Annotated in this window: 35 protein-coding genes, 1 tRNA gene and 1 pseudogene (1 of these 37 cut by a window edge); 21 read left to right on the top strand and 16 right to left on the bottom strand. The window is 39.7% G+C overall.

Features of this window, described 5'->3' with window-relative positions; genetic code table 11:
• Positions 1-1,089, bottom strand: the 5' portion of a protein-coding gene (locus PL11201_RS09865) for a form I ribulose bisphosphate carboxylase large subunit (protein ID WP_079678419.1). Its footprint begins 342 nt before the window's first position; only the first 1,089 of its 1,431 coding nucleotides appear in the window; it begins with the start codon at positions 1,087-1,089; its stop codon lies beyond the left edge, outside the window.
• Positions 1,090-1,641: 552 nt separating this feature from the next.
• On the opposite strand from PL11201_RS09865, the gene PL11201_RS09860 reads away from it, so the two are divergent.
• Positions 1,642-3,387, top strand: coding sequence for a serine/threonine-protein kinase (locus PL11201_RS09860; RefSeq protein ID WP_234996659.1), 1,746 nt, complete (start codon positions 1,642-1,644; stop codon positions 3,385-3,387).
• Between the two features lie 133 nt (positions 3,388-3,520).
• Here the strand turns inward: PL11201_RS09860 and PL11201_RS09855 are convergent, their stop codons facing one another.
• On the bottom strand, positions 3,521-4,366 hold the full coding sequence (locus PL11201_RS09855; RefSeq protein ID WP_234996658.1) for a hypothetical protein: 846 nt from the start codon (positions 4,364-4,366) through the stop codon (positions 3,521-3,523).
• Positions 4,367-4,849: 483 nt separating this feature from the next.
• Here PL11201_RS09855 and ctpB point away from each other — a divergent pair, with 483 nt between their 5' ends.
• From ctpB to PL11201_RS09810, 8 genes and pseudogenes are all read left to right on the top strand, one after another.
• A complete protein-coding gene (ctpB, locus tag PL11201_RS09845; RefSeq protein WP_079678415.1) occupies positions 4,850-6,148 on the top strand; it encodes a carboxyl-terminal processing protease CtpB in 1,299 nt (432 codons plus the stop codon).
• Between the two features lie 42 nt (positions 6,149-6,190).
• Positions 6,191-6,292: pseudogene (locus PL11201_RS27040) on the top strand (type II toxin-antitoxin system VapC family toxin); the annotation flags it as partial.
• A 183-nt stretch (positions 6,293-6,475) separates the two neighbouring features.
• Positions 6,476-9,307 (top strand): tetratricopeptide repeat protein, encoded by a 2,832-nt coding sequence (locus PL11201_RS09835; protein ID WP_079678414.1) that lies wholly within the window; start codon positions 6,476-6,478, stop codon positions 9,305-9,307.
• A gap of 155 nt (positions 9,308-9,462) precedes the next feature.
• Complete coding sequence (locus tag PL11201_RS09830) at positions 9,463-11,991, top strand: tetratricopeptide repeat protein (protein ID WP_079678413.1); 2,529 nt, start codon at positions 9,463-9,465, stop codon at positions 11,989-11,991.
• Between the two features lie 158 nt (positions 11,992-12,149).
• Positions 12,150-14,114 carry a glycosyltransferase family 2 protein gene (locus PL11201_RS09825; RefSeq protein WP_079678412.1) on the top strand — a complete coding sequence of 655 codons (1,965 nt, stop codon included), beginning with the start codon at positions 12,150-12,152 and terminating at the stop codon, positions 14,112-14,114.
• Positions 14,115-14,326: 212 nt separating this feature from the next.
• Entirely contained in the window at positions 14,327-17,791 is a 3,465-nt protein-coding gene (locus tag PL11201_RS09820; protein WP_079678411.1) for a tetratricopeptide repeat protein, read from the top strand.
• Positions 17,792-17,864: 73 nt separating this feature from the next.
• Positions 17,865-18,839 (top strand): methyltransferase domain-containing protein, encoded by a 975-nt coding sequence (locus tag PL11201_RS26770; protein WP_079678410.1) that lies wholly within the window; start codon positions 17,865-17,867, stop codon positions 18,837-18,839.
• A gap of 23 nt (positions 18,840-18,862) precedes the next feature.
• Positions 18,863-19,837 carry a methyltransferase domain-containing protein gene (locus tag PL11201_RS09810; RefSeq protein ID WP_079678409.1) on the top strand — a complete coding sequence of 325 codons (975 nt, stop codon included), beginning with the start codon at positions 18,863-18,865 and terminating at the stop codon, positions 19,835-19,837.
• Positions 19,838-19,908: 71 nt separating this feature from the next.
• Here the strand turns inward: PL11201_RS09810 and PL11201_RS26765 are convergent, their stop codons facing one another.
• Positions 19,909-25,911 (bottom strand): FkbM family methyltransferase, encoded by a 6,003-nt coding sequence (locus PL11201_RS26765; protein ID WP_200816744.1) that lies wholly within the window; start codon positions 25,909-25,911, stop codon positions 19,909-19,911.
• A gap of 91 nt (positions 25,912-26,002) precedes the next feature.
• Between PL11201_RS26765 and PL11201_RS09800 the strand changes: the two genes are divergently transcribed.
• On the top strand, positions 26,003-27,244 hold the full coding sequence (locus PL11201_RS09800) for a tetratricopeptide repeat protein (RefSeq protein WP_159451524.1): 1,242 nt from the start codon (positions 26,003-26,005) through the stop codon (positions 27,242-27,244).
• A gap of 273 nt (positions 27,245-27,517) precedes the next feature.
• Here the strand turns inward: PL11201_RS09800 and PL11201_RS09795 are convergent, their stop codons facing one another.
• The 4 genes from PL11201_RS09795 to mutS form a co-directional block, all read right to left on the bottom strand.
• The gene (locus PL11201_RS09795; protein WP_079678406.1) at positions 27,518-28,198 is read right to left on the bottom strand and encodes an ExbD/TolR family protein; all 681 of its coding nucleotides are present in this window, start codon (positions 28,196-28,198) and stop codon (positions 27,518-27,520) included.
• Between the two features lie 70 nt (positions 28,199-28,268).
• Positions 28,269-29,072 (bottom strand): MotA/TolQ/ExbB proton channel family protein, encoded by an 804-nt coding sequence (locus PL11201_RS09790; protein ID WP_079678405.1) that lies wholly within the window; start codon positions 29,070-29,072, stop codon positions 28,269-28,271.
• Positions 29,073-29,311: 239 nt separating this feature from the next.
• Positions 29,312-29,668, bottom strand: coding sequence for an SH3 domain-containing protein (locus tag PL11201_RS09785; RefSeq protein ID WP_079678404.1), 357 nt, complete (start codon positions 29,666-29,668; stop codon positions 29,312-29,314).
• 150 nt (positions 29,669-29,818) lie between these two features.
• The gene (mutS, locus tag PL11201_RS09780) at positions 29,819-32,482 is read right to left on the bottom strand and encodes a DNA mismatch repair protein MutS (RefSeq protein WP_079678403.1); all 2,664 of its coding nucleotides are present in this window, start codon (positions 32,480-32,482) and stop codon (positions 29,819-29,821) included.
• Between the two features lie 141 nt (positions 32,483-32,623).
• On the opposite strand from mutS, the gene PL11201_RS09775 reads away from it, so the two are divergent.
• Both PL11201_RS09775 and PL11201_RS09770 read left to right on the top strand, forming a co-directional pair.
• Positions 32,624-34,507 carry a sensor domain-containing protein gene (locus tag PL11201_RS09775; RefSeq protein ID WP_079678402.1) on the top strand — a complete coding sequence of 628 codons (1,884 nt, stop codon included), beginning with the start codon at positions 32,624-32,626 and terminating at the stop codon, positions 34,505-34,507.
• Between the two features lie 72 nt (positions 34,508-34,579).
• Entirely contained in the window at positions 34,580-35,260 is a 681-nt protein-coding gene (locus PL11201_RS09770; RefSeq protein WP_079678401.1) for a lecithin retinol acyltransferase family protein, read from the top strand.
• A 151-nt stretch (positions 35,261-35,411) separates the two neighbouring features.
• Here the strand turns inward: PL11201_RS09770 and PL11201_RS09765 are convergent.
• Positions 35,412-35,483, bottom strand: a tRNA-Gln gene (locus PL11201_RS09765).
• A gap of 237 nt (positions 35,484-35,720) precedes the next feature.
• Here PL11201_RS09765 and PL11201_RS09760 point away from each other — a divergent pair.
• Positions 35,721-35,969 (top strand): NUDIX hydrolase, encoded by a 249-nt coding sequence (locus tag PL11201_RS09760; RefSeq protein ID WP_159451523.1) that lies wholly within the window; start codon positions 35,721-35,723, stop codon positions 35,967-35,969.
• 40 nt (positions 35,970-36,009) lie between these two features.
• Here PL11201_RS09760 and PL11201_RS09755 read toward each other — a convergent pair whose 3' ends face one another.
• Together PL11201_RS09755 and PL11201_RS27305 are read right to left on the bottom strand one after the other, a co-directional pair.
• Complete coding sequence (locus tag PL11201_RS09755) at positions 36,010-36,891, bottom strand: NAD(P)-dependent oxidoreductase (RefSeq protein WP_079678399.1); 882 nt, start codon at positions 36,889-36,891, stop codon at positions 36,010-36,012.
• Between the two features lie 45 nt (positions 36,892-36,936).
• On the bottom strand, positions 36,937-37,065 hold the full coding sequence (locus tag PL11201_RS27305) for a hypothetical protein (RefSeq protein WP_255377581.1): 129 nt from the start codon (positions 37,063-37,065) through the stop codon (positions 36,937-36,939).
• A gap of 446 nt (positions 37,066-37,511) precedes the next feature.
• Here PL11201_RS27305 and PL11201_RS09745 point away from each other — a divergent pair, with 446 nt between their 5' ends.
• Positions 37,512-38,876, top strand: coding sequence for a hypothetical protein (locus PL11201_RS09745; RefSeq protein ID WP_079678397.1), 1,365 nt, complete (start codon positions 37,512-37,514; stop codon positions 38,874-38,876).
• 42 nt (positions 38,877-38,918) lie between these two features.
• Here PL11201_RS09745 and tatC read toward each other — a convergent pair whose 3' ends face one another.
• Positions 38,919-39,707: a twin-arginine translocase subunit TatC gene (gene tatC, locus PL11201_RS09740; protein WP_234996662.1), complete on the bottom strand. Its 789-nt coding sequence runs from the start codon at positions 39,705-39,707 to the stop codon at positions 38,919-38,921.
• A 514-nt stretch (positions 39,708-40,221) separates the two neighbouring features.
• Between tatC and PL11201_RS09735 the strand changes: the two genes are divergently transcribed.
• Positions 40,222-41,724: a CHAT domain-containing protein gene (locus tag PL11201_RS09735; protein WP_234996657.1), complete on the top strand. Its 1,503-nt coding sequence runs from the start codon at positions 40,222-40,224 to the stop codon at positions 41,722-41,724.
• A gap of 67 nt (positions 41,725-41,791) precedes the next feature.
• A complete protein-coding gene (locus PL11201_RS09730; protein WP_079678396.1) occupies positions 41,792-42,421 on the top strand; it encodes a histidine phosphatase family protein in 630 nt (209 codons plus the stop codon).
• 17 nt (positions 42,422-42,438) lie between these two features.
• Here the strand turns inward: PL11201_RS09730 and PL11201_RS09725 are convergent, their stop codons facing one another.
• The 3 genes from PL11201_RS09725 to PL11201_RS09715 are packed head-to-tail and all read right to left on the bottom strand — an operon-like array spanning position 42,439 to position 48,540.
• Positions 42,439-43,827, bottom strand: a complete 1,389-nt coding sequence (locus PL11201_RS09725; RefSeq protein WP_079678395.1) for a hybrid sensor histidine kinase/response regulator — start codon at positions 43,825-43,827, stop codon at positions 42,439-42,441.
• Complete coding sequence (locus PL11201_RS09720) at positions 43,817-45,658, bottom strand: two-component system response regulator (RefSeq protein WP_079678394.1); 1,842 nt, start codon at positions 45,656-45,658, stop codon at positions 43,817-43,819. The genes PL11201_RS09725 and PL11201_RS09720 overlap by 11 nt, the downstream gene beginning before the upstream one ends.
• Positions 45,655-48,540 (bottom strand): PAS domain-containing hybrid sensor histidine kinase/response regulator, encoded by a 2,886-nt coding sequence (locus tag PL11201_RS09715; RefSeq protein WP_079678393.1) that lies wholly within the window; start codon positions 48,538-48,540, stop codon positions 45,655-45,657. Before PL11201_RS09715 ends, PL11201_RS09720 begins: the two co-directional genes overlap by 4 nt.
• A 376-nt stretch (positions 48,541-48,916) precedes the next feature.
• Here PL11201_RS09715 and PL11201_RS09710 point away from each other — a divergent pair, with 376 nt between their 5' ends.
• Positions 48,917-50,485 carry an NAD(P)/FAD-dependent oxidoreductase gene (locus tag PL11201_RS09710; protein WP_079678392.1) on the top strand — a complete coding sequence of 523 codons (1,569 nt, stop codon included), beginning with the start codon at positions 48,917-48,919 and terminating at the stop codon, positions 50,483-50,485.
• A 211-nt stretch (positions 50,486-50,696) separates the two neighbouring features.
• Here the strand turns inward: PL11201_RS09710 and psaK are convergent, their stop codons facing one another.
• Positions 50,697-50,954 (bottom strand): photosystem I reaction center subunit PsaK, encoded by a 258-nt coding sequence (gene psaK / locus PL11201_RS09705; protein WP_079678492.1) that lies wholly within the window; start codon positions 50,952-50,954, stop codon positions 50,697-50,699.
• 183 nt (positions 50,955-51,137) lie between these two features.
• On the opposite strand from psaK, the gene PL11201_RS09700 reads away from it, so the two are divergent.
• The 4 genes from PL11201_RS09700 to PL11201_RS09685 all read left to right on the top strand — a co-directional run bounded on the left by PL11201_RS09700 (position 51,138) and on the right by PL11201_RS09685 (position 55,947).
• Positions 51,138-52,358 (top strand): NAD(P)/FAD-dependent oxidoreductase, encoded by a 1,221-nt coding sequence (locus PL11201_RS09700; protein WP_079678391.1) that lies wholly within the window; start codon positions 51,138-51,140, stop codon positions 52,356-52,358.
• A 43-nt stretch (positions 52,359-52,401) separates the two neighbouring features.
• The gene (locus tag PL11201_RS09695; RefSeq protein ID WP_079678390.1) at positions 52,402-53,127 is read left to right on the top strand and encodes an HAD-IA family hydrolase; all 726 of its coding nucleotides are present in this window, start codon (positions 52,402-52,404) and stop codon (positions 53,125-53,127) included.
• Positions 53,128-53,223: 96 nt separating this feature from the next.
• The gene (locus tag PL11201_RS09690; RefSeq protein ID WP_079678389.1) at positions 53,224-54,426 is read left to right on the top strand and encodes a DUF4336 domain-containing protein; all 1,203 of its coding nucleotides are present in this window, start codon (positions 53,224-53,226) and stop codon (positions 54,424-54,426) included.
• A 585-nt stretch (positions 54,427-55,011) separates the two neighbouring features.
• Entirely contained in the window at positions 55,012-55,947 is a 936-nt protein-coding gene (locus tag PL11201_RS09685; RefSeq protein ID WP_079678388.1) for a DUF1517 domain-containing protein, read from the top strand.
• 161 nt (positions 55,948-56,108) lie between these two features.
• On the opposite strand, the gene PL11201_RS09680 is transcribed toward PL11201_RS09685, so the two are convergent.
• Positions 56,109-57,638 (bottom strand): carboxypeptidase M32, encoded by a 1,530-nt coding sequence (locus PL11201_RS09680; protein WP_079678491.1) that lies wholly within the window; start codon positions 57,636-57,638, stop codon positions 56,109-56,111.
• Between the last annotated feature and the right edge of the window lie 33 nt (positions 57,639-57,671).

Raw genomic sequence — 57,671 nt, 5'->3', positions numbered from 1 at the left:
GATCCCACGAGAGCGATCAACCTCAACGTGATCTTCACGCATCAGGTCAACAAAGCCCATGGTGATGCCTTTTTCCCCTTCCAGTTTACCCACAACGGTACCGGAGTGCAGGTGGTCACCACCAGACATCCGTAAGCATTTGGCTAACACGCGGAAGTGAATCCCGTGATTTTTCTGACGGTCAATCACAGCGTGCATAGCACGGTGAATGTGGAGCAGAATGCCATTACGACGACACCATTTGGCCAAGGTGGTATTAGCAGTGAAACCACCCGTAAGGTAGTCGTGCATGATGATCGGGGTTTTGATTTCTTTAGCGAATTCAGCCCGTTCCATCATTTCTTCGCAGGTGGGGGCGGTCACGTTTAAGTAGTGACCTTTAATTTCCCCTGTTTCTGCTTGAGCTTTTTCGATGGCTTCTTGAACGAACAGGAAGCGATCGCGCCAGCGCATAAAGGGCTGGGAGTTGATGTTTTCGTCGTCTTTGGTGAAGTCTAAGCCACCGCGTAAGCACTCATAGACGGCGCGGCCATAGTTTTTGGCAGACAGACCGAGTTTAGGCTTAATTGTACAACCGAGGAGAGGGCGACCGTATTTGTTTAATTTATCGCGCTCAACGGTAATCCCGTGGGGAGGGCCTTGGAAGGTTTTCAGGTAAGCGATGGGGATGCGTAAATCTTCTAAACGCAATGACCGCAGGGCTTTAAAACCAAACACGTTACCGACTAAAGAGGTCAGCAAGTTGGTGACGGAACCTTCCTCAAACAGATCCAGAGGATAGGCGACGTAGCAAATATATTGGTTATCTTCACCGGGAACGGGTTCGACTTCATAGCAACGACCTTTATAGCGGTCGAGGTCAGTCAGTAAGTCCGTCCACACCGTTGTCCAAGTTCCAGTGGAGGATTCAGCAGCAACAGCCGCGCCAGCTTCTTCGGGAGGAACTCCAGGTTGAGGACTCATCCGAAAAGCAGCCAGAACGTCTGTATCTTTTGGTGTATAGTCAGGCGTGTAATAGGTCAGTTTATAGTCCTGTACACCGGCTTTGTAGCCAGATTTGGACTTGGTTTGTGTTTGAGAGTAAGACATATCTCCCTTAAAGCTCCCTTTGTTTAGGAATCGATTATTTTATGCACGGATTGGCAATTGATTAAAATAGTATCAAGAAACGAGTCATTGCAACGTTGAATCTTTTTAATATTTTTATAACATTTGTTTATATTTCTTCTTATTTTGGAATATTTCCCTCAGATCCCCTGTGTTTTTTCGCGTGTATATCACTAAAACGATCTTTTTTATATTAAGTCTTATGAAATAAATTCTGGTTAACAGAATAAGTGGTTTTACTTAACTATTTTCTGAAATTTAGACTGCATAATCATAGTCCATTGTCAAGCAGAACATCATCGGTAATTTCGGATTTCAAATTTAAAGTTAGGCTAGGGAAATTGGGTCTTGTCCACTTTCGATGGGTATACAGTTTCATCCCTAATTTTAAGTTTCAAGGTCTATAGATAGTATATAGTCTATAGTAAATTTATTAGCAATTGATTTAAGTCAATCATAATAAAACTGGGCTATGGGTGGAACTGTTCGTTAAGATGGTTATTAACCCAATACCGCGACTGTTCACCGCCCATTGTGACTTCACCCACTATCCATTGTATTAATCCCCAATGCTCCCATCCCTCAAATCAACCTTGGGGGAATAAATTTTGTCAGAGTTGTGGCGCCCCCCTACAACTGAACCAACGCTATATTCCTTTACACAATTTAGGAACCGGGGGATTTTCCCGCCTTTATACCGTCTGGGATCTCAAAGCCCAAACCGAAAAAGTCTTAAAAGTCCTGGTGGAACCCTCCCCGAAAGCCTTAGAACTCTTTGAACACGAAGCGGCGGTTTTAGCCCAATTACGCCATCCAGGAGTTCCTAGGGTCGAGGCAGATGGCTATTTTTATTTAAAAAAACGCAACGGCTCCGAAGGCCATCTCCCCTGTTTGGTGATGGAAAAAATTAATGGCCCCACCCTACAGGAAATTTTAGAGCAATATCCCCAAGGCTGTCCCGAAGACTGGGTGATCAGTTGGCTATCCCAAGCCTTAGATATATTAAGGGAATTGCATGGCCATCAAATCATTCATCGAGACATCAAACCCTCAAACGTGATGTTACGGATGACATCCGGCGGCAAGGGGGGTCAGGTTTCGGACACCCAACTGGTGATGATTGACTTTGGAGGGGCTAAACAAATTGGCTCTGTCCCCCATGGCGATCGCGAAAGTAGCCCCCGCAGTAGTACCCGCCTAATTTCCGCCGGATATAGTCCCCCGGAACAGGTGATGGGGGCGGTGGTCGGGCCAGCAACGGATTTTTATGCCTTGGGGCGCACCTGTATTCATTTATTAACGGGTCAATTTCCCGGGGACTTAGATGATGCTTACACAGGAGAATTGCGTTGGCGAGAAAAAGCCCTGGTTAGTGCCGGATTTGCTAATTTATTAGAGCGAATGGTGCAACTCGATCCCCGTCAACGTCCCCAAACCGCCAAAGAAATTCAAACAGATATTTTTAGAATTATTCGACAGAAAAAACATCCTCGACGGATGATGTCTTCCCATCAACAGTTCCTTAATCATCTGACAACGACTTTAATTCAATGGGATAAAAAATTAATTCAACTGGTATTTGGACTAGGAAAATTAACCATACATTCTGTGCGGGGTTTAGTCGAAACCAGTTGGGAAATTGCCTTAGCTGGAACTGGATCAATTGTCGGAACAGTAATTGGATCAATATTAATTTATTTTTCGGGATTAGGAGAAAAAATTACTGTGGTTTTAGCCCAAGAATTACCCCAGATTTTACCGAATGTTCCCCTAACTTTAGGTGCGGAAGTGTTAGTTTGGGGATTAGCCGGATTAGGCGCTGGAATTGGATTAACCGATGCGGGAGGTTTCGGTCAACGTCGCCGTTATTGGTTAGCTGGGATTATGGGAATGTTAGGCTATATTGTGGGGGGAGCTAGTGGACAACTGATCAATCAATTCGGAAATATAGGTCTTCAGGGATGGGAATTAGAATTGTTTCATCAACTCCCTTTAGGAATAGCCGCCGGGTTAGTAACTTTAGGTTTAGGGTTACGCAATGATCAAATATTTCAGGGGATATTTGTTTTATTAACCGTTACTACTCTATTTTTAGGTTTTAATCAATTTAATATTTTGCCTCAAGAACTGTTACAGTTTCCTACTAAAATTCAACACCCTAATCTATCCCAATTTTGGCATAATTTAGGATTTATGGCGTTACTCAGTGGCACAACAGCTTTCTGTTTAGGAATAACTCACTATTTCATTCTTCCCCTATTTCGATGGTTGAGAAATTAGTTATAGTTTTCAGATTCCGACAGATTGAAATCTGTCGCTACACAGACGAAACCCGCCGACGCGGGTTTTGAAATCAAATATTCCTCACTAGATTATATATAGCTAGACTATATAGTTTAACTACAAAACTATTTTATTTCTTTTTGGCTTCAGGTTTTGGAGATTCAGGAGGAATGGTATACTTTAATTCCCCATCTTTTTGAACTTCCACTTTAACTCCTAATTTAATTAATTCTTGAATCGCTCTTTTTCTGACTAGCTTATCTTGTGTAGCACTATAAACCATCAACCAAGATTGAATGCGGATTAATTTATTATCGGGATTTTTTCTTAAAGCTTCAGCAAATTCTCGTAAACGAGGGGAAAATATTTGATCCGGTGTTCCTTCCGCCCATTTTGCTGCCATTTCATGGGATTTAATCGAAGCCTGAGTATCACCAATTAATAATAATTCATCAACGCCTTTAACTCTCCAAACTAACCAAGATTGAGGGTTCTTTTCTGGAGAAAGAGATTTCAACCCCCTATCTATCAGTTTAACCGTTAAATCAGGTCGGGCTTGGTAAAAAGAAACCGATGTCGATAAAAAATTGTACATTTCTACCCAAAGGGGATCGTGAGTAACTATGACCTCGAAATAATCATCTAACAGTTCATAATCTGTTTGCTCACGCGCCAAATCATCCCCAAAATATTGCAGAAAGTTTAAAAATGTCCAACTCGCCAGTAAATTCCCATAACCCAATGTGGGTAATTTTTGGAGTAATCTTAACCGTGCCGCCTCCCGTTCTTTTTCTTGTTGGGCTGCGATCCTAGCTTCCTTATCCAGTCGTGGTGTTTGCACCCGAGAAACCTCTAACCCACCCGGAGCATGAAGTTGTATGCTAATAATACTGACTAAGGCGATTCCAGCGATCGCCATCGGCATTAGGAAAGACAATCCTTTCGGCAAAGCAGACTTAACTAAAAGATGAACCACAATTTTTGCTAAAACTCCTTGCGCCCTGGCAATGATATCACGAATTTTTTAACCAGATTTGAAAAACTCAAGTTAAACTTTTATTGGGGGTGTAATCGGTCGGGAGTGATGATTTTATCTATCATTAACGGCAAACCCACCCATCTAATTATACCTCAAGCTATAATCGGAGCAGAAAAACAATTAAGTCAGGAAAATCCCCGCGCTATCATGAAGGATCACTAGAGGCTTTTTTTTGGCAACGGTTCTGCACCCTCTATATTTGGCAATCGAGTCAAGTTGAGGTGGGGCATAACTTGTTTTTGTCCATCCCCCTCAAATCAGGAAAAATTGCACGGGAAAATGGTAAAGATCGCTAATCTTAAGCCGTTTTTTCCTTTTGCCCATCAAATTTCAGAATCAGATCACTTTAAAATTAAATCTAGGCTTTCCATCCCAACTCTAAAGAGGAGTTAAGGATATCAAGCGATATAGGGAGACTCAATGAATCAAAACGTTAAAAGCTTTTCTGTGCTCCGTCAGGCTTTATTTACAGGGGCGATCGCAGCCGTTACCGCTTTCGTCATGCCCGCTTGGAGTAGTAGCGTCAGTACCCCCCTCAAAGATAGTCCCAAAGCCGTATTGGATGAGGCTTGGCAGATTGTTTTTCGGGAATTTGTTGATGGCAAGTTTAACCAAGTCAACTGGCAAGCCCAAAGGGAAGAACTCCTGAGCAAGAACTATACTTCCAGGGAAGAAGCCTATACAGCCCTGCGAAAAGCCCTGGAAAAACTCCAAGATCCCTATACTCGCTTCATGGATCCCAAACAGTATGAAGCATTAACCAATCAAACGGCGGGGGAACTTTCCGGGGTAGGAATGCAGTTGACCCTGGATGAAAAAACCAAAGCCATTACCGTTGTCGAACCGATTAAAAATTCTCCTGCTATCAAAGCTGGAATTCTTTCAGGGGATCGGGTGCTTTCTATTGATGGAGTCTCCACCACGGGCATGACCGTTGAACAAGCGGCCAATAAGATTCGGGGGGCGATTGGCACCAATGTCAATTTGCGCATTGGACGGGAAGGACAAAAAGAATTTGATTTGACTCTGACTCGCGCCCGAATTGAATTAGAAACCGTCACCTATCGGGTCAATAACGAAGGAAATCGCAAAATTGGTTATATTCAACTGCGGGAATTTAATTCCCATGCAGCCGAACAAATGCAAGCCGCAATTCAAGCCTTAACCAAAGAAAATGTTCAGGCTTTTGTTCTGGATTTACGGGGAAATCCCGGGGGATTATTGCGTACCAGTATTGATATTGCTCGGATGTGGATGGATACGGGGGCAATTGTGAGTACCGTTGATCGCAATGGCAAAACCCAGGAAATTCGCAATAACCGCACCTCGATCACAAAATTACCTGTTGTCGTGTTAGTTGATGGTAATTCCGCCAGTGCGAGTGAAATTTTAGCCGGAGCATTGAAGGATAATCAACGCGGTGTGGTGATGGGAACTCAAACCTTTGGCAAGGCTTTAGTCCAATCGGTGTTTTCCCTCTCCGATGGTTCCGGGCTGGCGGTGACGATCGCCCATTATTACACGCCCAATGGTATTGATATTAGCCATAAAGGGGTCACTCCCGATGTTAAGGTCGATATCTCCGATGATCAGAAAAAACAATTGGCTACCGATCCGAAGTTAATCGGGACAGCCCAAGACCCTTTTTACGCCAAGGCCGTTTCTATTTTGGCGGGGGTGGGTGGCAATCGACCCTTAGCCATTAACGAGTCTAAGTAACACTGACAATCCCCCGAACAGCATTCGGGGGATTATTGGTTCAATATTGCTGCTATTGCATTAGCCAACAATTTTATTTTAGTCACTCATAATACTAAAGAGTTCCAAAGAATTAAAAATTTACAACTTGAAGATTGGGAATGAAATAAAATGACTTAATAATAATCATTCAAAAAAAGTATAATTATAAAAAATAGCCAATAAACTTAGCTTTTAGATGCTCAAGCTAGTTGAACGAATATGGTAGTCTCTATGTTAGAATGAAATCCTAACTGTTGTTGAAACTTTCTACCCCTCCTATTTGTCAATCAAGCAGCCCAAAACACTGTGAATCCAAGCCTTGAAGACTTAATCCAATCGGCGATCGCTGACTTAGATGTGGGAAATCTGCGAGAAGCTCATCAGACAATCTCGCAAATTTTAGCACTAGATCCCGATCAGGCTCAAACTTATAAAATTTTAGGGGATTGGTATGAAGTGCAAGGACTATTTCCAGAAGCAATTTCTGCCTATAAAAAGGCAATTAAATTACAACCGGATTTTGTAGAAGCCTATGCCTATTTAGCTCAGGTTTTACGGAATACAGGAGAGTTTGAGCCAGCATTTTTCTGTTATAAAAAAGCCCTAAATTTGCGTCCTAGTTGGACAGAATTATATTTTCAATGGGGTCAGGCATATTTCTGGAGTGGGGATATTCCCAGAGCAATTCGATGCTATCAAAAAACCTTAGAACAAAATCCTAATCATGTTCATTCCTATTTTGCCTTAGCCATGGCCTATGGACAATTGGGAGATACAAAACGAGCGATCGCCCTCTATCAACGAGTGATTCAGCTTCAGCCCGATTTAGCAAATGCCTATAATAATTTAGGGTGTTTATTGTTTGCAACAAATGATTATGACGGGGCTTTAGCAGCATGGAATAGGTGTCTAACTTATAATGAAACTGAAAGTGAAAATTCTTTAACCTATAATAATATTGGTCAAGTATTTGTAGCCCAAGGTAAAATAAAAGAAGCCATTCAATCCTATCGTCAGGCCCTAGAAACCAAAGAAGATTTTCCTCTGGTTTATAATAATTTAGGGAAGATTCTCCAGCAACAAAATCAACATAAGAATGCTGTTTATTACTTTAAAAAAGTTATTGATTTAGAACCCGATAATCTATTTGCCTATATTGACTGTGGAGCTTCTTTACTCAATTTAGGAAAACTGGATGCTGCGTTGAGTTGTTTTAAAAAAGTCATCTCCCTTGAACCTAAATTTGTAGAGGGTTATTGTCAGGGAATGCAGCAGCTTTCGGGATCAGATGAATTATCTTTAGCCCGAAAGTCCTGTGCTGATTTTCTCACGGCATTACAACAGGATGATACCCCCCTATTCCCCCCTTACCAATGGGGGGCAGATACTGATAACTCTGATGAACAGGAGGGGAAAGTGTCTGTCCCTATCCCAGACCAGGAGGGAGCTAGGGGGGGTAAAACGGTCTATAAACATCTCTATAAAACCTATCTTCACCTGGGAAATACTTTAGCTATTTACGGAAAGTTTGATCAAGCAGTGAGCTACTACCAAAAAGCAGCACAAATTCAACCTCAATCCGTAGAAGTTTATCTAAAATTGGGCAATTGTTTATTGAAAAACCAACAACTAAATGCCGCATTAACAGTTTATCAAACGGCTCGAATTTTACTCAAACGGTCGTCTGTTTTTTCCCCTAGTCAGTTCCTTGAAGTGAATTTACAATTGGGGATAATTACGGAAAAACAAGGCAATTGGGAATCTGCGACCGATTACTATAGTCAGGTTTTGCAGATACAGCAAGATAGTCGGTTTCAGTCCTGGGTTAGTAACTCTCCTTCCACCTTAAACCTACTGCAAGAATGGGCTAATGCGCCCTATATTCAACGGACAAATATTCCCCAAGGAGTTTGTGATTCAACCCTAACATGGCTGACAAATAATAATTTACGCGATAGTCATTATTGTGATCTATCAGAATTATTGGGTTCCCAAAACTTGGATAACTGGAAACAGACACCCTCTAAACCCAATCAATGCGGGGGGTTGGATTGTGAACCCTGTCTTAAAGGTGTGTTCAAATCGTTTCAGTGGCAGAATTTGGGACATGGGATTGAAAAAGGTTTGGTGTCCAAAAACAATACGGCCTCAACGCCCTTATTTGTGGCGGTCATTCCCAATGGACGAGCCTGGATTGTTCCCCAACAGAATTATTGGCTGGTTTGCAAAGCGATCGCCATTATTACACCCGATAATCAACTATTAGCCGATGTCTCCCGGGAATATCCCGCTCCCCTTCCCTGTTGTCCCAGTTATGACCCCCAACAGCATCAAGTGTTTCAACAGTCACAATTACCCCCCCTGCAACAGATTGAAGGTCGGGTCGCGGTATTGTCGGGGTTATCGGGGAATGTCTATTTTCATTGGATGGTGGATATTTTACCGCGACTGGAACTCTTGCGCCAAAGTGGGATTAAGTTCAATCAAATCGATTGGTTTTTGGTGAATAGTTACCAAGCGCCCTTTCAACGGGAAACCCTAACTCGCTTAGGAATTCCAGAGTTTAAAATCCTCGAAAGTGATCAGTTTCCCCATATTCAGGCACAGCAATTAATTGTTCCCTCCTGGGCGGGATATATGGGATGGTTACAACCCTGGGCGATTGATACTTTACGCCGTTGGTTTCTTCCTGATGGTCAAACTCCGGGGAGGAATTATCCCGAACGGATTTATATTAGTCGGGGAAATGCCAGATATCGTCGGGTTTTAAATGAGAAAGAGGTGATTGAAACCCTTCGTCCTTGGGGTTTTGTGACCGTGCAACTCGAAACCCTATCCTTTACGGAACAGGTGGCTTTGTTTGCTCAAGCTAAGGTAATTATGGGAGCCCATGGTAGCGGTTTAACCAATATTCTGTTTTGTCAACCCGGAACCCAAGTAATTGAGTGGATGTCTGCCCACTATAATCGTCATTATTATTGGGTGATTAGTCAGTATCTGGAATTGGAACATTATTGCCTGACGGGGGAAGGATTTTCTTGCTATCCCCTACGGGGGTTAATGTATCAAAATTCCTTGACAGAAGATATTTGGGTGAATCTTGTTTCTTTGAAACGGCTATTAAAAATGTTGAAATGACTATTAATATTAAGTTAGATAGAAGATTATAAACACAAAGACACGGAGACGCTAAGAAGTGAGGATGTGGACAGACTGGGTGTAAATCTTCGTGCCTTTGTGCCTTCGTGGTTCACTTAGTGATAAAATTTCAATTGTCTGAACTGAAACTAACTATGTCACCTAACGAAATTCGCGCCCGCAGTGTACAGTTTCTCCATCAACAAACAGAAATCTATATTAATCAAGGGCAATTTGAGGATGCAATTAAGGCTTGTAACCAGTTATTGCAAATTCAGTCTGATTATGCCCCCGGTTATAAACTGATGGCGGATATATTCCAAAGACAGGGGAAATTACAGGACGCGCAAGACTGGTATAGCCGAACATTGCAACTTCAACCTAATTGGCCAGAAGTTCATGCTAACTTGGGAAGTCTGTATGCCAAATCACAACAATGGCAACAGGCGATCGCTTGTTATCAAAAAGCTGTCACCCTGAAACCGGATTTCGCCGGGGCGTATCGGAATTTAGCCAAAGTTTGGACACAACTGGGCGACCCCCAAAAATCGGCACAGGCCTTCTATCAAGCCTTGACATTAGAACCGAATCAAGCCACCGCAGAAGAACATTTTAACCTTGGCCAGCAGTTAGCACAACAGGGACAGGTCAAGGAAGCGCAGATCTGCTATCGGAATGCAATTAAACTTGATCCCAATTTGACGACGGCCCATCAAGCTTTGGCTACTCTGCTCAAAGACCAAGGAAAAGCCCAGGAAGCAACCCAGGTCTACCGTCAAGCGATCGCATTGAATACTCCTCCGACCATCGGTTCAGCCCCCTCGGATACCTTAGCCGCCGCCACAGCCAGGGAATTATTACCCCAAGAAACTTTAGCCGGGGCAACTCGTCAGCAAACGGTGAGTTATAATACGAAACCCCCGATGAATCAGCCCAATAATCCCCAAACCTATTTAAAACAAGCCCAAGCCTATTGTGCCTTGAAGGAATGGGATCAAGCGATCGCGACCTGTCAAAAAGCCTTAAAATTACAGCCCGATTTAGCAGAAGCCTATAAAATTCAAGGGAATGCGTTACAAATTTTAGGGGAAATGTCGGCGGCAATTCGGTGTTATTCAAAAGCCTTAGAAATTCAACCCCAATATCCCGAAGTTTATGCGAATTTGGGCAGTTTATATGCTCAGGAAGAACGCTTAGAAAAAGCTGCCTCCTATTATCAACAAGCTGTTAGTTTAAAACCAGATTTTGCCGGAGTTTATCGTAATTATGCTAAGATTCTCACCCAAATGGGGCAGTTAGAACAGGCATCCCAATGTTTAGAAAAAGCCTATAGTTTGGAACCGGAAAAAGCCACACCGGAGGAACATTTTAATTTAGGTAATACTCGCTTTAAACAAGGTAAATTTGATGAGGCACTCACAGCCTATCAAAAGGCGTTACAACTCAATCCTCAGTGGGCAGGAATCTATTATCAATTAGGGCAATTGTATCAAGCAAAAGGGGAAACTGAATCTGCAATTTTTTCCTATCAAAAAGCCTTAGAATTAGAACCCTCTAAGTTAGAATTTTATTATGGGTTTGCCGATTTATTCAGCCGTCAAGAACGTTGGGATGATGCAATCCGAGTTTATAACAAAATCTTGGAATTAGACCCGAATCAAGCCGTTGCTTATTATAAAATCGGAGAGATTTTCAACCGTCAGTGGCGGTTAGAAGAAGCGGTTAACATTTACAAAAAATCCATTTCCTTGAATCCTAAATTGGTTTCTTCCTATTATGGGCTAGGAAAAGTTTTAGTTAAACAGGAAAATTGGCAAGAAGCGGTGCAAGTCTTCCGTCAGGCGGTGCAAATGAACCCCAGTGGAGATGCAGAAGCCTATAAAGGGCTCGGGGATGCCCTGGCGAAAGTTGGGGAAGCAGAAGCAGCAATTAAAGCCTATCAAAAATCAACCGAAATTGATGATAGTCAAGCAGAAGTTTATCAAAAATTAGGGGATTTACTCCGAGATCAAGAACAGTTTGAATCTGCTATTACTGCTTATCAACGTTCCATTGAACTGAATCCAAGTGTGTTCTGGACACAGAACAATTTAGCGGATATTTTCTTTAAACAAGAACGGTGGGAAGCCGCGATTTCTGCTTATCAAAATGCGATCGCTTTAGATTCTAGCTACTCTTGGTCATACAATAGTTTGGCTGATGCTTTAGTGAGTTTGGAACGGTTGGAAGAAGCAATTCCTGCTTATCAAAATGCCATTAAACTGAATCCTGAATTCCCTTGGTCTCATTATAATTTAGGGAAAGTTTTAACGGAATTAGAGAATTGGGAAGAAGCGGTTGTAGCCTATCGCGGTGCAATTAAAGTTCAGTCCGATTTACCGAATATTCAAGAAAAACTCGCCGATGCGTTGAGAAATCGAGCTAAATTAGATTTACAGGAATCCTTGGATTATTATTATCAAGTGATTGAAGAAAACCCCGATCATGTGGCGGCTTATCATAAAGCCATTGAGATTAAACCCGATGATCCCCAATTGTATATTCAGTTAGCGAATACTTTAGTTAATCATAATCATTTGGATGGTGCGATCGTATTCTATCAAATGGCATTGCAGTTAGAACCCGATCATCCTGAAGTAATTGAAAAATTAGAGGGAATTGTCGAAAAAAAAAAGCTAGGTTAACCCCCTACTTTTCCGTCTCCCAATCTCAATCCGAGTATGATCAACTCTATCAGGCATGGCTAAAATACAACACAACCCGTAGTGAGGCGTTCACGCCTTATAGCCCTGAAGGGCTTACTACGACGGATTTTAGCTATCAACCCCTGATTAGTATTATCATGCCTGTTTATAACACCCCTGAAACGTTTCTACATGAAGCGATTCAATCGGTGTTAGATCAGGTTTATTCTAATTGGGAATTGTGTATTGCGGATGACGCCTCTCCTGCAGCCCATATCAAACCCATATTAGAAGCATATCAACAGAAAGATAGCCGAATTAAAGTCGTTTTTAGAACTAAAAACGGTCATATTTCTGTAACTTCTAATTCTGCTTTAGAGTTAGCAACGGGAGAATTTATCGGTTTATTAGATCATGATGATGTTTTGACTCCCGATGCTTTATATGAAGTCGTGAGTTTATTGAATCAAAATCCCGTCGCGGATATGATTTATTCCGATGAGGATAAACTGAATGAAAAGGGAGAATTAACGGGTCATTTCTTTAAACCTGATTGGTGTCCTGATTCCTTTTTATCTCGGATGTATACCTGTCATTTTGGAGTTTATCGCCGGGAAATTATTAGTCAAATTGGAGGATTTAGAACTGGATATGAAGGCAGTCAAGATTATGATTTAGTCTTGAGATTTACCGAAAAAACCGATAAGATTTTTCATATTCCTAAAATCCTCTATCATTGGCGAATTCATAATAGTTCTGCCGCCGGAGGTACTGAGGCGAAACCCTATGCTTATGAAGCCGCTAAACGGGCGTTACAAGATGCAATTAACCGCAGGGGAGAACCCGGAATTGTTAAAGATGTGCCGATGTATTTAGGACATTATCAAGTTCGCTATAAAATTTTAGATTACAAACGGGTTAGTATTATTATTCCGACTAAAGACTTAGGAAAAATCTTAAATCGCTGTTTGGAATCTATCTTTACCCTAAGTATCTATCCTGATTATGAAGTGATTGTCATTGATAACGGAAGTACGGAAGTACAAACCCAGGAAATTTTAGAAAAATGGCAAGAAAAAGAACCGAATCGGTTTAGATATTATTCTTTAGATATTCCTTTCAATTTTTCTAAGATTAATAACTACGCCGTTAGTAAAGCCACCGGGGATTATTTGCTATTCTTAAATAATGATACCGAAGTGATTTATCCTGATTGGATTAATGCCATGCTAGAACAGGCGCAACGGCCTTCTATTGGTGCGGTGGGTGCGTTATTGCGTTATCCTGATAAAATCGTTCAACACGCTGGTGTTGTGGTGGGAATTGGTCATTTTGCCGCCCATAGTCACCGGATGGCATCGGAAACAGACCCCGGATATTATGGTCAAATTATTTCTATTAGTAATTATTCGGCGGTGACGGCAGCTTGTTTGATGTGTCGGCGAGAAATATTTACACAAGTGGGAGGGTTTGATGAACAGTTAGCCGTGGCTTATAATGATGTTGATTTCTGCTTAAAAATAGTTGAACAGGGCTATCGGAATATTTATTTACCCCACGTTGTTTTATATCATGATGAATCCAAGAGTCGGGGTTATGATACAACACCAGATAAGCTAGAACGATTTATGCAGGAAGTGACAATTACTCGGCAAAGATGGCAACGCTATGTTGATCACGATCCTTGCTATAATCATAATTTAACGTTATCCGCATCTGATTATAGTTTAAGGCAATTTGCTGAAGTAGAAATTTTTGGTAATTTTATAGAATTTGATGATATAGTGTTACAGGATTGTGCGATAGATAAACCTGAAATTAAAACTTATTGGGGAATTAGCGAAATTAATTTTAAAGGTTGGGTACTCGGACAGCAGGAGAAAATAACCGCAGTTCAAATTATTGGGAATCATGGCCAGTTAATAAAGGAAATTCCAGCTAACTTTCCCCGTCCTGATGTTGGTTTACTACATCCTGAAAACCTAAATTCAGAGTTTTGTGGATTTTGCGAAACAATTGAACTCAGAAATTTGTCTGAACAAACAGAATTGTTATTCCAAGCTGTTCTAAAAGAGGGAACTTATGCTAAATTTGCAAAAGTAAAACTAAAGATTAACCCTTAAATTTAGGGTGCGTAAGAGCTTTTCGCACGCACCAATCAGTAATTAGTGTAAGAGTTGAAAGTTAACAGTTAATCAACTATATACGCCGTCATTTTTTTACAGATAAGTAGGTGTTGATAATGACCTCGCATACACAAAGGAGTAATCGCCCCTACCCAGAGCGCTAAAGCGCAACAACATCATGACTCAGTTAAATTCAGGAAAAATCAAAAATGCTATCTAAATCCAACAACTTCAAAACAGCTACGAATTTACTTGAAGAAGCCAATCAACTGAAACAATCGGGTCAATTGCAAGCTGCTATTATTGCTTATCGTAGAGTAGCGCAATTAAGCCCTGATTTTCATTGGGTTTACCATAATTTAGGGGAAGTGTTAGCAGAAAATAATCAACTATCAGAGGCAATGCAAGCTTTTCAGCGTGCTATTGAATTAAATAATGATTCAGCTTGGTCACATTATCAATTAGCAGAAGTTTTATTAAAATTGGGAAATTTACCAGATACAATTAAGGCGTTAAAATGTGCGATCGCTATTAATCCTAATGTGACAGAATTTTATAATAGTTTAGGGAAAGCCCTATTTAAACAAGGTGAATTAGAACAAGCAATTAGTTGCTATCAGAAAGCTCTGGAACTTAATTCAGAAGATGCGATCGCTTATCAATATTTAGGAGAAGCCTTAGCCCAAAGGGGTCAACTGGATGAGGCCATAGATTCTTGTCGAAAAGCGATTGATCTCAATCCCAATTTAGGAGATGCTTATGGAATATTAGGTAAAATATTAGTTCAAAAAGGTTTGTTTGAAGATGCCTTAAAGATATTGTTAGAAGCTGTAGAATTTAATCCTAAATCACCAGAAATCTATCATGCACTGGGAGATGTTTATTGTCATTGTCAACAGTTGAATCAAGCCATTGATGCCTATTCCCAAGCTATTCAAATTAAACCTAATGCAGCGATATTTCATCACGGTTTAGGTAATGTTTTTGCTCAACTCAATCAATGGGAAAATGCAGTTTCTGCTTATTCCCAAGCAATTGTATTAAATCCTGATTCAGCCGAATGTCATCAGAGTTTTGCGGAGGTTTTAGCTAAATTAGAACGATGGGACGCTGCGATCGCTTCCTATTCCAAAGTATTAGAATTGAACCCTAATTTAACCAATATTTATCCTCGGTTAGCCGATGCTTTAAAACACCGAGGAACCCCAGGCGATTTACAAAAAGCAAATCAATATTATCAAAAAACGATAGAACTTAATGGTGATGATATTGAAGCTTATCAAACGTTATTAAAATCCCAGCCAGATAACCTAGATTTATGTTGGAAATACGCTAATCTATCATGGAATAAAAATCAGCGTGAACAAGCTCTGATTTATTATAAAAAAGTTAAAGATGCTGACCCCCGAGACTTTGAACTATTACTAAAGTTGGGAGAAGCATTTGTCAGGATGAGTGAGTTTGAAGATGCGATCGCGATTTACCAGAAAGCCTTAGAAATTAACCCAAATTCATCGGATATTTATCATCGGCTAGGAGAACCTTTAGAAAAAATTGGTAAGTTAGAAGAAGCAGCAAAAACCTATCAAAAAGCGATTGAGTTAAACCCTGATTTTTTTGGTTCCTATCACAATTTAGGGGATATTCGACAACGCCAAAAGAAATTTGAACAAGCGGTTTTATCTTATAAAAAAGCGATTGAATTCAATCCTGGTTTTTACTGGTCTTATCATAATTTAGGTGATACTTTAGAAAAACAAGGTAATGCAGAAGAAGCGATCGCAACTTACCGCAAATGCTTAGAAATTAACCCCCATTTTGGTTGGTCACATTGTAACTTAGCAACAGCACTTGCTAAACAAGGTAAAATAGAAGATTCTCTACATCATTATCGACGAGCATCCGAACTTGATCCCGCATTAGGAATTGATTTCAACGGCTTAAAAACAGCACTTTTAGAGCATATTTTAGTTGAAGATTATATGTACAAACTCTGGCGAGAAAAGAACTTTCCCAGAGCAGCAGATTTAAGAAAAATGGCAGAAACGATGGAATTATTCAGGTATAAACCCGTATTCAGCGTGATTATGCCTGTTTATAATACCCCAGAAGAATTTCTCCGAGAAGCCATAGAATCTGTGATTAATCAAATTTATCCCCACTGGGAATTTTGTATTGCTGATGATGCTTCTCCCTCTCCCCATGTCAAGAAGGTTTTAGAAGAATATCAAGCTAAAGATTATCGAATAAAAGTTATTTATAGAACAGAAAATGGTCATATTTCTGCATCCTCTAACTCAGCATTAGAATTAGCAACTGGAGAATTTATTACCCTATTGGATCATGATGATTTAATTACTCCCGATGGGTTGTATGAAGTCGCTTTATTATTAAATCGGAATCCTGATTTAGATATGATTTATTCCGATGAAGATAAAATTAGTCCCAATGGTAACTTAATTAATCCTTACTTCAAACCGGAATGGTGTCCTGAATCCTTTTTGTCACGGATGTACACCTGTCATTTAGGAACCTACCGACGTTCTATTATAGAAGAAATTAAAGGTTTTAGAATCGGATATGAAGGCGCTCAAGATTATGATTTAGTGTTGAGATTTACCGAAAAAACTCAAAAAATTGCCCATATTCCCAAAGTTTTATATCACTGGCGAATGCACTCCGGCTCCACCGCAGGGGGAAGTGAAGCCAAACCCTATGCTTATGAAGCGTCAGAAAAAGCGATTCAGGATGCTATAGATAGACGAGGAGAAACAGGAATAGTAACAGGAGTTCCAGGGTTTTTAGGACATCATTTAGTCCGGTATGAAATTACGGATGATAAGAAGGTTAGCATCATTATTCCAACAAGAGATTTAGGAGAAGTTTTAGACCGATGTTTAGAGTCTATTTTTACTCTAACAACCTATCCTAACTATGAAGTGATTGTGATTGATAATGGCAGTGTTCAAGACTATACATTTAAAGTGTTTTCTAAGTGGAGTTCTCAGGAACCCTCACGGTTTAAATGTTATCGTTTAGATATTCCCTTTAACTTCTCCATCATTAATAATTATGGAGTCAGTCAAGCAACGGGAGATTATCTGCTATTCTTAAATAATGATACCGAAGTGATTAATCCTGACTGGATGAATGCGATGGTAGAACAAGTCCAACGTCCTCAAATCGGTGCGGTAGGAGCATTATTATTATTCCCAGATAATACGATTCAACACGCCGGAGTTGTGATGGGTTTAGGTGGGGTTGCTGGTCATGGGTATTATGCCATGTCTTCTGATATCCCTGGATATTTTGGCAATGTTATTGGGTTTAATAATGTTTCTGCGGTTACAGGAGCTTGCTTGATGTGTCGGCGAGAAGTATTTGAACAAATTGGAGGTTTTGATGAACAGTTGACCGTAGCTTATAATGATGTAGATTTGTGTTTAAAAATGCTAAATAAAGGTTATCGTAATTTGTACTTACCTCATGTTACACTTTATCATCATGAATCAAAAAGTCGAGGTTATGAAGATACACCGGAAAAGAAAGAACGCCTAAACCGAGAATCAAAAATCATTGAAGGACGTTGGCACAAGTATATTGATAATGACCCTTGTTATAGTCCTCACTTGACAAGAGTTTGTCAGAACTTTAGTATTAAGGTTCAGGATTAAATACAAATACATGAATCCTTTAATTAATTCTGATCGCTTAGATTCTTGAAACTTAAATATAGGGAATGGGGATATGTTGGTAGAAGACGAAAACTTGATTTTATCAGTAGATGAATCTTGGTCAGATGATCATGCAATCGGTTTAAGAGGGTGGATTACTTCAAAAAAGGGTGCTTTAGACAAAGTAGAAATTTCTGTGGGAGGTAATAGTGTTCTCATAACTTCCTGGCATCCCCGTCCAGATGTCGAAGCAGTATATCCCCTATATTACACAAAAAATTGTGGTTTTGTCGTTCATCTCCCCCGTATTGCGAAACATCAGGTTACATTTAATGCTGAAGGTCAAGGTAAAACTTTTAATAAAACTGTTTTCTTTGATGGGTCATTACCACAGCCACCTGATCCTAACATTTTCCCTGATGGTTCTGGTCTTTACCATGACTTTATCAAAATTGTTAATAATAATCACTTAAAAGTTTTAGAAATTGGCTCACGTATGGTTGTTTCTGGAACTAACAGTCAAAGAGTTTTTTTTCAAGGAGCATCTTCTTACACAGGATTTGATTATTATCCAGACAGTAATACAGATGTTGTAGGAGATGCACACCAGTTATCTAAATACTTTGAAAAAGAGAAATTTGGTGCTATATTTTCTCTAGCAGTATTTGAACATTTAGCAATGCCTTGGGTTGTAGCATTAGAGATTAGTAAACTGCTTGAAGTAGGGGGTGTAACATTTCACCAAACCCATTTTGCTTTTCCCAGCCATGAGCTTCCTTGGGATTTTTGGCGGTATTGTGATGCGGGTCTGAAGATTTTGTTTTCACCTGCTTTGGGATTTGAAGTCATTCAATCTGCTTTTCATGAACCTGTCCGTTTGTATAGTGATCAGTTAAGTCCTAATCTTGAACGTTTACCAAGTTTTCCTGTTTTTACTCATGTTTCCATTCTTGCTAGAAAAGTTAAAGCCGTAAATTATAATGAATTCAAGTGGAATGTCAAATTAGAAGAAGTCTTAGATCAGAATAGTCATTATCCCCAGCGTTAATAGAAAAAATAAAGGAAAAGTCGATGCTTGTAGAAGATGAAAAAATTATTTTAGCAGTGGATGAATCGTGGTCAAATGACTACTCGATTACCATTAGAGGCTGGCTTATTTCTAAAAAAGGAGCATTAGACCAAGTAGAAATTTCTGTAGATAGGAATAGAGTCCCAATTACTGCATGGTATCCTCGTCCTGATGTCGCTGCGATTTATCCCCAGTATCAAACCCAAAATTGTGGTTTTGTGGTTCATCTCCCGCGCTTAACCCAACATCAAGTCACATTGAATACTCATGCTCAAGGTGAAACTTATCAAAAAACACTTGTTTTTGATGGGTCATTGCCTCTGCCCCCTATAGACTATATTGATGCTGGCGGTTTATTTAATGATTTTATTAATTTAGTTAACGAAAATCACTTAAACGTTTTAGAAATTGGTTCGCGCGTTGTTTCTCCTGGCAGTGCCAGCAAGCGCCCTTTATTTCCTGATTGTAAATCTTATACTGGGTTTGACTATTATCCAGACTCTAATACAGATGTTGTTGGAGATGCTCATAAACTGTCTCAATACTTTGGGAATCAAAAATTTGATGCAATTTTTTCTATCTCTGTCTTTGAACATTTAGCAATGCCTTGGATTGCAGCTAGAGAAATTAGCAAACTGCTTGAAGTGGGTGGTATTACTTATAACAGTAGTCATTTCGCTTGGCCTCTCCATGAAAAACCCTGGGATTTTTGGCGTTTTTCTGATGAAGGTTTAAGGGTATTGTTTTCTCCAGCTTTAGGATTTGAAATTATAAAATCGGGTCTTTTTGCGCCTTTACGCTTTCATTTAGATCAGGTCAATTCACCTCAAGAATTATTAGCAACACAACCGGGTTTTGGGGGAGTTGCTATTTTAGCGAAAAAAGTTAGAGAAGTGAATTATGATAAATTTAGATGGGATGTGACATTAGATGATGTGTTAGAAACTAAGACTCATTATCCTAAACCACAAATTTAGAAAATTTAGAGCATAAAAAAACCGTCCGAGCTTAATATATAGTGCAGACGGTTTTATTGGATTTTCTGAATCTATTGAACTGAGACAGATTCATCAGTTTTAGATTGTTGGTGTTGATGAAGTTGCCAGTGAGCTTCTTCTAACTCAGCTAGAACTTCATCAAATTGAGATTGCGATTGCTCTAATTGTTCCTTTGTTATCTGCAATTCAGATTTGATTTTGTGTAATTCATGTTCAATTTTTAATGGATTATGGTTCTGTGCTAATTCTTGATACTTTTCTTTCCAAATTTCTGTATTTTCCCAGTAAGCTTTATTGGCAAAGTGTCCCAAGTGATGAACAACTTCTTGATTAGGTTTTGGCCCATGAAAATGAATCATTTTTGCATCACAATTAAGATCCCAATAGGATTTCCAGTTCATTCCCACATCTAATTTATCCCACTTCCCTACAAAAAATAGGTTATAGGCACCTTGATCATAAGCCAACTGCATAATTTTATCCAAATTTCCATCAATAAAGGTGTTAAATTCCTGGTTAATTTTTTGCAAGTTTTTGATATTCATATATAACACCCCACTGTTCAAATAACTCCAATCATTGGGATCATGTTCTGGAGTGGCGGCAATATATTCGCAAGTTATTCCTTGTAAATAGTCAACAACATCATTTAAAAACATCACATCACAATCCGTATAAAGAACATACTCATCATCCATCTGATACTGTTTCATAATTGTCGGAATTTCAATTCTTAGAAAAGCACCCGATGCAACATTTAAAGACCAAGAAAAGTAAGACTTCAATTTTTCATAATGAGGAATTCGGTGATGAATAATAGTGACACCCTGATTCCGCATCCATTCTGTAACTTCATTCTCTTTACCATCATAAATACAGAAAGGTTCAAGAGAAGTATATTGTCGTGCTGTGTAAACAGCTACTTTCAACATTTGAGCATAAGCAGCAAAATATGGACTTTCATCATTAATGGCAAAAAACCATTTCATTTTGGACTGCTGGGGAAAATAAGGATGATGTAAACTCCCTTTTTTCCAGAGGAATTTGTATAACTTGATTTGTGATTGCTCTAGCTGAATTTTAAGCTGACCAACTTGAGACTGTAAACCCCATTTTTCATTGAGAATTTGAGCAGTTGGTGACTGACTCATCTTAGATTGTAATGCTTGCTTTAACGGAATCACAAAACGCTGAATCGTTAAATCTTGAATATCATTTCGATTCAAATATTCTAAACCTTCCAAACTTATTTGCCACGGGAAAATGGCACTTCCTCGCATTGCTTTTTGGATCATATCGGCCCTAGAACGAGTGCAATAGTGGTTAATCCGTAACTTCTGCACAGAAACCTCAGCCGCCACAGAACTTAAAAGTGGTTGTTGGTTTTCCGTTACACCATAGGTTTCTGGATTGATGGGAGGGAAAAAATGAGGACAAGTAGGAGGAAGCACTAGATCAGGACGAACAATGCTTTTAATCATTTTATTACCTTGAAAATCATCAGATCCTCGCATTGTAAAGTTTTCAATTTGTAACCCATCGGGTCGAGTCAGATGACCAGATGTGCCAAAATAAAGCATATTCACCCCCACCGCAGGCACTCCACTAAACTCTTTTAAAACCGCTTTTAAATCCTGCTGATCGGTTGGATATAAAAACTCATCTAAATCAATAAATGCAATCCATTGGGATTCAAAGAAATAGGTTCCTAAACAATGTTCATAAGCTAATGTTTGTTGTCCAGGACTAATGGGCCAATTGTGTAAAATTACTTGGCTGGATTTAACATAGGGTTCTATGATATCTAGGGTTTCATCATTGCTGTTATTGTTGTAGAGATAAAATCGTTCTACTCCAACCAGTTTATGAAACTCCAACCATTCCATCAGATAGGGAGCTTCATTTTTCATAATCGCGCAGATACTTAGTTCACATTGTTTTCGGGGTTTGGCGTTAGGAATTGAAACTACAGACCATTTTTGTTCCGTTGGTTGAAAGTAAATAACACCTAATTTCACGCAGGTTTGATCAGCTAAAACAACTTGAATCTTAATTTCTGAACTAGATTGTGTTTCAGGAACTGTAATTAAAGCTGCATAACCACTTTCGAGTGCAAAAGAAGCATCTGGGTAAGATTGAGCGACATCTGTACGAATATCACCCACAGGAATTTGACGAATCACCTGACCCTGGTGAATCAATTCAACGACCACTGCTTGTGTCTGTTTTCCAATGACCCAACCACCAATTAAAACTTGGCTAACTATTAATTTGCCAACAGCAGGAGCATCGATATGATGTCCCCAGAGTAATTCTGAATTCTCTGACTCAACCAAGTTGGCTTGGAGTAAGTAGTCAGAACTAGGATTTTCTGTCTGCTCAGGATTGTCCCTTAATAAAGGTTCACTATTCCAAGGATCAAACGGAATTAATTTTTTCTGCTGCAAATGAGGACGGAAGAAAAACTTACAGCGTTCATTGAGCATGGCGGCTGCAAATGAAAAGGTGCTGTTTGAAATCGCTAAAACATCACATTGACTCAAAATATGAAAATCTGGATAGAAAGGAGCTTGAGGTAAATCAATTCCTAAATCATGGATGGTAATTGGGTCATAGTCCGAGAAATCATCAATGACAATTTCTACTTCATCACTGGCAATAAATAGCACAGGTTCATCTAAAGTTTCCCAAAAGCCTTTAAGCCATTCCTGATACCATTGACTGGGAACAACGGTTAGGTAAGGTACAACATTACTGACGACATGATAATCTCCTCGTCGTAAATGAATTCCCACCACAGTTTTTCCTTTCAAACGCAAGCAATGAAGGGCTTCTTGAAGTAAACTTTCAAGGGCGGGTACAGGTTTAAATAAAGAACAAAAATACTCTTTGTGTCGAGCATGGTATTGGGTATGGAATTGAAAATATCCCTGAAAGTCTACATTTTTAAATGGATTTTTCGCATTCAAAATTGTTGATTCTGAAAGTTTGTAAGGTTGTTGCTGTTCTTGAATTTGAGGTAAAGGATTCAACGGTAAAGGATCATGGTGACCAAATAAATATTGACCAATCCATGCGGGTGTTTCTACTCGTAAATTATGCTCAAGAGCGTATAGTTTTAAGAAAGCATATTGAAAGATTTGATTTCCTAAACGCCCAAAACTAGCTTCTCCTAATAGGGATGCTGTGATCACAGGAGAAATGTTAACCATTCCAACTGGGTTTTGACCTGTCTTGTTGTCTAATCCTTCACTCTCAACCCAAGTCCCTCTTCCCTGCCACAATAAAGGTTCACTATCCCAAGGATCAAAAGGAATTAGTTTTTGACTTGGTAAATGAGGACGGAAGAAAAATTTACACCGTTCATTTAGCATTGCTGCGGTAAAAGAGAACGTACTATTGGAAGTAGCTAATACATCACAGTGACTTAATAGATAAAAGTCAGTATAGAAACTAGCCTCTGGTAGTTCAATCCCTAAATCTTTTGTGGTGACTGGATGATAATCTGCAAAATCTTCCAGCATGGATTCCAAATCATCACTAGCAATAAATAATACAGGAGATTCTAAAGTTTCCCACAACCCTTTTAACCAATTTCTATAGCAAGAATTAGGCGCGTAAAACATAAAATCTGCATAAGGTTCTCTATAATCTCCTCTTCGCAAATGTAAGCCAACAATCGTTTTCCCACGTTCATGCAAACGTTGGAGTGCTTCTTTCATTTTTGCTTCAATTGTGGGAATCGGTTTGAATAAAGAACGGAAAAAGTCTTTATAAGGGGCATAATACTTGGTATGTACTTGATAAGTTGGCCCACCAAATTCTACGTTTTTAAAAGGTTCTTTACCATTCAGGATTGAAAGTCCTGAGTCCAATTCTATGGGTAAATCTTTGGAAATGAGAGGATCATGATGACCAAATAGATATTGACCGAGCCAAGGTGTTGTTTCGACACGAATATCATGTTCTTTTTGATGAATTTTCAACGCTGCATAGAGAAATATTTGATTTCCAAAGCGAGCGCGACTCAAAATTGACATGGTAACGAGTGGTTTCTTCAAATAAAAGGCATCCCCCCAGAATGGATGGGGTGTTGTAGTTGCCACCCGTTGCAAGCCATACTGATCTAGAAATTCATCTAAATCATCAATTAATGCACAGCCCTCATATAGTTCTTTATAGTTAACTTCTGTATTAATAGCTTCCACATATTGAAGCCAGTTGGTTGCACCTTGTAACGCTAAAAGTTCTGCTCCTTGAATATCAATGTTGAGAATATTAAAATCAGCAGGATTCAGTCCTAATTCTTGTAATAGGGTATCCAAGGTTCGGGAAGGAACAGTCACTTGTTCTGTTTCTTGAATGGTCGGATAGATATCTAAATGATGCTTTAAAGGGAGAATTGAACTACTTTGATCAAAAGAAGTCACTCGCAAGGTAACAGTCCCATTTTCATGACTAATCGCATAATTAACCGCCTGCACATTTGGATATTGAGCAATATTGGTTTGTAAACGTTCAAATACAGTGGGGTTAGCTTCAATAAACAGTACCCTTTGCACTCCCATCGCTAAATAGTATTCGACTTCTGAGCCTTCATGCGCTCCAACGTGAATAATACCTCTGGGTGTAATCGAATGTTGGCGACAGAGTTGGGGAACATCTAATAGCCCCAGGGGTTCACCTAATACATTCGCGCGAAAGCGCTCATTTACTGCCAAATAATTACTATACTCATAGTTTTCATCCGAGGGTTCAAAGACTGGCTTATATTCCAAGCTGTTTCCCTGAATTTTAAATATTACGTAACGAACTTTATGCAAATATTCAAAAGTCTCTTTTAAAGTTATTTTAGCATCTAAATAAGTACCTCCATATTCAAATTGAATATAGTCTATTTTTCCTTTATTTAAGCATTTTTCTGCTCCTTTTAAAACATCTAATTCTCCGCCTCCTACGTCAATTTTTAGGAAGTTGATTCTTTCTACCCTTTGTTGAATACAGTAGTTATCTACAGTATTTTTCAGCACTTGGATTTCCTGGGGCTGTTGTAGAGTTCCAGTTTTCTCAACTTCTAATCGCCGATGAAATGTACTCAATATGGATTGAGCCTGATAGTGATAAAATGTTTGCACTCCAGCTTGATTCCCAATGGCAAAACTATTAGGGATGATTTGGGCTGTTGAGAATTTTTCCCCTAAGTTTTTAATTAAGTCTTTGTAAACGACTGGAATCGGTTCAAATAAATGAATTTCTGCATCGGGGCAAATGCTTAAAACTGCTTTTGTCCAATCTCCTAAATTAGCCCCCACATCAAGAACGACTGAACCTGGGGTAACAAATCTTCGGATCACTTGAGCTTCTCCACTTCCCTCAAATTGAAGGTTATCGGGTTCAGCTTGCGGTGCTATTGCTGTCTGAACTACTGGAGTGGGTTGGGAATTTTCAAAAGAGATAGGATAACCCAACGTATGAAAAGAACGAGCATATTCTTCCCAAACTTTTGTAATTCCCTTTTGACAATAGTTGCCTAATACCGATTTTGCCCTTTCTGGAACTGAAATAATCGCATCTTCGATAACGACAATGTATTGACGTTTAAACGTAAGTAGTTCTTCGATGACTTCATGGATAGCTGGCCATTGTTCTAATTGATGGGGAGCATGAGGAGGTGATAAAAACATCCGTGCATCATCAATTAATATGAAGTGTTCCCATTCTGAGGCTTTGATGATTTGCAATTCTTCAAGTATAGGACATTCTTCTTCTTGTCCTGCTGTAATTCCCCCTGACCAATGGGCATCCAACCAAAACAAAGCTGATCCTTGTAGTTGAGGAACTATTGCTTTTAAATGTTCTGTGGTATGACCATACAGAAATTGGATGTTTTGAATATGTTCATAATTTTTTGATGTGCTTTCATAGAACTGTTGGCATAATTCAATGGTGAATACATTTTTAAACAAATTAGATGCCCAAACTGCTGTTCCGCCCTGAAAGGTTCCGGTTTCAATAAAGGTTTCAATGTTATATTCCTTTTGGAGGAGACTCATCAGATTTTGGCAATTTCCTAATCCCATTTTTTTCCTTTTTTTACGTTTTACTTTACTGAAAAAATTATTAAAGATTGTATATTACACTAATATGAGTACCTTATTAAAAGTCACATTGCAAGTGTATATGAGTCATTTTGACCAAGCAAACAAACAGAAGCAATTAAACCAGCTTCAGAAATCCATAGTTACCTATCGCCAAGCGATTAGTGAAAAACCCAGCTTTTCATGGTATCACCACAACTTGGGGGAAACCCTGGCTCAACTGGGTCAGGTTGAGGAGGCGATCGCAAGTTACCAAAAAGCCTGCGAACTCAACCCCAACTCCGCTTGGTCTTATTATAACCTGGGGGAGATCCTAGAGCAACAGGGTAAAATTCCAGAAGCCTTAGAAGCCTATCGCCGGGCTGTAGAAATCAATCCTGATTTTTATGAGTTTCAGCAGAGTCTAGGGAAACTGCTCTGTCAACAGGGACAGTTTGCTGAGGCGATTAGTTCCCTGGAAACAGCCATTGAACTCGAACCCGATGCTACTGCCTGTTATCAATATCTGTGGGATGCCTTTGCTCAACAGGGACAGGGACGCGAAGGCATAGCCTATTTACACAAAGCGGTGACGGCAACTCCCAATAATGGGGAACTCCATCAGCAGTTGGCAGAAGCGTTAAAGGCAAATAATCAAATTAAGGAAGCGATCGCCTCTTACCAAAATGTGATTCAGATTAACCCCAAATCCGCTTGGAGTTATTATCAGTTGGGGATGATTTTCCGAGATCAGGGTCAATATCAAGAGGCGATCGCCTACTACCGCAAGGCTACCGACCATGACCCCAAATCCGCTATTTATTATCATTTTCTGGGACATACCCTATCCCTGGTTCATGACTGGGAAAATGCGATCGCAGCTTACAAGAAAGCCTTAGATCTCGCACCGACTTCAGCGATTATTTATCAACACTTAGGAGATGCCCTCTCCACCCTCCAACGTTGGGAACAGGCGGCCACGGCTTACCGGAAATCTGTAGATTTAGAACCCCATTCCCTAGAAGGTCAAGATCACCTGGGGTTTGCCCTGGCTCAACTGCAACGCTGGGATGATGCGATTTTGGCCTACCGTCGGGCCTTAGATGTGAGCTTATCTGATGTGGTGTATGGACATTTAGGGGATGCCCTGGAACAGCGTTCCCACGTTCAACCCCTAGAAAAAGATGGTCGTACCGATCTCGAAGATGCGGTGAGTTGTTATCGTCAAGCCCTGGAATTAAATCCTAATCAAGAGGCTATTTCCCAGCAGTTAAATCATGCTTTGGCTCAACTTAATCTAAGAAATTAGAGTTAAAAATTGAGAATTAAAATCATAGCAGTTAGCTCTGGTATGTTGACAACGGTAAAGCCTAATTTAACCACAAAGACACAAGGAAGTTGTCAATAAGCTGTTAATTATCTAAATTGGGTATGGGGTCGTTGTCAAACCCTTGCAGTGCCAGTGTCCTCACTGGCTAGAATATACAGTTTAACTGCTTAACAGCTTAACCGACTGATTGCTATAAAAATTAATTCTCAATTTAGTTTACTCAGGAGGATTTAAACAAACCCAGTTTCCCCATTAAAAGCTTCTTTGCCCCTGACCATCGGAGGGAATATTATTGTCAGAAGGAGGAATTTGAGGGGCAAAGGGATTCGTATTGTCCGGTTGGGGAACTGATGGAGTTAATACCGGACTATTCTGAGCCGGAAGACTATTAGGTAAAGTCGGAGGTAAGGGAGAAATCGGAGGCAGTACATCCCCTGAATTGGGTGCTGTAGGGGCAAAAGGTGGGGTGAGATTACCGGGAGGCGTTACCGTAGGATTTAACGGATTTGTTGGGGGTTTGATTTCCTGAGAACTGGGTAATGTGGCCAAGGCGACCCGTTCTCCACCAATAGCCCGCAAACGGTCTAACACCCGAACTACATCATTATAAAGGGCTTCTTTCGGGGCATATAACACAATTAATCCACTGGGATTCCAACGTCGAAATCGTAATAATGATCGGTCTAATTGATCTTGATTAACAGGTTGTTGTTCAATATAGGTTTGTCCAGATTTATCAATCCCCACAATTAACATTTTTTGCATTTGGGTTTCCCCCGTACTGGCTTTAGGCAAATCCACATTAATTGCCTGTTGACGAGTTAGTTGTAGGGATGCCAAAATAAAGAACGTGAGAATACAAAACACCACGTCAATTAAGGGAATTAATTCTATTCTGGCTTCATCGGTGGTCGAATCTGTTCTAATTTTCATAAAAATTTTGTGATTAATGTCTTAGAGTTTTCCCTGACAAAATAGTAACTTTATTTGTTGTTGAAAACATTTATTTCTCCTCATCCAAAGATTCAGATTTTTTTACAGGTTTAGCTTTTTTTTCTGGTTCAGGACTAGAGTTATTATTGTCTTCATCGACTAGAGGAAATTTCAAAAGTGGTTCATCTATTTCTTCTGGTTCTTCGGCTTCCTCCTCCTCGGTTTCAGGAATTTGTAACTGAGATTTGGCATAGGGCCAATTCTGACGATACATCAATTCTAATTCGTTTCCGGCTTTGCGGAATATTTTGGCTTGACCAAACATTAACCCCTGAAAAAAACGATAAAATGCTAGACTAATAATCGCCACAATTAATCCCGTTGCGGTTGAAATTAAGGCTTCCGCAATCCCCAAGGTCACATCCGCAGAGGATGAAGTTCCAATATCACCCAAACGAATCGAACCCAGGGAGTTAATTAACCCTAACACCGTTCCCAATAGTCCCAACAGAGGGGCCATGGCAATCACCGCCTCGAAAATTTTATCGCCCCGACGCATAAAGGCTAATTCTTCATCCGCCGCCGCTTCTAAGGCTAAACGAAAAAGTTCGGGGTCGGGAGACTGTAACCGCAGGGGTGCATAGAGAAAACGTCCCATTGGTTGATTGCTAGATTGTTTAGCAATTTGATGGGCTTTTCCCCATTGTCCCCGTCGGGCTGAGTCAATGACTCGGTTCACGATTTGTTTTTCTTTGGTTAGGGTCGTACTCCAAAACCAAATCCGTTCTATGACCACACTCATCGACAGGATGGACAAGATCAGCAACGGCCACATTGCTGGCCCACCCTTGGCAAAAATCTCTTGAATATTCATCGAACTCCCACAACCTCCTAAAAACCTCACCCCTACAACTGTATTAGATGTATAGGCATTTGGCGAACAAAAAGCCAAACCCTTTCAATTTTGCCATTCTCCGTGGTGAATCGCTAGGGGTTGTGTCTAAGTGTGCATCAAGAGGTCAGGAAATTAAAGTTATAAGACGTTACCATAGGGGTTTGGTATCCAAACCCCACAGTTTATTTTACATCACCAGAAAGCCGGATTTTCCTAATCTATTTACAATCTTTTAAGTAATCTGACCAAACATAACCTTGTAAGGGTTTGATGATTTTTGCCCATTTTTCTCCTTCACTGCCATCGGCTTCTCCTAATGCGACAATGGTTCCATTTTTTAGGCTGCCAATCACTTTTCCATTGGGTTTTTGTCGAACATTCAGGGGTGTTCCCGTGGGGTCAGCAACGGTACAATAACCAATAGGAGTCTGTGCTAATTGTAATTGAGGATTAGTTTCTGAAACAGTTGGATAAGATTGATTCGCCGTATTTGCAGGTGTAGTAAAACTTAGGGTGATGGGGACTAATCCTAAAATAGCTAATTTACAAATTCTATTTCCAGATATTGTATTCATAGGGTTTCTATGCCTCAATTTAATTTATCGATTAAAGTTGCACCCCTAGGCTGTTGCTTTGTAGTTTTTCATCCGATAACCCTTGAGAACGTTAGGGCAATTCGATTCAAATACCTAACAGCCTAACCCTATTATAAACTATTTTTGAAATTAATCCTCAAAAATATCTAACTGTTCTACAGAATCATCTTTTTTATCCTGTTTTTTAATTCCCTTTCTCAATCCCATGGCAATTTTACTATGCTTTTCAATTTGACGCATCACTTGTTTGGCCCGTTGAATTACCACATCCGGTAAACCCGCTAACCGCCCCGCTTCAATTCCATAGGATTTATCGGCTCCTCCGGGTTGAACTTGATGCAGAAATATAATTTTATCGGGTAATTCTTTAACTGTAACTTGATAGTTTGCCACATTGGGAATAATTGAAGCGAGTTCATTTAATTCGTGGTAATGGGTGGCAAAAATTGTCCGAGATCGAATTTCTGTAGCTAAATATTCCGCCACTGACCAAGCAATAGATAACCCATCAAAGGTAGCCGTCCCGCGACCAATTTCATCTAATAATACTAAGGATTTAGATGTGGCATGATTTAAAATATTAGCAGTTTCATTCATTTCTACCATAAAAGTAGATTGACCTGTGGCTAAATCATCCACCGCCCCAACCCGGGTAAAAATGCGATCGCAAACCCCTAATTTAGCGGATTTAGCGGGAACAAAACTCCCCACTTGAGCTAATAATTGAATTAACCCGACTTGCCGTAAATAACAACTTTTGCCACTGGCATTCGGCCCGGTTAAAATAATTAAATCGGGGTGAGCATAGGGTTTAACTCCTGGGGTTTCTGACCCTTCTTCTTGACTTCCTAACTGAGCCGTATTCGGGACAAAAAACCCCGGCGGTAAGGATTTTTCGACCACAGGATGGCGACCTTCAATAATTTTAACTTCTCGACTCTCTACCATTTCAGGACGACAATAACCTTGATAGACTGCAATATCCGCTAACCCCGATAAAACATCAATTGCAGCCACCGCCCGAGATACATCTCTAATTAATTCTGAGTGTTCTCCGACTTCTAATCTTAATCGCAGAAAAATCTCATATTCCAATTGGTTTAAATCGTCTTTTGCCGTTAAAATTCTGGCTTCTCGTTCCTTTAATTCCGGGGTAATAAATCGTTCTTCATTGGTTAAGGTTTGTTTCCGAATATAATCATTAGGAGCTTGATCTAATTTAGAGCGTGTTATACTAATATAATAACCGAAAGCCTTATTAAAACCTACTTTTAAAGTGGAAATTCCGGTGCGTTCCCGTTCTTGTACTTCCAAGTTTGCTAACCATTGTTGATCAGCTTCTGCTAATACCCGCAGCGCGTCTAATTGTTCATCCATTCCCGACCGAATAATTCCCCCCTCTTTCAAGTGTTGGGGCGGGGAATCTACTAAATAGGATTGAATTTTATGGGCCAATTCTTCTAAGATGGGAGGAACAGTTTGTAGGGCTTTTAAGTAGGGAGAATGACCTTGACTGACTAAAACCGATAATTCCGGTAATTTGGCCAAGGAATCGGCCAAAGCCACTAAATCCCTAGCATTTGCCGTGCCATTTCCTGCCCGTCCAGTTAACCGTTCTAAATCATAAATTTGTCGGAGTAATTGTTGCAATTGAAACCTTAATTCATGATTTTCTACTAACTCTTGAATCGTATCATGGCGCGCCCGAATTCCTCGCAGATCTAATAAAGGTTGTAATAACCAACGACGCAACGCCCGCCCCCCCATGGCGGTGCTAGTTTTATCTAAAGCCCACAATAAAGAACCATGTAAAGTTCCATCCCGAACGGTTTGGGTAATTTCTAAATTGCGACGACTTTGATAATCTAGGATTAAATAATCGGTAATGGTATAGGTACGAAGTCGTTGTAGGGGAACTTGATTTTGCCGTTGAGTATCTTCTAAATAATCTAATAATCCTCCGGCGGCGCGCACTCCGAGGGGTAAATGATCACAGCCCAAACCTTCTAAAGAACGCAGTTGAAATTGTTCTAAAATTTTATTTCTAGCTTCATTTAAACTAAAGGGAAATTGCGATCGCAAGGAATAACAAAAACAATTGGGTAAACAATCGGGTAACTGACTAGATTTTTCCCCAGGACGGAGCATTTTTCCTAAATCCGGGGCATTAATTGGAAACAACACTTCCGACGGTTGGAGACGCATTAACTCCTGGGTCAGTTGTTCTAAATTTTGCGCTTGGGTGGTTAAAAATTCCCCCGTAGAAATATCAGAATAGGCTAACCCCCAATGATCTCCAGCAATCACAACTGCGGCTAAATAATTATTTTTACGCCCTTTAAGCATTCCGTCATCCGTCAGAGTTCCGGGGGTTAAAATTCGGGTAATTTCTCGACGCACTTGGCGTTTTTCTCTAGCCGCAATTTCCGCATCTTCAACTTGATCACAAATCGCCACCGCATAGCCTTTTTCTAATAGCATAGTGGCATAGCGTTCTACTGCATGATGGGGAACACCCGTCATCGGAACTCGCCCGATTTCTTTCCCTCCGTGTTTTGCCGTTTGCACTAATTCCAATTCTTGCGCTATTGTAATAGCATCCTGGAAAAAACACTCAAAGAAATCCCCCACCCGAAATAATAGTAAGGCATGGGGATATTGTTCTTTGACTTCAATATAACGGTGCATCATTTCCGATAACTTTTCCCGATCAAGCTGGCGATAGTCTGCATTGGGCGGAAGTGACTTTTCGGGAACTGAAGGGGCAGAGGACGCACTGGAGGGAACGCTCATAGTTTTTTGAAGATGCAAGCCGAGACTAACCCTTAAGACTTTAGCGCGTTTAGTGGCTTTCTGCCAATAGGTAGCACTTTAGTTTAGACTTTAATTCATGCAAATCTTAGTCCATAACAGTCGTCAGACTGTATTTTTAAAGTGACACGCGATCGCATTTTATCCCAAAATCTAGCCCTGAAATTGGCTAGTGTTTACGCCTTTATCAGTAGTATTTGGGTGTTTTCATCCGATCAACTCCTGTATTTCCTCGTGCCTAATTCCCCATTTTCAACTCTGATTCATAGCATAAAAGGAGGACTTTTTATTGCAATCACAAGCACCCTGCTCTACTTTCTCATCCGGTTAGGAACTCATCATTTAGAAAAGTCCGAACAGAGATATCGAAGTTTGTTTTGTGCCCATCCTCAACCGATGTGGGTTTATGATCTCAAAACCCTTAACTTTCTAGCGGTTAATGAAGCTGCAATTCAACATTATGGCTATTCAGAGGCCGAATTTCTCTCGATGAAAATTACAGAAATTCGACCTCCTGAAGAAATTCCCCGACTCTTAGAAAGTCTATCTAAAATTCAGATAGGATTGAATCGAGTGGGACTTTGGCGACATCACAAAAAAGATGGCACATTAATCAGCGTAGAAGTAACAGGTCATACTTTAGAATGGAAAGGGCAATTTGCTGAAGTCATTCTCGCTCAAGATGTTACAGAACGGCTCAAAACTAAAGCCGAATTAGAACACTATGCCTTTAGTGATTTACTCACCGGATTAGCCAATCGTAGTTTATTATTAGATCGCCTACAAGTTGCGATTAATCACCCATTTAAAAAATCTAATAATTTTGCAGTTTTATCCTTAGATATTGATCGATTTAAGCCTCTAAAATATGCCTTTGGTCATGCCTTGGCAGAACAACTCCTAATTGCCGTTGCCGAGCGTCTGAAAACCTTTGTTAGTCACCGCGATATCGTTGCCCGAGTCGGAACCGATGAATTTGCAATTTTATTTACTGATATTAGCAATTGTAATATTTTAACCGAAAAAATTGAACGCATTCATGCTGCTTTAGATTTTCCCTTTCGGTTGGATACGGTGACGATTTCATCAGCTACCAGTATTGGTGTTGTTTTAGATGATTTCCAGAGTCAACGTCCAGAAGATTATCTTCAAGCTGCCGACACTGCCATGTATTATGCTAAACAAAAAGGACGAGGAGCAACGGTATTTTATGAACCAAATATGGCAACAGTTATGGCTGAACATCTGCAATTAGAAGCGGATTTACAACGGGCAATTGAACGTCAACAACTGAGTTTAAATTATCAACCCATTGTCTCCCTAGAAACTCAAAAAGTGGTGGGTTTTGAAGCCTTAGTGCGTTGGTATCATCCCGACCGTGGGTTTGTATCTCCAGTTCAGTTAATTAATTTAGCCGAAAAAGCGGGATTAATTGTTTCGATGGGACAATGGGTTTTATCCCAAGCCTGTCAACATTTATTAGAATGGCAAACCCAGTTTCCTGATTTATATGTGAGTGTTAATCTTTCGGAAATTCAGTTAAGACATCCGAGTTTAATTCAGGAAGTTAAACGGGTTTTAGATTCTTTAGAACTTCCTCCTTTTAGTCTAAAATTAGAAATTACAGAGAGTAGTTTGATGGAGAACATAAACCATGCAACCGGATTATTAGAAAAGTTAAAATCTTTGAAAATTAGATTATTAATTGATGATTTTGGCACGGGATATTCTTCTCTAAGCTATTTACAAAAGTTGCCCGTAGACACCTTGAAAATAGATCGTTCTTTTGTTCAAAATATCGAAATTGACAATAAGGATTTTGAGATTGCTAAAACTATTATTAATTTGGCTCATAGTTTGGGCTTAAAAGTTGTAGCAGAGGGAATTGAAACCTCCCAACAAGTTGAAATTTTTGAGCAACTGGGCTGTGACTTTGGACAGGGCTATTTATTCTCGCCTCCCCTAAACCCCACAGAGGTGATGAATTTTATTAACCAAAATTGTTGAAATAACCGCCCTAGATGTTCCCATCAAAACCGTTAAGATAAAAGAGGAAGCGGAGTAATCATTAAACATTTTATGGCAAGAGGCGACCAAATCTATATTTTTCGGGAATTTTGGAACCTAGAGGGTTTATATGAACACCATGGTATTGATTGTGGTGATGGTACCGCAATTCATTATCGCAAACCCAGTGAAATTATCGAACGAACTTCCATAGAAGTTTTTTCCAAAGGTCAAAAAATTCATATCCGACAGTATCCCATTCGTTATATTGCAGAGACTGTGATTAACCGGGCCGAAAGTCGTTTAGGAGAAAATCAATATAATCTATTGTTTAATAATTGTGAACATTTTGCCACATGGTGCGTGACTGGGGAGAGTAAAAGTCAACAGATTGAGAATTTTATTCCCCTGCTTCGTGATATTAATATTGATACCTTATCTGAGCCTCTAAAACAAGCTATTATGGGCGGTCAACCCCAGGATGCTAACCAACTTTTAAATCGAGCTTTAGGGGAAATTCGGGTGGCTTGGGATGACGTTCATCCTCAGTATAAACAAGCCCTAGCTGAAATGAATTCTTGGCAGCAAGTGGCGATGGAAGCCTTAAAACGAAATCGAGAAGATTTAGCCCGAGCAGCCCTAAAACGAAAACTAAATTCCAAAAAACGAGCCACGGAATTAGAAGAAAGTTTGGAAAAGTTAGCCACCATGACTCAAAATCTATTAAAAAATCAAGTGGATAATAGGGAATAGGGATCGCGGATTTAAGAGGATTACGCGGATTTCACTGATTTTAATCTGTGTCATCCTCTGAAATTCTTGATCGGGAATGGGGAATAAACTGATACAAAGAAACCTTAGACAGATATTGTCTAGGGCTTTTTTGCAGATATAATATTTATAACTGGGGCGAAAGGATTCGAACCTCTGGATGTCGGGACCAAAACCCGATGCCTTACCACTTGGCGACGCCCCATTGCTTCACAGTTATTAATATTAGCATCACCTACCTGGTATTTGTCAAGGGTTTTTACCAAAAATTTTTCAGCATTCTTGAAAAATTCTCTAAAACCATTAATATATAAGCCTTTCAGTCATTCTGCTCTTGGTATTGATTCTCAATGTGAGTCAGAATAAAGAGAATTGATTTTAAGCCTTTATTGCTTATGCTTCGTGATCCTTTCGTGATCCTATCTCAACAGAGTTGTTTGTTGTGGTTGTTGTGCGTTCTGACAACCGCTTTTTATTGATTCAGGAGGTCACGAGAAACAGTCCCTGGTATTTTCCAGGGGGACGAGTGGAACCGGATGAAACCTTTACGGCGGCGGCGGCCCAACGGGAAACCCTAGAAGAAGCGGGAATTCCTATCATCGGTGGAAGGGATTTTAAGAATTCAGTTATTTCTGAAGTATTAACCCAGGTAGAAATTTACCCCTTACAGTTAATTATGCCCGAGAATTAGGGAGTCAATAGAAGATTCAGTTTTGTCAATTAAATCACCTTTAACTATCGGCTTCTTTATAGGCTCGAATCATCGCCTGTGTCCCTTGATTTTCCCCCAATCCTTGGTCTAATTTTTGGACAATTTTAAATAGATGATCTGCTAATTCAGTACCAGGTAAAGTGGGATCGGAATTGAGAGTTTCTTGAACAATTCTGAGGTCTTTGAGGATATGTTTAATCATAAAACCCGGTGCAAAATCACTATTAGCGACTTTTGATCCTAAATTTGATAAAGCCCAAGACCCGGCGGCTCCGGTACTACAAATTTCAACCACTAAATTTGGATCAATTCCTTGTTTTTCGGCTAATAATAGGGCTTCACAAATACCCACCATATTTAAAGAAGCTAAAACTTGATTACATAATTTGACGGCTTGACCACTCCCCACTTTGCCACAATAACGAATTGTTTTTCCCATGGTTTCTAACAGGGGTTTTACCGTTTCAAAGGTATTTTTATCCCCTCCGACCATAATGGTTAATGTGCCGTTTTTCGCTCCAATATCACCCCCAGAAACCGGAGCATCTAAGAATTTAATTTGATGGGATTCAAGCTGTTGAGAAATGCGGCGGGCGGCTTCTGAACCAATGGTACTAAAATCAATCACAATTGCCCCGGATTTGGCAAAATGAATCACACCTTTTTCGCCTAATATCACTGCTTCAACGTCAGGAATATCGCCAACACAGGTAAAAATAATATCAACATCCGTAACGGCTTCTTGAATAGAAAAAACAATATTAGCACCCGCTTCGGATGCTATTTTAACACCATGGCGATCGCTCGTTCGATTCCAAGCCTTAACAGAATATCCTGATGCTGCGAGGTTGGCGCCCATGAAACCACCCATCACTCCTAAACCTAAAAATGCTGTTTTCATTTCCCTATTTTATTAGCATAATTTGTGATTCTTTTTTTCTCCCAATTATAACACTTTATCCTGTTGTTTTTGGGCAATAATAATCGCTTTTTGAAAATCAAGTTTTGCTGCTTCTAAACTTTGAGTGACTTTCAGATTCAGTTTTCCGCATAAACGATAGAGTTTTGCGTTCAACTAATACCCAGCCTCTCCGCATTCTACCATGAACCAGCCAAAATTCAAAGTTTTGTTCTTGGGAAATCGCGATCGTGGCTTCTACATATTGTAGGTTTTGAGGGCTGCCATCGCTGCAATAATCACTAATGCGACCATCAGAACCCGTTGAGCATCATCTTCATGGGCGATGGGATAACCAAAATAGATTAAGATCCCATCCCCTAAATATCGGGCAATATAGCCCTCACCTGGTGATTCGGTTTGGGAGGTAATGGGGTAAACGTGTCGGTCTCAAACTCCGATGGTTTGCTATTCTGGAATAGAGGATGTAAAATTTGGGGTTGATTCACATTAAACTGATTTGAAATCCGAATATAGGGGGTTAACCAACTACTCCCCATAAAACTAAAGCCATAATAAGATATCAATAATTTAAGTTCAGTATATAAGGTTTATTGGTAAAAATGGGTATGAACACCGATTACAACAAACAGTGCTTAGAAAAGCTAATTTGGGCGATGCAGAAGCTCAAAATTGAGATGGATTATACAGAACTGCCTAAAATAGCAGAACTGATTGTACAAACAATGACCGGGCCTTGGCGCTATTTTCACACCCCGAATCATATTTTTGAGGTGGGGGGGGAAGATGACCCGATTGAAGTTTTAGCCGCCTTGTTTCATGATGTTGTCTATGTGCAGGTGGATCAGAGTGTTAATTTTAATTTGACCTATTATATTGCTCCTTTTGTGCGACAAGTGGGAGTACATTTAGTTATCCGTGATGCTGAGGAATTACCCCAGGATCAGATCTTTGAAATGGTCAGACAAATCTTTGATTTTGCTCCAGGTCAAACTCTATCCCCCATGACGGGACAGAATGAGTTTTTAAGTGCATTAGTTGCTAGTAAAGTATTAGAAGATTTGTTATCTTTAGAATTATTAGTACAAGTAGTAGCTTGTATTGAAGCGACTATTCCCTTTAGAACAAAAACAGAATTGGGAAGTAATAGTGATATTTTATATGGACGGTTACAGGATGTTTGTGAACGGTTTAATTTAAAATTAACCGATGATCAGTTAATTGAAACTATTAAACGTTCTGTGAGACTTTCTAATCGGGATGTGGGAAGTTTTGCCCATGAGAGTGCGGCAAAATTTTTAGACAATACCTGGAATTTATTACCGGAAACGAATCATTATCTCAAAAATTCCAGTTCCTATACCATTAATCAGTATCGGACAGCTTTGCAAAAAATGGAAGGGTTTATGAATTTTATTAAACCCGAAATTATTTTTCATCAGTTTAAAGGCTATCCTGATGATGCCACCTATAACAATCTAGTCGCGATGGCGAGAAAAAATATTGAGGTAGGGCGACTTTATTTGGTCAGTAAGTTGTTTACGATTGCTTTTTTAGAGGCGTTATCTTTACGATTTGGCCGGGTAATTCCGGTTTCAACTTTAATGGGTGAAATGCCCTCAGAAGGATTTTCTGCGGTTTCTTTAGTGGATTTTCTGCCCCCCATTCCCCACCCCCACCAACCGACAACGGACTTAGAAAAACTGGTTTTAACATTATTAGATGAAGGACGCACCCAAAGTTCATCCTATGATATTAAAAATTCTCCATTAACAACTTATATGGTCAAATGTTTAGGGTTTGATGAAATTATCCATCAACGCAACCGCGCCCAGGAATTTTTCCAAGATAAAATTGGTCATGAAGAATTTTTGGCAGGTTTTGATACGGATGTCAAAAAAGCTGTTACTGATGGAATTGTTCAGTTATTTGACTCTCGGAAAGCTGCTCTTTGTCAATCTTTATAAGAGGGAACAGGGAACAGGGAATAGGTAATAGGGCTTTATTTTTTATTGATCTTGAGAATGTTCTGAGGTATTTTCAATCATTTTGACAATGCCAATTCCGCCAAAATAAAGCCCTAATATAGCCCCAGCTAATAAACTTTGGGTGAGGGGGTCAGTGGATGGGGTTAACACAGCCCCTAATACGGCTCCTCCTAAAATAACATATCGCCAACCGGATAACATTGTCTGGGAAGATACAATTTTTAACCCGCCTAATATGGCTTGAATGACGGGAATTTGAAAGGCTATTCCAGTACAGAATAATAGGACTAAAACAAATTCAAAGTATTTTTCAATGGAAAAGAATTGTTCAACCACATCCGCCCCATAACTCACAAAAAAGTTCAATGCCGCTGGAATTAAAGCAATATAGGCAAAGCCTAAACCGAATAAAAATAAAACACTCGAACCTAATAAGGTGGGGACTAATAAACGGCGTTCTTTGCGAGTTAATCCGGGTAAAACAAACATCGTAATTTGATATAAAAGAAACGGAGTTGCGACGACCAACCCACTATAACCCGCTACTTTTAAGGAAACAAAGAAATATTCTCCAGGGGCGAGTTGAACAAATTTAATCCCCGATGCAGGACGTTGTAATAATTGTACAATCGGATTAACAAAAGCAAAGCAGCCAATAATCGCAATAAATACCGCAATTAGAGAATAAAAAATCCGTTGTCTTAATTCCTCTAAATGGTCGAAAAAACCCATTTCAACTTCATCGGGAATTTCATCTCCTTCATCGGTTATCGTTTTACTGACAGGAAGATACAATTGAGGTGGGGAGATTTGGGGTTCAGAGGATAACTGATTTTCCGTTTCTTCTTCCAATTCAGTGATCGAGTCCGAAGATATCAAATTAATAGGATCTACTGCGATAGATTCGGCGGAATTTCCAATTTCCTCACCTTCAATATCTGACTGTAAAGATTCAGAAACCGACTCAACCCCATCCATCACCGATGAGTTAATATCTTGAGAAATAGCATCAAGATTAGAGAGAGGAGAAGGAGAGTTAGGAGAATTTTGTTCGGGATTTTCCGGTAAAACGGGGTTTAAGTTGGAGTTAGATTCCGGTGTCTCCGAATTTGAGGGAGGCGTCATAATTGTCAGTAAGCGTTAAACTAGGGTTAGAAACTACCCAGTCTCAAGGGACGGGATTTTTGAAAACTCATCATAAATTTTTAGCCAACGTCTATTCTACTTTAGGATTTAAACGTTAGATTAGACAACCACCAGGCGGAAACCGAGATAAACAAAGATTGATGTTAATTTCCTCCAATTATTTTTTTATCTTGAATCTATGAAAATAATACAACGTTATTGTCTGCTATTTTTAGATATTTCAAAATATCTGAGTTCTGGTTTCACAAATCCCAGGGTTAATCAACTGATGCGCCGAACCCTTCCGATATTTCTATTCAGTCTGGTGGTGATTGGACTCTGGGGGTGGAGTCTAGTCCCTGGGGAGAAATTATCTTTTGGTCGTCCGGTTCTCACCGAACCTGTACCCACTTCCCAACAACAAATCATTCGCAGTATTAACGGAAATAATCCGATTACCAAGATGGAAAAAACATGGGAATTAGACTATGAAACCTATTTTGGGAGAAATCTAACCGATAGCAACCTACAGCCTCCTGATATTGCTAAAATCTTAACAGAAATTAGCCAAAAAACCCAAACCAAACACGCGGTTCTCTGGGTTGTTCCTGAACCCCAAGGATTAGTTTTAGCCTTAATTACCCCGGGAAAAGAACCTTTAGGTTTAATTCAACCCAATGTGCAAACCGCAACCTTAAAAGCTGAAGCGATTAATTTATTTCAAGAAATAACTAATCCTCGAAATTTACAAAATCAGTCCTATCTGGAATCGGCTCAACGACTTTATAGTGTGATTATTAAGCCCGTTGAAGCCCAATTAAAAGCAGAAAATATCGATACAATCTTGTTCTGTTTGGGTGATGGGTTAAGAACGCTCCCCCTAGCGGTTTTACATGATGGAGAACGTTTTTTAATTGAAAAATATGCCCTAACTAGAATTCCAGCTTTTAATTTGATGAATCTCAATTATGAAAGTGTAAAAGATGCTCTAGTTTTAGCTATGGGAGCCTCGGAATTTAAAAATCAAAATCCCTTACCTGCGGTTCCTTTTGAGTTATCTACAATTGTCAACTCCGATGGGATGAATGGGGTAATATTTCCGATGGGAAATCAGGAAAATCCAGGACAGTGGCCAGGGAATTTTTTTCTGAATCAAAAGTTTACTGTAGATAATTTAAGACAGCTATTATCCTTCAGTCCCTATAGAATTGTTCATCTGGCGACCCATGCAGAATTTAAACCTGGAAAACCTGGAAATTCCTATATTCAATTTTGGGATGAGCAGCTAAAATTAGATCAAATGGGTCAGTTTAATTGGAAAAATCCTCAAATTGAATTATTAGTTTTAAGTGCTTGTAAAACCGCCGTTGGAGATGAGGAGGCGGAATTAGGATTTGCGGGATTAGCTTTTCAGTCGGGGGTAAAAACAGCTTTAGCGAGTTTATGGTATGTGAGTGACACGGGAACTTTAGCCTTAATGAGCGAGTTTTATCAACAGTTAAAAACCGCTTCTACTAAAGCCCAAGCCTTGCAAAAAACTCAAATTCAGATGTTAAAAGGGAATGTTCGTTTGCAAAAGGGAGAATTATTATCATCCCGGGGTGAAGTGACCTTACCGCCTGAAATTGCCTCGGAGGGAAATGACAATCTTTCCCATCCCTATTATTGGGCGGCGTTTACATTAATTGGTAGTCCTTGGTAGAATAAAAAATCCTAATTGTGCCGGAATTAAGGTAAGGTAAGTTAGGTGAAAAATCTAAACCGAACCTATGTCTAAAACTGTATGGATAGCCCGCCATGGAAATCGGATTGATTTTGTCAATCCCGCTTGGTTTGATACCGCAGAACGACCTTATGACCCCCATTTATCCAAAGATGGTCAAATTCAAGCCCAACAATTAGCAAATCGTTTAGTGGGGGAAGGAATTACCCAAATTATTGCTTCTCCCTTTTTAAGAACCGTACAAACCGCCCATGCTGTGGCTAAAAAATTAGATTTACCGCTCAAATTAGATTGGGGTTTAGGAGAATGGTTAAACCCTGAATGGATGAGTTATCCTGAAACATTATCCCCAGAATTTTTAGCTCAAAAATTCCCTAAAATTGATTTATCTCATCCTCTGGGAGTTCCTAATTATCCTGAAACTTGGAAAGATTGTTTACAACGAACTGCTGAGACTTCCCAACGTTTGGTTAACACGTTTCCCGAGGATAATTTATTATTGGTTGGACATGGTGCTTCGGTATTGGGAACAGCCATGGGACTAATTCCCACCTTAGAAGAAATGGATATTAAAGCCTCTCTTTGTTGTTTAGTAAAAATTGTTCAAAATGGAGATGAATGGATACTAGAACTCAACGGAGATACCGCCCATCTGACTGAATTGGAAAATGTTTAAATTGCTATACTCTCCCTTTAACTTAAAGGAATTTTAATTATAAACTCCGTCCCAACTCCCGGTTGTGAATAGCAATTTAACTGGCCACAATGTTTTTCTACAACAATCTGATAGCTAATGGATAAACCTAATCCCGTACCCTTTTCTGGGGGCTTAGTGGTAAACAAATAATCAAAGATTTTGCTGCGTATTTCCTCCGACATTCCCAAACCATTATCTTTAATCCGAATACTAACATTATTTTGACTAGGGTCAACTTCTGTTTTAATTATAATTTGACTGGGATTGGCTTTAATTGCTTCCGAATTCCGCTTAAATCCTGCTTCTTCTAAGGCATCAATAGCATTAGCAATAATATTAATAAATACCTGATTTAGTTGTCCGGGGTAACAGGGTACTAAAGGTAAGTCTCCATAGTTTTTAATCACTTCTATGGGCAAAATTTTTTCATTTGCTTTTAACCGATATTTTAAAATTAATAAAGCACTATCAATCCCTTCATGCAGATTAGTTTCTTGTTTTGATGTATTATCAGTACGGGAAAAAGTTCTTAAAGAGACACTAATTTGACGAATCCTTTCTACCCCAACTTTCATGGATGAAATCACCTGGGGTAAGTCCTGGATTAAATACTCTAAATCCACCTCCTCCGCTAGAGTTGTAATCGCCGGATCTGGGGAGGGAGTTTGCTGTTGATAAAGTTGAAATATTGTCAACAAATCTTGAATATACCTTTCAGTATGATTGAGATTTCCATGGATAAAAGCCACGGGATTGTTAATTTCATGGGCGACTCCGGCTACTAATTGACCCAGGGTAGACATTTTTTCGCTTTGAATTAATTGGAGTTGAGTTTGTTGGAGGTTTTGTAATGCTTGTTTGAGTTCGGTAGTTCTGGCTTCAACCCGGGTTTCTAATTCTTGATTCAATCGTTGTAAAGTTTCTTCTAAACGGGTTTTTTCTTGAATTTTTTCTTCGAGTAATTGATTTTTACTAGCTAATGCTTTAGTCAAGTTTCGCAATTCTAAATGAACTTTCATTCGCGCTAATACTTCTTCTTTTTTAAAGGGTTTTGTGATATAATCAACAGCACCTAAACTTAAGCCTTTAACTTTCTGCTCGGTATTCCCTAGAGCCGTCATAAAAATGATCGGAATATCAGAGGTTGAAGGGTTAGTTTTGAGTCGAGAACAGGTTTCAAAGCCGTCAATTCCGGGCATCATAATATCCAGTAAAATTAAATCGGGAATGACGTATTCTGTTTTTTGCAGCGCACTTTCTCCATCTTGCGCGACCAAAACTTCCAGCCCGGCTTCATCTAAGACATTGAAGATTACCCCTAAATTGGTGGGGTTATCATCTACAATTAGGATGGTATTTCCTGAAAAAGATAAATTATTGGTCATAATTTTTTTCCTGGTTTTCAGTTATAAATTGAGTTGCACCTTGATAGTCTAATGGGTAAGAGAATAAGTACCCTTGCGCCCAAATACAGCCTAATTCTCGAAGAATTTTTGCTTGTTCTTGAGTTTCCACACCTTCTGCAATTACTTCCAAATTCAAACTTTTTCCTAACAATAGAATAGTTTCAATTAAGGTTGTATCATTGGGGTAATTGATTAAATCCTGCACAAAGGAACGATCAATCTTTAAGGTATTAATCGGTAAATCCCTCAGTAACCTGAGAGAAGAATAGCCTGTACAAAAATCATCAAGACATAAACCAACACCAATTTCTTCTAATAATTGAAAGTTGGAATTTGGCGTTTGGAATAAACAAAATTCAGTAATTTCTATACTTAAAGTATTTTTAGAAATACCCGTTTCTTTTAAAATTTTTGCCACCTGTTCCAATAAATTAATTTGCTGGAATTGGACGGAGGAAAAATTCACGTTCATTTTCAAAAGAAGGTCAGGAAATTGCTCTTGCCAAGCTTTTAACTGACTACAGGCTTCGCGTAAAATCCACCAGCCCAAAGGATTAATTAATCCGGTTTCTTCAGTCACAGAAATAAATTGATCCGGGGCAATCATACCTTGAGGATGTTTCCAACGAACTAAGGCTTCAACCGCTTTAATTTTTCCGGTTACCAGGGAAACAATTGGCTGATAATATAAGCAAAATTCCTGTTGCGGGATGGCTTTTCTTAAGTCTTGTTCTAATTGCAGCCGTGCAGTGACCTCCGCTTGCATCTGGGGATTGAAAATCTGATAACTACCACTACCAAACTTTTTGGCTCGATACATGGCAATATCTACATCTCTAAGAATATCCATCGGTTCCTGATAACCCATGGCACTCGAAGTTATACCGATACTAATTTCTATAATCATTTCATAGCCATTAAAACTAAAGGGAAACTTAAACTGTTCCAGGAGTTTTTCGGTCAGGGAAATTGGTGTTTCTGTATCAGCTAAAACGACAAATTCATCTCCCCCCATGCGGGTTGCCGTTTGAGGTGGCGTTAAACACTCTTGTATGCGATGGGCAACACATTTTAACAGTTCATCTCCAACTAAATGCCCCAAACTATCATTAATAATTTTAAAGCGATCTAAGTCCAAAAACAAAACCGAATAGCTTGAATCCGTAGCAATTAAATATTTTAATCGCTGCATCAACCAATCCCGATTGGGCAAGCCCGTTAAGGAATCATGCAAAGCATTATATTCTAATAAATCTTGACTTTTATACAGGTTTTCTAGGGTTTTAGACAGTTCAATCGTTCGTTCTTTCACTCGGATTTCTAATTTTTGATTGAGCCGTTGTACGTCTGCACGGGCTTTGGCGTGTTCATAGATTTCCTCGGATAAATGCTGGTTTTTTTGCTCGAGCATTTTAGTTAAACGTCGCAGTTCTAAATGGGTCTTGATTCTGGCTAAAACTTCTTCCTTTTGAAACGGTTTGGTAATATAATCAACGGCGCCTAAAGACAAACCTTTGATCACATAACTCGGTTGGGAAAGAGCGGTGATAAAAATGACAGGAATTTTAGAATTTAAGGGATTTTCTCTTAGGCGTTTATAGGTTTCAAATCCATCAATGCCCGGCATCATCACATCTAATAAAATTAAGTCGGGAGTCACATATTCAAGTTTTTGCAGCGCACTTTCTCCATCTTCAGCCACCAAGACTGTGAAATTCGCCTCGCTGAGAACATCCGTTAACACGCCTAAATTAGCCGGGATATCATCCACCACCAGAATTGTACCCGATTCAGGAATTAAATCTTTCATGAGTTGACCTCTTTATATTGATTGAGCATTTCTAATATTTTTTTCTCTTTAAACTCCCGTGCTAATTTTCGCAATTTTAACGCAAATTGTGAATATTGGGGAGCGGTTGCTTCGAGGATTTCTGTCTGTTTAATGATCTCTTTCAAATTTCCTCGCAACGCCAAATTAAACAGTTTATCTAAGACTTCGGATGGGGGAAGAATCAATTTATCCGAAGTGGGCGTAATCCCGGCAACTGTCAAGGATTCAGCTTGATAAATCCATTGAATTTGCAGGTGCAACGATAACTTATCTAACAGTTCTTCGGCTTGAACTGGTTTGGGCAAAAAATCAATAGCCCCCGCTTCTAGGCTTTGATTTTGATGTTCTTCAAACACACTTGCGGAAGAAACAATAATTTTGATATCTTTGACTTCTGGAATATTTTTCCAAGTTTTCATGAGTTGAAATCCATCCATTTCCGGCATAACTAAATCGGTGATTACTAAGTTGGGTTGATGCTGAATTGCTATTTTTAATCCTTCTTGACCATTGACTGCTTCAATCACTTCAAATCCAAGGGGCGTCAATAAATTAGCAATAACCGAGCGATTTTCCCAACGATCATCAATCACGAGAATTTTTTGGGTATTTCCTTGAAACCCAATAATTTTACCTTGATCATTTTTGGAAACCGTATTTACCCAGTCATTAGCTTCTGATACCTCTAAATCAAATCCAAAAATACTGCCCATTTGCAATTGACTGGTGACTTGAAGATTGCTACCCATCAGTTGAATAATTTTCTGACTAATAGCTAGTCCTAAGCCCGTACCTTCAGATCGAATCTGGCGAGATCCCACCTGTTCAAAGGGTAGAAATATTCTTTCAATTTCTTCGGGGTTAATCCCCACCCCTGTATCTTTAACCGTAAAGCGAATTTTGTAACTCACTTTATTAACAATATTAACCGTTTTTTCAATTAAAATAACGCTGAAACTAACTTCTCCAGTTTTCGTAAATTTAATCGCATTGCCAATCAAATTAATTAATACTTGTCGCAAGCGTTTTTCATCCGTATGAATGGCAATTGGCAAATCAGGATCGGGTTGATAGGAAAATTGGAGACTTTTTTGGGCGGCGCGAATCCGACAAATTTCAGCAACAGCTTGCAGAAAAGCCGGAAGGTGAAAATCCGTGGGGTAAAGCTCCATTTTTTGAGCTTCTATTTTTGAGAGATCAAGAATATCATTAATTAAAGTTAGAAGGTGGGAACCGCACTGGTAAATAATATCGACACTATTTTGTTCCCGTTCTTCTAATTTCGGGGAACGTTTGAGGATTTGGGCGTAGCCTAAAATTCCATTCAGAGGAGTTCGTAATTCGTGACTCATATTAGCTAGAAATTCGCTTTTGGCTTTGTTGGCATTTTCGGCGGCTTCTTTGGCGGCATAAATTTCTTGTTCGGCGCGTTTATATTCAGTAATATCTTCTACTGTGCCTTCATAGTAGATAATATTACCATTTGTATCATAAATTGCACCCGCATTTTCTGAAATCCAAACTATACTCCCATCGCGGCGATAAACTTGAGATTCAAAGTCGGTAATACTGCGGTGATCGCTAATTATTTGAATTAATTCATTCCAGCGATTGGGGTTAACATAGGGTTGCTTTTTAATATGGTTTAGGTCAGTAATCAATTCGGCTACAGAGTTGTAACCGTAAATTTGAGCAAGGGCCGGATTAGCATTCAGATATTGACCCGTTGGGGTAATTTGGAAAATCCCATTAATCGCATTTTCAAAAATACTACGATATTTTTTTTCAGCCACTTGCAATTCTTTTTCAAATGCTTGACGTTGTTGGCGGTTAATGACAAAGGCGATGAAAATACAAAGCACAACCCCTAATACTAACAATCCAAACCCAATAATTTGATATTTTCTATTCAATAACTGGTTAATCCGTTGTTCTAATAAATTATCTAATATAGGAAAGGCTGTATCATAAATTTTTAGTTGTGATTCTAGGGCATTTTCCGCTATTTGTTGATATTTTTTGGGAGACAAGTTGATAATCTGAGAATTAATAATTTCTTGGTTGAGTAAGTTAATAAAATTTTGAATATTCTTGAAGTTTGGGTCAATATTTGCCGATAGCTGCGGTTTAATTAGAGGATTAGTATTGGCTGAAACTTGCAAACCTCTGTTAACTTGTTGTAAAGGCGGTGCAATTAAACTCTGAATAATCAACAGTCTGGCTTGTTCACTTTCTGTCATCTTTTGTTTAGTGGTGATCTTGATCCCTAAATCTTTAGCTTGAGCCGTATTTTCCAGGGCTAAGGGCAGTTGATTAATAACGGCATCCATTAAATAGTAACTATCTAAAGAGGGATCAAGAATTAGATTAGAAATATCTCCGATATGATCAATTAAAGCTAAAATATCATTGATAATTGTTGTATGAATTTCCCAGCTTTTAGCTGGAGATAAATTAAATTTTTCTGCTTGTAAATTTTTCCAGTTGTCCTTGATAGAAGTTTTAATTTCTATCCATTGGGGGCTAACTTTTAGTTGGGGTGCTAACTGCCGTTCGACTGTATTAAGGTTTTGGATTGCGGTTTCAATCTTTTCTCCTTGGGTGATGATTTCTGGAGCTAAAGATTTATTCCCATTAAAATACCGCTCAACTTGGGTGCGGTGATTAATCATACTGACTAGCAAATTTTTTAAGGGATAATTATAAGCCAAACCTTGTTTTTCTTTTTGGGCAAATTCAATTTTATTATCAATTTCCGCAATTAATTGATAAACGACCAAAGCAAAGGGGAAAATAAAAATTAAAAGCAATGTACTTAAATTGATAGTCTCTGCTAGGCGTTGATAGAAGGGTTTATTCATGATCTAATGGGATGGGATAATGATCAAATGATCAATTGAGACTTGTTGAGAATTTTCCCTGGTACCATAGTGCTGCGCATTACAGTTAGGACACTTTTAAGTCCTGAAACCCTTTTAATGCTTACTGTTCCGGTATTCTGGTGTTCCGGTGTTCTAAGAGTGCGTAGTGCTATAGGTTAATATCAATTTATGCTATCTTGAGCAAAAAGTCCATGGTATTGGAAAGGCAAGTCCAGTTAATGTCGTCTTGATTACATTAGGGCATCAAAAATTAGATGTTATAGAACAGGATCATATTGATAAAATACCTAAAAGTCTATTGCCTCTTGCCTTTTATAAGAAAATTTTTAACACAAGTTTAATAGGATTACTCTATATGTCTCTCACGGAAGAAATTTTATCTCAAATTCATGGAAATCCTTTCAAGAGTCTACAAAAAGTAGATGAACTTTGGACGGAGTTAAAAAACAATACTCTCCCCCTTCCTCATACCATTAAACAGGATGATCAATCCTTGGAAAGTCTGGATTATGATGTAGTTATTTGTGGGGGAACTCTGGGAATTTTAATCGGTGCTACCTTAGTGATGAAAGGGTGGCGAGTGGCATTAATTGAACGGGGAAAACTCCAAGGACGGGAACAGGAATGGAATATTTCCAGGAAGGAATTAGAGGTTTTTATCGAATTAAATTTATTATCAGAAGTAGAATTAAAAACAGCGATCTCTACGGAATATAACCCCGCTCGTTTAAGTTTTCCTAATAGTGATGATATTTGGGTTAAAAATGTTCTTAATATTGGAGTTGACCCAGTTTATTTATTAGAAACACTCAAAACTAAATTTTTAGAAGCCGGAGGAATATTATTAGAAAATACGGCTTATCAAGGATCTATTATTCATCCTAATGGGGTAGAAATCGTTAACTCCTCTCACCTTGTAGCAGAGGGGTCAGAAACGATCAAAACCCGTTTATTAATAGATGCAATGGGTCATTTTTCCCCCCTAGTTCGACAAGCTAGACAAGGAAAAAAACCCGATGCGGTTTGTTTAGTGGTGGGAACCTGTGCGACGGGATATCCTAATAATCAAACGGGGGATATTTTTGCCTCATTTACTCCCTTAAAAAATCAATGTCAATATTTTTGGGAAGCGTTTCCAGCCAGGGATGGAAGAACAACTTATTTATTTACTTATTTAGATGCTAACCCCCAACGGTTTAGTTTAGAATCTTTGTTTGAAGACTATTTTAAACTTTTACCCGAATATCAACAGATTGAGTTAAATCAATTAACCTTTAAACGGGCGTTATTTGGTTTCTTTCCCTGTTATAAAGATAGTCCGTTAAAAATGCCCTGGAATCGTGTTTTGGCGGTGGGGGATAGTAGCGGAAATCAATCTCCTTTAAGTTTTGGGGGATTTGGGGCGATGGTACGTCACTTACAACGGTTAACGGATGGAATTGATCACGCCTTAACCACCGATCAATTAAGTCAAAATGCCTTATCTTTATTGCAACCCTATCAGCCCAGTTTGTCCGTAACTTGGTTATTTCAAAGGTCGATGAGTGTGGGAATTCAACAAACAATTAACCCCGAACAAATTAATCAATTATTAACTACCGTATTTCAAGGAATGGAACAATTGGGAGAACCAATTTTAAAGCCATTTTTACAAGATGTGGTACAGTTTTCTGCTTTAACTAAAACCCTATCAAAAACAGCAATGACTCATCCTGATTTAATTTTTAAAATTATTCCCCAGGTGGGGTTAATGAGTTTAATTGATTGGACAATTCACTACTGGAATTTGGGGCTTTATACGGGTTTATATCCTTTAGGAAAAACCCTAGAACCCATGTTTAAGAAATTACCCCTTTCTTCTCAATACTATTATTATCGTTGGTTAGAGGCTTGGAAATATGGTTCGGGACAGGATTATGAGTAGGAGTAATTCATGAATATCAGTGTCAACTTAACGCCAAAAGCCTTGAAATAAATTTCAGGCTAAAAGCCCAAACCCGTTAAAACGGGTTAATAAAGACCAGTGTTGAGTCATCTTTAGATGCCGATCGCTTTTAGCCCGAACTTGAGTTCAGGGCATTAATTATTTAAGTTAACACCAATGATTCAGGAATTACCCCTACATCTAAAATGAGTTAAATAACTCCTAAACTGGATAATCCTAAAATCACACCCGCCCCTAAAACATGACCAAAACTTGTGGTTGCTAAAACCGCAGGTAAGCCAAAACCACCAAACAGATTGGGTGAGGGTAATTGAGGGCCAGCATTAGGCTGTTGGATGGAGAATTTACCAATGGCGATCGCCACAATATTACACACAATCATCACAATAGCGATGGTAGGACTCCAGGCGTGAGTAACGGGGGTAGCGACGGTGGCGGCTAACAACATCATGGAATGATCTCCTAAAATTTTTTAAACTGTACTCAAGGAAAATTAATCGTTATAGCTAAGATGTTGTACCAAACAAAGGCAATTGATTTTCGCCCTTGTAGCAATACTTAACATTTTTCGACTAAAATTGCTATCCTAGTTGAAAGAAACAGCCCAACTCACCAAACCCCCAATTTTAATATGACTGAACCGCAAACCCGCATCTGTATCCTTGGTGGAGGCTTTGGTGGACTGTACACCGCCTTACGTTTGAGTCAACTTCCTTGGCAAAAATCGGAACAACCGGAAATTGTTCTGGTGGATCAAAATGACCATTTTTTGTTTTTACCTCTGCTGTATGAATTGCTGACCAATGAACTGCAAACCTGGGAAATTGCTCCCGCATTTGAAGACCTATTAAAAGATACTAAGGTGCAATTTTGTCAAGGAGTGGTTAGTGAAATTGAGATCGATAGTAAACAGGTTAAACTAGAAGATAATACCGTTATTTCCTATGATTATTTGGTTTTGGCAATGGGAGGAGAAACACCTTTAGATTTAGTTCCTGGGGCGAAAGAATATGCCATTCCCTTCCGAACTATTGCCGATGCTTATCGTTTAGAAGAACAGTTGCGACGATTAGAAACCTTAGATCAAGATAAAATTAGAATAGCCATTGTAGGTGGCGGTTATAGTGGGGTGGAACTCGCCTGTAAATTAGCTGATCGCCTGGGAACAAAAGGACGGATTAGAATTATTGAACAAGCGGAAGAAATCTTAAAAACCTCTCCTGAATTTAATCAAGAATCGGCTAGAAATGCCTTATTAAATCGCCAGGTTTGGATCGATTTAGAAACCACTGTGGCGACGGTTGCAGGAAATAAAATTTCCCTAGAATATCGAGGTGAAATTGATGAAATTCCAGTGGATTTAGTGTTATGGACGGTGGGAACCCAGGTATCTCCGGTGGTGCGATCACTGCCTTTAAAACACAATCAACGGGGTCAAATTGTCACCACATCAACCTTACAAGTAATTGATCATCCTGAAATTTTTGCATTAGGAGATTTAGCAGAATCTCAAGACGCTGATGGTCAAAAAGTTCCGACCACAGCCCAAGCCGCTTTTCAACAAGCCGATTATACCGGATGGAATCTTTGGGCGTTATTAACAGGAAGACCCTTATTACCCTTCCGATATATTAATTTAGGGGAAATAATGACATTAGGAACTGATAACGCCACCTTAACAGGTTTAGGGATCAAATTAGACGGTCAATTTGCCCATTTAACCCGTCGTTTAATCTATTTATATCGCTTCCCCACCTTTGACCATCAAATTCGGGTGGCGTTTAATTGGATAACCCGACCCTTGCAGGATTTATTAATTTCAATTGATCAAAAAATGGAAGATAGAGAATAAGTATCAAGTCTCCACTGTTAACCTGACTTTTGACTCACTAATTATGACTAACCCGCAAAATTCTACAATTGAAAAACCCCGTGTCATTTTTTTAGATGCCGTTGGGACGTTATTTGGTGTGCGTCAGAGTGTGGGGGAAGCCTACCGTATCATAGCAAAACAATTTGGGGTCAATGCTGAAGCTGAAATTTTGGATAAAGTGTTTTTTAACTGTTTTTTAGCGGCTCCGAGTATGGCATTTCCGGGGGTTGATCCCAGTGAAATTCCCCCCTTAGAATTTGAATGGTGGAAAGCGATCGCTGAACAAACCTTTAAAACCGTTGGACTCTATAATAACTTTACAGATTTTTCTGCCTTCTTTCAAGCTCTATATCATTATTTTGAAACCGAAAAACCTTGGTTTGTTTATCCCGATGTTCTCCCTAAATTAAAAGATTGGCAAGAGCAAGGGATAGAATTAGGAGTATTATCTAATTTTGATTCCCGATTATATCCAGTTTTAGATGCTTTAAATTTAGCTGAATTTTTTCAAAGCGTTACCATTTCCACAGAAGTAGGAGCCGCCAAACCCAGTTCGGAAATCTTCCAAATTGCCTTAACCAAACATCAATGTTTACCCCAAGAGACTTGGCATATTGGTGATAGTTTTAAAGCCGATTATCAAGGTGCAAAAGCCCTAGGAATACGAGGCATTTTAGTCCATCGAGACGAATCCCCAAAAGGGATTTTAGATGAATTTGAAAGTTTAGAACAAATTCCGATATTCTAAAGTAGAGACGAGCCACGGCGCGTCTATCTACAGGACAAAAGTAGAGACGAGCCACGGCGGCGCGTCTGTCTACAGGACACAGGAGTTACAAAAACAGTGGAGCACCCTCGGAAACCCCCAGAAGAACCCCGTTCATTGCCGGACTGTTCATGGCCCCTGTGGCCCGTTGTCCCCATTTATCCCTACGGTCAGCGACGCACCATCCGCCGGGAAGTCATTCCCCATACCCTTTGGACATTTGAGCAGGTGCAGGGGATTCTGTATGTGGTGGTGCCCATTCGGATGACCGTGGTAAAACTGGAACAGGGGGGTTTGTTAGTGTATGCTCCCGTGGCTCCCACCTCCGAATGTCTGAATTTAATCAGAGAATTAATCGTAGAATATGGCGATGTAAAATATATTATTCTACCTACGATTTCAGGAGTTGAACATAAGGTATTTGTTGGCCCCTTTGCCCGAAAATTTCCCAACGCCCAAGTTTTTGTTGCCCCCGGACAGTGGAGTTTTCCGATTAATTTACCCCTAAGTTGGTTAGGTTTACCTGCAAAACGCACCCATATTCTGCCCCAGGATAGTCGCAATACACCCTTTGCCGATGAATTTGACTATAAAATTCTCGGCCCTTTAGCATTAGGAATTGGGCAGTTTGCCGAGGTAGTTTTTTTACATAAGCGATCGCATACCCTATTAGTAACCGATACCATTGTTTCCATTCCTAACACTCCTCCAGCGATTGTACAACTCGATCCCTATCCCCTACTATTCCACGCCAAAGATGATACTTTTCATAAAGTAGAAGATACAGAAATCACCCGTCGCCGAGGATGGCAGAGAATCTCGTTATTTTCCTTTTATTTTCGTCCGAGTGTTTTAGATACGATAGAGTTGGGGGATGCGGTGCGGGAATCGTGGCAAGCACCCGACCGTTCTAAAAAAGCCTATTTTGGAATTTATCCGTTTAAATGGAAACCCAATTGGCAAGAAACCTTTGAAGCATTAAGCAGAAATGGGCAGTTATTTGTGGCTCCCATTTTACAAACTTTAATTTTAAATCGCGCCCCAGAAGAAACCTTAAATTGGGCAAATCAAGTTTCTAAATGGGAGTTTAACCGGATTATTCCTTGTCATTTTGATTCCCCGATTATGGCAACACCGGAGCAATTTCGCCAGGCATTTAGTTTTTTAGAAAAAAATAGTCATTATGATTTATTGCCCGAATCAGAGTTTGAGTTACTGTTAGAAATTAATCATCTTTTAAATAAATTTAAGATTACACCACCCTCTAAACCTAAAGTTTAAGGAGAAAAACCCCAAGAACTTCGGCCATCTCCAGGGTTTGGGGGTTTGGATGACTTAATATTTTGTGATCATAATTGGGAACACTGGGCATCCCCATTACCCATTACCCTGTTACTGAGCGAAGTCGAAGTATTACCCATTACCCATTCGTAATTCGTAATTCCCCATTCCCCATTCCCCGACTGCCAATGAGTTTGAAGGTTGATCCCAACCAAAAAAGAAAGCCACAGTCACTAAAGAATAGTGGCTGTGGCTAGATCAGTTATCAGTTATCAGTTATTTTTGATTATAACAGCGATCGCAAAATTTTTCTACCCCCTGGGATAAATATTCTGGCGGGCGTCGGACTCGATAACCTCAAGGACGGCAAAAGGTAATGGAAACTGGCAAGAAAGACCAGGAGAAAATTCCCTACCCTTGAGGGTAAATCCCGAACCAGAATCTGGCTGAAGCAAAATTAAAAAAACGTTACAGTATAGGTAAAGTTGCAGAAAAACTCCCACAATCAAGGAAGTACAGAGCCTCTGTTGTCTTCCTCAAGAGAATTTTCCAGTTTCGATGTCCTAAAAAAATGAGATGTGATTTATGTTCAAAAAACTTTTAAAACCCTTAGCTATCTTTAGCTTAGTTGCTGTTTTATTTTTTAGTCAAGTCGATGGTGTATTAGCCGCTAGAAGCGGGGGACGCATCGGGGGAGGCTCCTTTAGATCCTCTCCCAGTCGTAGCTATAGTCCCAGTCCTGGCCGTTCTGGAGGGGGGTACTACGGCGGAGGCGGTTTTGGATTTCCTTTCCTCATCCCCTTCTTTGGCTTTGGTGGGGGTGGGTTATTTTCCCTCCTAATTTTTATGGCGCTCGCCGGGTTCATCTTCAATAGTATCCGGTCGGCCATCGGACAAGGACAGGATGAACCGGGATATGGCAGTAACCCGACGGTTTCTGTGGCCCGTTTACAAGTGGGGTTACTGGCCCAAGCTCGAAATTTACAAGGGGATTTAGACCGCATGGCCCAAACCGCCGATACGGGTTCCGCCGCCGGTCGCGCCCAAGTTTTGCAGGAAGCCACCTTAGCCCTGTTACGCCATCCTGAATATTGGGCCTATGGGTCTGCGGAGTCGGAACAAACGGGCATGAATTCGGCTGAAGCTAAATTCAATCAATGGGCTTTAGCCGAACGGAGTAAATTTGCTGAAGAAACCCTGTCTAATGTTAATAATCAGTTAATTGGTGGGGTAGCCCCTTCTTTGCCGGGAAATCAGGGAACCTTAGTCAGTCAAACGGGAGATTTAACCACCACGGACAACGAATATATTGTGGTGACATTGGTGGTAGGAACTTTGGGAAAAATTCAACTTCCTAAAGTGAATAGTCCTGAAACATTACGTCAAGCATTAAGTCGTTTAGGTTCCGTTGGTAGTGAACAATTATTGGCTGTAGAAATTCTCTGGACACCTCAAGCTAGTGGGGATACCCTCAGCACCGACGATATGTTGGCTTATTATCCTGATTTAACCTTGGTTTAAGCTTTCGGGTGGCGTAAGCCACCTTTTTAAGTCTTAAATAATATAGCAATCCTAAATAGGTTGTAACATTTTAATACTGATATGAAAGAGCTAGAAGTATTATTTCTGTTCCCTGTTCCCTGTTCCCTTGCCATCTCTAGCACTAATTTAAGGATTTCATATTAGAATTTACAATTGTAGAGATATTCATATTTATTATGTAGATAATGAAGAAACGGATCGATTTTCAAAGGGGAACCCGTGACCTGTTCAATTAATTCCTGGGTTGTGAATTTTCGGCCATGTTGATGAATATTTTGTTGCAACCATTCTAACAGCCGCTTCACACTGCCCCGTTCAATTTCAAAGGGAATTTCAGGATCGAGATGTATAGCAGTATTATAAATTTGAGCCGCCATTAAATTCCCTAACGTATAACTCTGGAACATTCCACCAATTAATCCAATATACCAGTGCACATCCTGTAAAACCCCTTCCAAATCTGTTTTCGGAATAACACCTAAATCATTTCTATACCGTTCATTCCAAGCTTCTGGTAAATCGGAAATGGCTAATTTTCCCTCCAACATCGCTAACTCTAAATCAAAGCGAATCATAATATGTAAATTGTAAGTAACTTCATCTGCATCGGTACGAATTAAAGAGGGAGTTACCTGATTAATGGCTTGATAAAATTGATTTGTTGTTACCTGTCCTAACTGCCGCATAAACACCCCCTGTAATCGAGGATAACACCATTCCCAAAACCCTCGACTGCGACCGATGACATTTTCCCATAAACGAGCTTGACTTTCATGCAAACCCGAGGAAGCCCCCCCCGCTAAAGGAGTTCCTTCTAACTCCGGTGCAATTCCTTGTTCATAGAGGGCATGACCCGCTTCATGAATGGTACTAAATAGGGCCTGTCCCAGATGGTGTTCATAAACACGGGTGGTAATCCTCACGTCATTAATTGAGAATTTCGTCATAAACGGATGCAGTGTTTTGTCTTGGCGTCCTCGATTTAAGTCATAACCCAAAGCCTGAATTACCCCAAGACTAAACTTGATTTGTTCTTTAGGAGAGAAATCTTGATGTAAACAAGAGTTATTTAACGGAACACAATTGCCGAGAGTTTCCACGATCATCACTAATTGCTCACGCAGAGGTTCAAATAGCGATCGCACCTTCGCCACCGTCATCCCCTGATCCTGTTGATCAATTAAAGGATCGGCAATGTGTTCATACCAGGGGAAACATCTGGCATATTCCTGACTCAATTCTAAAGTGGTTTTTAAATAAGGCTGAACAATAGCAAAACTTTGGGCTTCCCTTGCTTTAGCCCAGGCATCATAGCAGGCGGATTGATGCTGGGATATCTGTGCCATCAGTTTTGAAGGAACCTGCACCGCCCGCTGATAATCTCGACGGGTGACCCGGATTAAACTGGCTTCGAGGGAGGAATAGGGACGGTTAGCCTCCTCAGTCCGTAAATCCTCTAAAAGTTCTCCCAAAACGGGATCAATGAATTTTTCATGGGCGAGGCGGCGTAAGGTCGCCATTTGTCGCCCCCTGGCCTGAGCACCACCAGGTGGCATATAGGTGGCTTGATCCCAATGCAATAGGGAAATTGCCGATTTAATATCGTTAATTTCCGTGAGGCGATTAAGCAGTTCTGTGAATTTGGGGTTCGGAGAGGAAGAAACGGACATGAGGAAACGCAGGGGGAGCAGGGGAGGTAGGGG

Origin of the sequence: Planktothrix sp. PCC 11201 (genome assembly GCF_900009135.1) — a bacterium.
Classification (GTDB): Bacteria; Cyanobacteriota; Cyanobacteriia; order Cyanobacteriales; family Microcoleaceae; genus Planktothrix.
The sequence above is the reverse complement of the archived record's forward strand: the minus strand, read 5'-3'. Positions and strand labels throughout refer to the sequence as shown.

Bases quoted from the DNA above. Each gene is read 5' to 3' on its own strand.
- PL11201_RS09755 (WP_079678399.1), bottom strand. From the start codon at position 36,891: ATGAAAACAGCATTTTTAGGTTTAGGAGTGATGGGTGGTTTCATGGGC.
- PL11201_RS09730 (WP_079678396.1), top strand. From the start codon at position 41,792: ATGTCTAAAACTGTATGGATAGCCCGCCATGGAAATCGGATTGATTTT.
- PL11201_RS09700 (WP_079678391.1), top strand. From the start codon at position 51,138: ATGACTGAACCGCAAACCCGCATCTGTATCCTTGGTGGAGGCTTTGGT.
- PL11201_RS09795 (WP_079678406.1), bottom strand. From the start codon at position 28,198: ATGAAAATTAGAACAGATTCGACCACCGATGAAGCCAGAATAGAATTA.
- psaK (WP_079678492.1), bottom strand. From the start codon at position 50,954: ATGTTGTTAGCCGCCACCGTCGCTACCCCCGTTACTCACGCCTGGAGT.
- PL11201_RS09785 (WP_079678404.1), bottom strand. From the start codon at position 29,668: ATGAATACAATATCTGGAAATAGAATTTGTAAATTAGCTATTTTAGGA.
- PL11201_RS09810 (WP_079678409.1), top strand. From the start codon at position 18,863: ATGCTTGTAGAAGATGAAAAAATTATTTTAGCAGTGGATGAATCGTGG.
- mutS (WP_079678403.1), bottom strand. From the start codon at position 32,482: ATGAGCGTTCCCTCCAGTGCGTCCTCTGCCCCTTCAGTTCCCGAAAAG.
- PL11201_RS09725 (WP_079678395.1), bottom strand. From the start codon at position 43,827: ATGACCAATAATTTATCTTTTTCAGGAAATACCATCCTAATTGTAGAT.
- PL11201_RS09830 (WP_079678413.1), top strand. From the start codon at position 9,463: ATGTCACCTAACGAAATTCGCGCCCGCAGTGTACAGTTTCTCCATCAA.
- PL11201_RS09695 (WP_079678390.1), top strand. From the start codon at position 52,402: ATGACTAACCCGCAAAATTCTACAATTGAAAAACCCCGTGTCATTTTT.
- PL11201_RS26770 (WP_079678410.1), top strand. From the start codon at position 17,865: ATGTTGGTAGAAGACGAAAACTTGATTTTATCAGTAGATGAATCTTGG.
- PL11201_RS09710 (WP_079678392.1), top strand. From the start codon at position 48,917: ATGTCTCTCACGGAAGAAATTTTATCTCAAATTCATGGAAATCCTTTC.
- PL11201_RS09800 (WP_159451524.1), top strand. From the start codon at position 26,003: ATGAGTACCTTATTAAAAGTCACATTGCAAGTGTATATGAGTCATTTT.
- PL11201_RS09790 (WP_079678405.1), bottom strand. From the start codon at position 29,072: ATGAATATTCAAGAGATTTTTGCCAAGGGTGGGCCAGCAATGTGGCCG.
- PL11201_RS26765 (WP_200816744.1), bottom strand. From the start codon at position 25,911: ATGAGTCTCCTCCAAAAGGAATATAACATTGAAACCTTTATTGAAACC.
- PL11201_RS09735 (WP_234996657.1), top strand. From the start codon at position 40,222: ATGAAAATAATACAACGTTATTGTCTGCTATTTTTAGATATTTCAAAA.
- PL11201_RS09825 (WP_079678412.1), top strand. From the start codon at position 12,150: ATGCCTGTTTATAACACCCCTGAAACGTTTCTACATGAAGCGATTCAA.
- PL11201_RS09680 (WP_079678491.1), bottom strand. From the start codon at position 57,638: ATGTCCGTTTCTTCCTCTCCGAACCCCAAATTCACAGAACTGCTTAAT.
- PL11201_RS09745 (WP_079678397.1), top strand. From the start codon at position 37,512: ATGGGTATGAACACCGATTACAACAAACAGTGCTTAGAAAAGCTAATT.
- ctpB (WP_079678415.1), top strand. From the start codon at position 4,850: ATGAATCAAAACGTTAAAAGCTTTTCTGTGCTCCGTCAGGCTTTATTT.
- PL11201_RS09820 (WP_079678411.1), top strand. From the start codon at position 14,327: ATGCTATCTAAATCCAACAACTTCAAAACAGCTACGAATTTACTTGAA.
- PL11201_RS09715 (WP_079678393.1), bottom strand. From the start codon at position 48,540: ATGAATAAACCCTTCTATCAACGCCTAGCAGAGACTATCAATTTAAGT.
- PL11201_RS09770 (WP_079678401.1), top strand. From the start codon at position 34,580: ATGGCAAGAGGCGACCAAATCTATATTTTTCGGGAATTTTGGAACCTA.
- PL11201_RS09685 (WP_079678388.1), top strand. From the start codon at position 55,012: ATGTTCAAAAAACTTTTAAAACCCTTAGCTATCTTTAGCTTAGTTGCT.
- PL11201_RS09720 (WP_079678394.1), bottom strand. From the start codon at position 45,658: ATGAAAGATTTAATTCCTGAATCGGGTACAATTCTGGTGGTGGATGAT.